Raw genomic sequence first — 57,671 nt, forward strand, 5'->3', positions numbered from 1 at the left:
ACTCACCCGTCCGCCGCTCGTCAGCAAAGTAGCAAGCTACTTTCTGTTACCGCTCGACTTGCATGTGTTAGGCCTGCCGCCAGCGTTCAATCTGAGCCATGATCAAACTCTTCAATTAAAAGTTTTTTTGTTCCCACCCAATAAAGAGTGAAGAACAGCTCAATGAATTCTGAATTTATTTAATATCTTTCGATATTGAATTGACTGTGCTGCAATAAATAAATTTATTGCTGTTGGTCACTCAGTTTCAATTGAGACTCTAAATTTTTTGCCTCACTTAGCGAACTAAGCTTGGCTGTTAGAACTCAATCTGTACGAGTGCCCACACAGATGATTGCTTTATATTGTTAAAGAACGTTTGAGTTGCCTTAGCGACTCAAGGGAAGCGAATTTTACGCCTTCCTATTTTTTTGTCAACACTTAATTTTAAGAAGTTTTAATATTAAGTTTTACTCGACTCTCTCACCCTTTGTTTAGCGCTTTTCATTGCTGCCTGCCGGGTCACTGGATGCGCATTATAGGGATATTCTTGTGGCCGTCAATGCTTTATTTCAGTTTTATTAAATTAATTTAAATTCTGTACAAAAGGCATACAAAGCGGGGATTGAAACGGTATTTCAGCGGTTATAAAAAGGCTGCAATTGCAGCCTATATAATCTTATTTTTTTACCGGTCTCTTCCAACCATCTAGGTTTCGCTGTTTACTACGCGCGATTGCTAGTTGTTCATCTGCAACAGTGCTGGTGATCACTGAGCCTGCACCAATGGTGGCTGTTGCGCCAATAGTGACTGGTGCTACTAATGATGAATTAGAGCCTATAAATGAATTATCACCAATAATGGTTTTTGATTTATTCACACCATCATAGTTACAGGTAATAGTACCTGCCCCTATATTGACCTTTTCGCCAATTTCAGCATCGCCAAGATAGGTTAAGTGATTTGCTTTAGAGCCTTTACCTAAACGCGATTTTTTCATTTCAACAAAGTTACCAATATGCGAATCTTCTTCCATAATCGCACCTGGGCGCAAACGAGCATAAGGACCAAGGGTACATTTAGCAGCGACACTTGCATCTTCAACCAATGTATTGGCTTTAATAATTACATTATCGCCTATGGTACAATTTTTAAGTACGCAGTTAGGACCAATTTCAACGTTATTACCTAAAGTCACTTTACCTTCAAAAATCACGTTTACATCAATCAGTACATCTTCACCAGTTGTGACTTCGCCGCGTACATCGATACGCGCAGGGTCGGCAAGTGTTGCACCATTTAACATTAACTCTTGCGCTTGCCATGCTTGATAAGCACGTTCAAGACCTGCAAGTTGAACACGATTATTTGCGCCTTCAACTTCCATTGGGTGATCTGGCTGTGCAGAGCTAATTTCAACACCTTCACTGTGCGCCATTGCTACGATGTCTGTTAGGTAGTATTCGCCCTGTGCGTTTTCGTTAGACAAGTTATCTAACCAGCTTTTTAATAGCTTGCCATTAACAGCCATAATGCCTGTGTTAACTTCGTTTAACAGTAACTGCTCTGGTGTTGCATCTTTTTGCTCAACAATACCAACTAACTTTCCATCAACGCGTAACATACGGCCATAGCCATTAGGGTTAGCGAGATTTACCGTAAGTACAGCTAAGCCATTACTTGGGGTGGTAGCAAGTAAACGCTCTAGCGTTGATTGCTTTGTCAGTGGTACATCACCGTATAAAACCAATACAGTGTCTTCATCATTAATATGTGGGTTTGCTTGTGCTACGGCATGACCCGTGCCTAGCTGCTCAGCTTGTAGTACCCAGTTTACGTCGTTATCAGCAAGTTGTTGTTGTAATAATTCGCCGCCATGACCATAAACCAAGTTAGTTGATGTGGCACCAAGTGCATTAGCATTATCAATAACGTGCTGCACCATAGGTTTGCCTGCAACTTTGTGCAGTACCTTAGGAAGAGCTGAACGCATACGAGTACCTTTACCCGCAGCTAAAATAACCGTTGTGAGTGGCATTAAAACAATTTCCTTCTTTCTTTGTTTTATTGAAATAAGTAAGCGAGCGTGAATTCAAAAAGATTACGTAAGTCACATCATGCGCAAATACTCAACGGCAATCTAGCAGTTGCCAATGAATCTTAACTGAAATCAAGCATTGCTTTTATATGCTTTATTGTAACGGGGATCAATGAAGGATATAAGTACAAAAAGCGATCTATTGCACAGAGTGAAACATTATTTATATTCAGGCACAAAAAAGCCCACATAAAGTGGGCTTTTACTAAACCAGATAGGCTTACTTATTACGTAATTGCTGAATAACACGTAACTGAGCAATTGCTTCAGCTAGTTGTATTGCTGCTTGGTTATAATCTAACTCAGCAGTGCCACCTTGTGCCATTTGTTTCTCAGCGTCACGTTTAGCTTGCTCAGCAGCTTGTTCGTCTAAGTCTTCACCACGAACAGCTGTATCTGCAAGTACAGATACGATATTCGGTTGAACCTCTAACGTACCGCCTGCAATATAAATGAGCTCTTCTTCACCAAATTGCTTAACTAAACGTACCATACCAGGTTTAAGGGCAGTTAGTAGTGGAGCGTGACCAGCATTAACACCTAGTTCACCTTCACTACCACTTACTTGAATAGATTCAACTAAACCAGAAAATAATTTCTCTTCAGCACTTACTACGTCAAGATGTACAGTCATAGCTGCCATACTACCCTCCTAATTACATGCCTTTGGCTTTTTCTGCCGCTTCTTCGATAGAGCCAACCATGTAGAACGCTTGCTCTGGAAGGTCATCAAACTCACCGTTTAAGATGCCTTTAAAGCCAGCAATAGTATCTTTTAGTGAAACGTATTTACCTGACGCACCTGTAAATACCTCTGCCACGAAGAATGGCTGAGATAGGAAACGTTGGATTTTACGCGCACGAGATACAAGTTGCTTATCTTCGTCAGAAAGCTCGTCCATACCTAGGATTGCAATGATGTCTTTAAGTTCTTTATAACGCTGAAGAACTGTTTGAACGCCACGTGCTGTATCGTAGTGCTCTTGACCAATAACTTGTGGGTCAAGTTGACGTGAAGATGAATCAAGTGGGTCTACCGCAGGGTAGATACCAAGTGAAGCGATATCACGTGAAAGTACTACTGTTGCATCTAAGTGAGCAAACGTTGTTGCTGGAGATGGATCCGTTAAATCATCCGCAGGTACGTATACCGCTTGGATTGAAGTAATTGAACCAGTCTTAGTAGATGCGATACGCTCTTGAAGTACACCCATTTCTTCAGCTAGTGTAGGCTGGTAACCTACCGCTGATGGCATACGACCAAGAAGTGCTGATACTTCTGTACCTGCAAGTGTATAACGGTAGATGTTATCTACGAAGAAAAGTACGTCACGACCTTCGTCACGGAATTTCTCAGCCATAGTAAGACCTGTTAACGCTACGCGTAAACGGTTACCTGGAGGCTCGTTCATCTGACCGTATACAAGCGATACTTTATCAAGTACGTTTGAATCGTTCATTTCATGGTAGAAATCGTTACCCTCACGAGTACGCTCACCAACACCTGCGAATACTGAGTAACCGCTGTGCTCGATTGCGATGTTACGGATAAGTTCCATCATGTTTACGGTTTTACCAACACCGGCACCACCGAATAAACCAACTTTACCACCTTTAGCGAACGGACATACAAGGTCGATTACCTTGATACCTGTTTCTAAAAGTTCAATTGAACTTGATTGCTCTTCGTAAGAAGGCGCTGCACGGTGAATAGACATACGGTCTTCTTCGCCGATTGGGCCAGCTTCATCGATTGGCTCACCAAGTACGTTCATGATACGACCTAAAGTTGCAGTACCAACTGGAACTTTAATCGCTTCACCTGTGTTTTCTACTGAAGCACTACGACGTAAACCGTCTGTAGTACCTAGTGCGATAGCACGTACCACACCGCCACCTAGCTGTTGTTGAACTTCTAGAGTCAAACCAGCTAAATCGCCATCTGTTACTTTTAGTGCGTCATATACGGCTGGCACGTTGTTTTGCGAATATTCAATATCCACAACGGCACCGATAATTTGGACGACCTTACCTAAACTCATGTCTATTCCTCTCTTTAATCTTTGCCAGAAGCATTAAACTGCGGCTGAACCAGAAACAATCTCACTAATTTCTTGTGTGATTGCAGCTTGGCGCGCCTTGTTATAAATAAGCTGTAACTCATCCATAAGGTCGCCAGCGTTATCAGTTGCAGCTTTCATCGCAACCATACGGGCAGCCTGTTCAGAGGCAGCGTTCTCAACTACACCTTGGTATACTTGAGACTCAATAAAGCGTACTAACAGCGCTTCTAAAATCGCGTCTGGGTTTGGCTCGTATAAGTAGTCCCATGCATGTGCAGAAACTTCTTCTTCAGCTTTTGGCAAAGGGAGTAACTGATCTATCATTGGCTCTTGCTTCATGGTATTAACGAAGTTGTTATATACCAAGAATAAACGGTCAATTTTGCCTTCAGAAAATGCATCAAGCATTATTTTTACAGGACCAATAATGTCTTGTACTGAAGGTTTATCTCCTAAGCCCGCTTTTTTAGCGAGTAGTTGACCACCAAAACGTTGGAAGAAACCAGCAGCTTTGCTGCCTAAAGTTGCAAACTCGGCGTCTACACCTTTTTCTTTCCACGCTTTAACGTCTTGTGCAACTTTCTTAAACTCATTAGAGTTTAAACCGCCACACAAACCACGGTCAGTAGAGATAACAATATAACCAACTCGTTTTACTTCACGTTCTTCTAAGAACGGGTGAGTAAAATCAAGATTTGCTTGAGCAACACGACCAATCACTTTACGTAATTTTTCAGCGTATGGACGGCTTGAAGCCACTCGTTCTTGCGCCTTTTTCATTTTAGACGCAGCAACCATTTCCATTGCGCTAGTGATCTTTTGAGTATTTTTAATACTGCCGATCTTGCTTTTAATCTCTTTTCCGCTGGCCATGACTCTCTCTCCGAATCAAGGTGTGCTCTAGGTTATAAAGCACACCATTAATAACTAAATTACCAAGTTTGCGTAGACTTGAACTTCTCTAGAAGTTCTTTAAGCTGCGCTTCGATCTCGGCGTTGTAGTTACCAGTTTCATTGATTTGAGCCACAAGCTCTGCGTATGTGCTATTTGCATAAGAAAGTAAAGCTGCTTCGAAATCCATGATTTTAGGGATTTCAACATCTTTTAAATAACCTTTCTCAGCTGCGAATAACGACAAAGACATTTCAGCAACAGACATTGGAGCGTACTGTTTCTGCTTCATTAGCTCTGTTACACGCTCACCATGCTCAAGTTGAGCACGAGTTGCATCATCAAGGTCAGACGCGAACTGCGAGAACGCAGCTAATTCACGATACTGAGCTAGGGCTAGACGGATACCGCCACCTAGTTTCTTAACGATTTTAGTTTGTGCAGCACCACCAACACGCGATACCGAGATACCAGCATTTACTGCCGGACGGATACCTGAGTTGAATAAGTCAGTTTCTAAGAAGATCTGACCATCGGTGATAGAGATAACGTTAGTCGGTACGAACGCAGAAACGTCGCCGCCTTGAGTTTCAATGATTGGCAATGCCGTCAATGAACCTGTTTTACCTTTCACTTCACCATTGGTGAACTTCTCAACGTAATCAGCGTTTACACGCGATGCACGCTCTAGAAGACGAGAGTGAAGATAGAATACGTCACCTGGGTATGCTTCACGACCTGGTGGACGCTTAAGTAGCAATGAGATTTGACGATAAGCAACAGCTTGCTTAGATAAATCATCATATACGATTAGCGCGTCTTCACCACGGTCACGGAAGTATTCACCCATAGTACAGCCCGAGAACGGAGCTAGGTACTGAAGTGCCGCAGACTCAGAAGCAGATGCAACAACAACGATTGTGTTTTCTAATGCACCGTGCTCTTCTAATTTACGTACTACGTTAGCAATAGTAGAAGCTTTTTGACCAACCGCAACGTACACACACTTAACGCCTGTGCCTTTTTGGTTGATGATTGCATCGATTGCTAGTGCAGTTTTACCTGTTTGGCGGTCACCGATAACAAGCTCACGCTGACCACGACCAACTGGAATCATCGCATCGATAGATTTATAACCAGTTTGCACTGGCTCATCTACTGATTGACGTTCGATTACACCTGGTGCAATTTTTTCTACAGGTTCAAAACCGTCGTTATCTAAAGCGCCTTTACCATCGATAGGTGCACCTAGTGTGTTTACAACACGACCAAGTAGACCACGACCAACAGGAACTTCTAAGATACGGCCAGTTGTATAAACTTTTACGCCTTCTGTAAGGTCAGCGTAAGGACCCATTACTACTGCACCAATTGAGTCACGCTCAAGGTTTAGTGCGATAGCATAACGGTTGCCAGGAAGCTCAATCATCTCACCTTGCATACAGTCAGCTAGACCGTGGATGCGGATGATACCGTCTGTAACAGATACGATAGTACCTTCGTTACGAGCTTCACTTACAACTTCGAACTGCTCAATACGTTGTTTGATCAGATCTGAAATTTCAGTGGAATTAAGTTGCATGCTCTTTTTCCCAATTACGATTGTAGTGTTGTGGCTAAGCGATTTAATTTACCGCGTACTGAGCCGTCGATTACAGTATCACCAGACTTAATAATAAGTCCGCCAACGACTGTAGCGTCTTCACTACAATTCAGCTTAACTTTGCGTGCGAAACGTTTTTCAAGTACCGCTACCAATGATTCTTGCTGCTGTGCAGCAAGAGGGGTTGCCGAAATCACGTCTACTTCGATTTCTTTATCGTATTCTGCTTTAAATTCAGCAAATAACTCTGCAACCGCAGGTAGGGCAATCAAACGTCCATTTTCAGCCATCACCTTCACTAGGTTCTGACCTTGTTCGTTGAGCTGCTCAGCACAAATTTTGTTAAATAACTCAGCTTGTGCAGTTGCAGTAGGCAATCCAGCTAGAATGCTTGATGCTTGTTCGTTGCTGGCGACTTGGCCTGCAAAAAACAACATGTCATTCCAGCTTTCAATGCTGCCTTTTTCAACGGCAAGTTCAAAAGCCGCTTTAGCGTATGGGCGAGCGATAGTAGTCAATTCAGACATGCTCATACCCTCCTAATTACAGCTCAGCGACAAGTTTTTCAACGATGTCACTATGTGCGGCTTGATTGATTTCGCGCTCTAAAATACGTTCAGCACCAACCACTGCAAGAGTAGCTACTTGTTTACGTAGCTCTTCTGTTACACGGTTACGTTCTGCTTCGATTTCAGATTGCCCTTGAGCAATAATTTTTTCACGCTCTTGCTGACCACGAACAGTTTCTTCGTCAACAATTAGCACGGCACGCTTTTTAGCTTGTTCAATGATATCAGCCGCTTGAGCTTTTGCATCTTTAAGCTGTTCAGCAGCTTTCTTTTGCGCAAGTTCTAAGTCTTTTTCGGCTCTATCAGAGGCAGCTAAACCATCTTCGATTTTCTTTTGGCGAGCTTCAATTGCACCGTTTAGTGGTGGCCATACGAATTTCATACAAAAAAGTACGAACACCGTAAATGCAATTAATTCACCGATAAGAGTGGCGTTTAAGTTCACAACCGCTCCTCCTTAAATAGTAAGCTGTTCAAAAAATAAAATTAAAGTACGAACAACAATACCATCGCGATACCAACACCAATCATTGCTACAGCATCGATTAGACCAGCAAGGATGAACATCTTAACTTGTAGTGAAGGAGCAAGCTCAGGTTGACGCGCACATGCTTCTAGGAATTTACCACCCATGTTACCGAAGCCGATTGCAGTACCGATTGCACCAAAACCGATAAGTAAAGCTACAGCGATATACTTAAGACCGATCATTAGTTCCATTTTTTTCTCCAAAGTTTCAATTGTAAATTAAAGTTAAAAGTAAAATTGTAAATATCTAAATTAGTGATTATCTGAGCTAGCCATGCTTAGGTAAACGATAGTTAGCATCATAAATACGAATGCTTGTAACACGATTACTAAGATATGGAATACGGCCCAAATAAAGTGCAACGGAAGTTGCATTAAACCAACTGCGCCGATCAAGATGAATATCAACTCACCAGCATATAAGTTACCGAACAAACGAAGTGCTAACGAGAATGGCTTAGCTACTAATGCGATAAGTTCAAGCAACAAATTAAATGGGATCAAAAGAATTTGAACCAATGTATTGTTAGAGCTAAACGGGTGAAGTGTTAACTCTTTAATGAAGCCACCGATACCTTTGATTTTAATTGAGTAACCGATCATCAATAAGAATACACCTAACGCTAAAGCAGCGGTTAAGTTGATGTCAGTAGTAGGTACGATTTTCATATATACGTCGTGTGAATCCATACCAAACGCATTTTCGCCAACAAAGCCAGCAAATGCAGGTAAGAAATCAACAGGTATTAAATCCATTAAGTTCATTAAGAATATCCAAACGAATATTGTTAATGCTAATGGTGCGATAAGTTTACTTCTTCCGTGGAAGGTATCACGTACGTTGTCGCCAACAAATTCAACAATCATTTCAATAAAACATTGAAATTTACCAGGTACACCTAGTGTTGATTTTTTAGCGGCACTACGGAAGATCCATAAAAAGATAAGACCTAATCCGATAGACCATGCGAGGGTATCTATATGCCATGTCCAGAAACCACTGTCCGCACATGCTTTATTGAAGGCAAGACCGGCATCGGTCGAGCACATCTTAGCATTGGTTAAGTGGTGCTGAATATGGCTAGATAGAGTAACTTCTTCTGCAGCCATGTTATATCCCAAAAGTTAATGTTTAAAAAAAACGGGTGCGAACAATCCAGTTATTAACGCCAGTACATAGATACTAAAAAAAGGTAATAATATTACCGAAAAATGCTTTAGTACTAGCGCAAACAATATGATTGTCAGCAAAAATTTTAGTCCGTTACCTCGTTTAAGCGAGGTGTACGCTTGATTTACCTTACTTGCACCCATATACCTGAATGCATAGATGGCAAATACACTGTGGGGAAGTACTGCTACAGCGCCTCCAGCTAATGCTGAAAGCCCGGCATTCACTCCCCAACCGATAAAAATTATAATGGCAGCAACCAATGCTACACTACCTTGCAAACAGATTAATTTAAATGCAGCCAATTGATAAGGCGCTGCTAACTTATTAGTCACGTTTAGTTAACCTTATTAGCGTTCTATTTGTCAGGGTATGAAAACTGGCGAAATTATACTGAATCCTAGCAGTTTTGCAACTTGAGTCGGTGTATTGTGGTGCAAAAATGAGACAATTGTCTCATTTTGGACATGATATTAATTAATGCTGGGAATAGTCTTGATTTATACGATGTAAAATTCCATCTAACTCATCAAGATTCGTATAGGAAATAACCAAGTTACCTTTTCCTTTTTTGTTATAGTTGATTTGAACTTTTGCGCCCAAGTTATCCGCTAATTGCTGTTCTAACTGTTTGACATCTGAATCTTTTTCAACCACTTCTTTTTTGGGAGCAGGCTCTAAAATTGAGCGAACTAATTTTTCAGTTTCACGCACGGTAAGCGCCTTGGCAACAGCTAACCGAGCAGCATCAGATTGCACCTCACCTTCGAGGGCTAATAAGCAACGAGCATGGCCCATTTCGATATCACCGTGCTCTAACAATATTTTAACATCGTCATTTAAATTGTTTAAGCGTAGTAAATTAGTCACAGTGGTACGTGATTTTCCTACCGCATCTGCAACTTGCTGATGCGTTAATTCAAATTCATTGAGTAGGCGGTTTAATGCTATCGCTTCTTCCATAGCATTGAGATCTTCACGTTGAATATTTTCAATCAGTGCAATGGCTACAGCCGCTTCATCTGGTACATCCTTGATAATACAAGGAACAACATCTAATTTAGCGATTTGAGCTGCACGCCAACGACGCTCACCGGCAATAATTTCATAGCTATTTTCTGCAACCGGACGCACAACGATAGGCTGAATAATACCTTGAGAGCGAATTGAAGACGCAAGCTCTTCCAGCGCTTCTTCTGACATATCTTTACGCGGTTGGTATTTACCCGAATGTAAAAACTCAATAGCTAACTTTTGCAGTTCAGCTTTGACAGGCTCGCCAACAGGTGCAACATTTGCAACTGATTCAGCTAGGTTTTCTTTTGCTGAAGAAGCAGCCGGTTTTGATGAACTAAGTAAAGCGTCGAGTCCTCGGCCTAAACCGCGTTTTTTTGCAGACATGTTATTTTTTTACCTCAAAGTTAGGCGACGATAGGAGATGTTTTTTCTTTTCTGCGTAACATTTCACCGGCAAGTGCTAAATAGGCTTTAGCGCCACTTGATGCTCGGTCATAATACATGGCTGGTGCACCAAAACTAGGCGCTTCAGCTAAACGAACATTACGTGGGATCACTGTACGGTATACTTTATCACCAAAGTGTTGTTTTAATTGCTCTGATACATCATTAGCTAAACGGTTACGCGGATCATACATAGTGCGCAAAATACCTTCAATCTGTAATTTAGGGTTTACCAGTTTTGCTAATTGGGTGATGGTATCCATTAAAGCTGTTAAACCTTCAAGAGCATAATACTCACATTGCATAGGCACTAAAATAGAGTCAGCAGCGGCCATTGCATTAACGGTCAACATGTTTAATGAAGGTGGGCAGTCTATAAAAATAAATTCGTATTGATCTGAAATTTTTTCTAATGCATTACGTAAGCGTACTTCGCGAGCAAACAACTCCATCAGTTTTACTTCTGCAGCTGTTACATCACCGTTGGCGGCAATTAAGTGATATTCACCAGATGTTTCTTTGCATACAACTTCATCAATTGGTTTATCTTCAATTAATAAATCATAGATAGTGGCAACATCACTATATTTATCAATGCCACTTCCCATGGTTGCGTTACCTTGCGGATCTAAATCGATTAATAGCACTTTACGTTTTGTTGCAGCCATTGAAGCTGCTAAATTTACAGCTGTGGTGGTTTTACCCACGCCGCCTTTTTGATTTGCTATTGCGATGACTTTTGCCACAGTGCTCTGATCCCTAGTCTTTAGAAAGAATAATTAAATGTCTTTGTGCATCTAACTCTGGAACTTCCAATGCTATCTTTTGCTCAAATTTAACGCCATCAGGTAATGATTCTAGTTCATCACTAGGAAACACACCTTTTAATGCTATAAATTTACCTGAATGATCAATTAAGTGCGAGCACCAGTCAACCATATCTTGTAATGAAGCAAAAGCGCGACTTAATACACCATCTAATTTAACACTTGGTTGATATTCTTCAACTCTAGACTGTACAGGGGTTACATTTTTAAGACCAAGCTCATGTTTAACCTGCATTAAAAATCGAACACGTTTACCTAAACTGTCTAGTAATACAAATTGAGTCTCCGGTAGCGCTATCGCAAGAACGATACCAGGTAAACCTGGGCCAGTACCCACATCAATATAATGATGACCGGGTAGGTGAGGAGCAACAACTAAACTGTCCATGATGTGTTTAATCATCATTTCTTCAGGCAAGCGCACTGAGGTTAAATTATATGCTTTGTTCCACTTATTCAGTAACTCAACATATTGCACTAGTTGTTGCTGTTGTTTTTCGGTTAGCGCAATATCAGTTTGCGCTAACAAAGAGGTCAATTGTTGCTGTAACACAGTATTCCTTAATCATTACGCTATTTTACGTAATAGGCCTTGCTTCTTTAGATAGACTAATAATAGCGAAATAGCTGCAGGGGTGATACCAGAAATACGCGATGCTTGGCCAATTGTGTCAGGACGTGCAGCTGTTAACTTAGCAACAACTTCATTTGATAACCCAGAAACTGTTGAATAGTCATAGTCTTTTGGCAATACGGTTTCTTCATGACGCAATTGTTTATTGATCTCATCTTGCTGACGCGCAATGTAACCGGCGTATTTCGTATGGATCTCAACTTGTTCCAGCGCTGCAGCATTATCAAACTCAGATCCTAAACCATCAATTGCCATAAGATCGTTATAACGAATTTCTGGACGACGCAGAAGATCTTCTAAACTAGCTTCACGCACTAATGGTGTTTTAAGCAAGCTATTTACTTGATCAATAACAGCGTGATCTTTGTGGATCCAGGTTTCTTTAATACGCTGTGATTCTTTTGCGATCACATCCATTTTTTCGTTAAATGCTTGCCAGCGCTCGTCATTAACCAAGCCTAACTCACGACCTTTAGCTGTTAAACGAATATCAGCGTTATCTTCACGCAATAACAAGCGGTATTCAGCACGGCTAGTAAACATACGGTATGGTTCTTTTGTACCGAGTGTTGTTAAGTCATCAATAAGTACGCCAACATAAGCTTCATCACGGCGTGGTGTCCAAGGCTCTTTACCTTGTACTTGCAGAGCAGCATTCATACCCGCGATCAAACCTTGGGCACCAGCTTCTTCATAACCTGTTGTGCCATTGATTTGGCCTGCGAAGAAAAGACCGTCAATAAATTTTGTCTCTAGCGATTTTTTCAAATCACGAGGATCAAAAAAGTCATATTCAATTGCATAGCCAGGGCGACAAATATGGGAATTTTCAAAACCAGTAATTGATTGCACAATTTCTAGCTGTACATCAAATGGTAAGCTAGTTGAAATCCCGTTAGGATAAAGCTCGTAAGAGGTTAAGCCTTCAGGTTCAACGAAAATTTGGTGTTTGTCTTTATCTGCAAAACGAACAATTTTATCTTCTATAGAAGGGCAGTAACGTGGACCAATACCTTCTATAACACCTGAATACATAGGTGAGCGATGTAAGTTATTGCGGATCACCTCATGGGTTTTCTCATTGGTGTAGGTGATATAGCATGGGATCTGCTGTGGATGATCTGATTGCTTTCCTAAAAATGAAAATACAGGTGTTGGTGCATCCCCTGGTTGCTCTTGCATCTTACTAAAGTCAACGGTACGGGCATCAATACGTGGCGGAGTACCTGTTTTTAAGCGGTCAACACGAAAAGGGAGCTCGCGTAAGCGATCAGCTAATGCAATTGAAGGAGGATCACCTGCTCGGCCACCTTTAAAATTCTCAAGGCCAATATGAATTTGACCACCTAAGAAGGTTCCTACAGTTAATACTACAGAAGGTGCACTGAAGCGTAATCCCATTTGGGTTACTACGCCTGTTACTTTGTTATTTTCAACAATGAGATCATCACATGATTGCTGAAAGATCTTTAAATTATCTTGGTTTTGTAGAATGTCTTGGATAGCAGATTTGTAAAGCGCACGATCTGCCTGAGCACGGGTAGCTCGAACAGCAGGGCCTTTAGATGAATTTAGTGTACGAAATTGAATTCCGCCTTTATCAATAGCTTGCGCCATTGCACCACCTAAGGCATCAATTTCTTTTACCAAATGGCCTTTGCCAATACCACCAATTGCTGGATTACATGACATTTGACCTAGAGTATCCATGTTGTGAGTTAGCAGCAGGGTGTTCATTCCCATTCGCGCAGCAGCTAATGCGGCTTCAGTACCTGCATGGCCACCACCAACAACAATAACATCAAAATTTTCGTGAAAAATCATTTCAGGATCCTACTTAAATCAACCAGCAAACTACCAAGGGGAACGTATTCTACCTATAAATTGACAGAAGATAAATGATTAAACTGTAGTCAAGATCTAAGTAAGTGATCTCTAATAATATAAAGGATCTTTTAAAGAGATCTTTTATTTCTATTACTACTACTGATCACTATTTCTGTTGATAAGGTATAGATCATATTCTAAAACAGGGTGTTAGATCAGATCTAAAGGTGTTTATATGATCGGATCAAGGTAGATATAAGCTCTGATCAAAAGGCCTAGTTATGCACAGCCCTTTGTGACATAGATTTTATCCCATGGATAACAACCCTTAGAAACGCAATTAGATCATAGCTTATCCACAATCTGATCTAAATTATAGATAAATTGTGAATAACTAATATCACTAGATCTTATTGCACCATTGCTTTAATCGAGTTTATTTAGAGCTATCCATTGTGGTAACCAAGCTAAAGCTGTGTCTTCTGGTAGTGCTTCATCTAAAATATTCAGCTCTAACCTAGGAGCTGTACATACAGCACCTTTACTAAGTAATAATTGTTCTAGGTTACGCCCAGCAAGGTTATAGGTGTCGTAACTGGTATCACCCAAACCAATAACGCTAAACTTTAAACCTTTGAGATCATCTACTTGATTAAGATCTGCTATAAATGGCAACAGATTCTCAGGGTAATCTCCCGCACCATATGTCGAAGTACAGAGTAACCAAATCGTGTTATCTTTACTAATGTCAGAAAAGTTAGGTTGATCATGTACTTCAGTGGTGATCCCTTGTGAAATTAACTGCTCGGCCAGTTGTTCTCCTACATACTCTGCAGATCCCATTTGACTGCCGATAATAATGTTTACTGAATACATGTGGTTATTGATCGCTTTCCTGCTTTAGTTTGATAGTTATGATAAACAAGTTTACTGCGCAGTAAAGCAGTTAATGGATCTTTGTATAAGTTTTTATGCTTAATTATTGAGCAGTAGTAAGGGCTGTTTTTTAACTATTTGATTATTATATAAATAATAATATATTCCTAAATGTAATCATATGATCAAGCTGTTGATAAATAGTAAGAAAGCTCTGATTCAAAGTTTAAAATACATCAGCCTATTATGCTAAGTATTTGATCTTATTTTTTGTTTACTATTTAGAATAGGAGGCTTTTTGTTTTATTTCCTCACTTATATAAATGTGGATAGAAAGCCTGTTGATAACGATCATTTTTGTCGTAAAAAAATTTTACGAAAGCTGTAAATTATTTATTAGAGGGCATAAATCAGAGAATTAAATAAAATTAATCCTTTTTTAGCCCCTTCTTTGGGTAAAAATAGTTAAGATCTCATTTTTTAATTAGTTTCTGTGTAGAAAAGTATAAAAAAAGAGTCAAAAATGAACCATTGTGGATAACAATTTTTATTATTTTGCAGGTAATTTTAAATTAATGGCTAATTGAGTAGTGCTTGTTAGCAAAAGTGCAGGGGTAATCTTGGCATTGTACAGTGCTTCTTGGATTTATAAACGCTCATAATGTGTGAAGAACTACTCTTACTGAGTCTTTTTATAGTGTGAAAAACGATTAGAATTGCTGCAAAGTAAGCTAAATAGTTTAGAGATCATCGCTAATTTTACAGAAAAAAGCCTTAGCAGTTTGAAGCTGCTAAGGCTTTTTTTACTTGTGTTATATTAATTGCCGTATAGCGGCCATTTTTTTTCAAAGCCTTTTGAGCTCGGTATACTTAATACCGCTATGAGCCGTGTTTTACGCCCTGCCAGTTCCTTTGGCATATGGATAGGGTATTCATAGGTTTCGGTTTCAAAACGATCTGCACTAACACCATTTGCTTTAAGCATTTCTGTGACTGTGTTGATCCGTCTTTGAGCAAGTTTACGGTTATACTCTTCAGTGCCTTCTACACTGGTATCGCCAATTAAATATACTTGCTTAGTGGTGTTGATACGTAAATACTCTGCAAGTTCAATCACTTTTATTTGCTCTTGCGGTGTGAGTGTATCTTTATCAAAACCAAAATTAATGACTTTAACTTCATGTTCCGGTATTTCAGTTTCTGAAGGGCAACCATCATTATCTGTTACAGCATCTAACTGGGTTTGTACGCAGTTGTCACGGGCATTAATTACACCGTCTATATCACTGTCATAAAGATCACGAGATTGTTCTTGTGGCGCATATAAAACAGGATCTGAAGCGCATGCGCCTAGAGTGAGTATTAATGCGATTAGTAAGCTATGTTTCATGGTTAGATCACTCCTTGTCTTCTTCTAATCGCCATGCTTCTGGCGTGTCTACTCGTAATGCTTCCACCAGCTTGCCAGTGGCATTGATCAAGCGATAACTCGCTTTGCGTTGATCAAAGGCTGCATTTAAATAATTGCGTCGTGCAACAAAGAGCTCTATTTTTGAATCAAGTACATCAAGCAACGAACGGCGGCCTAATTCAAATTGTTTGTCATAGCCTTTTTGTGCCGTTGCAGCAAAGTCGACATTTTGCTGATAGAAATTTTTCTGTTCGCTAATAAACGTAAACGCATTCCAAGCCAGCTTAGTGCCTTCTGATACTTGGCGTACTGTGTTATCTCTAATTGCTGTTGCTTCTTGATAACGCCATTTTGATGCCTCTGTTTGCGCATTCGTACGACCGCCGTTGTAGAGGTCATAGCTCATAGTTAGCATAATTCTGGCATCATCATCAGGGCCTTCATAGCCGCCAATATTTTCGTTATCGTTTACATCTAGCTCAAGTGCTAGTTTCGGCCAATAACCGCTTTTATCACGTTCTATTTGTTTATCAGCTGCATTGATATCTAAATTTGCTGCGCTGATCTCAGGGTGCGATTGCACAGCAAGGTCAAGCGCGGATTTTAATGTTTGCGGTATATAGTTAGCATCTGGTTTTGGCACCATCAGATTATCGGGGTAACTACCAACCAGATCATAATATTGCGCTTCTAAATCAAACTGGTTATTTTTAGCGGCCATTAACCCTGATTGCGCTGTAGCTAAGCGAGATTGCACTTGGGCTACATCAGCATCACTACTTAAACCTTTTGCCATTCTGCTTTGTATATTAGTTAAGATCTCTTGGTGATCTTTAACGTTTAGTTCTTGTAGCTTTACAATTTCTTGCGCTTTTATTAAGTCTAAATAAACTTGCGTTACTTCTAAGCCAAGGTTTTCAGCTTCTGATACTAAGCTCTGCTGATCGGCTCGGGTTTCATAATCTAACCTTGCCACGTCTGATGAGGTTCTAAAACCATCAAACAGCATTTGTGATATTCGTAGCCCGAGTTCTCGGCGATCCATTTCGGTATCAACGGAATTACCACTATTATAAGTAACGTTTTCGTAGCCGTAGGCCGCGTATAAACGTATTTGCGGTAAATATTCGCTAAAAGCTGTGCGTTTATCACGGTATTTCGCTTCAAAATGAGCGTATTTTTGTAATAAGCGCGGATTTTTATTAAGTGCTTCAGCAACTGATTGCTCAAGTGTTAGTGCATGAGTCGTACCACTCAATGCGATTAATGGAAGTAAAGCTAGTATACGCATTCCGTGTCCTTTCTTATGGTTCTCGCATAGCATTAGCTTTAGCTCGCAATAGCGGCTTTAACCAATACTGTAAAACGGTTTTTTTACCAGTGAGTATATCTACGCTGGCTTGCATGCCGGGAATAATAGGTTGGTTTTCTAGTATTTTCCCGTCTGTTTTTATATGTGCTTCGTAATAGGTAGTGCCATCTTCTAACTGCGATGCATCAGGGCTAACAAAGATAACTTCACCACTTAGGCCGCCATAAATTACAAAGTCATAAGCACTAAACTTCACCATTGCGGGCATGCCTTGGCGAATAAAACCGATATCTTTAGGTGCTATTTTTGTCTCAACTATGAGTTTATCGTCAAGTGGGACTATTTCCATAATAACTTGGCCTGGCTCTATAACACCGCCCACTGAACGGGAGGCTATATTTTTAACTGTGCCTGTTAGCGGTGCTTTAATTTGCGTTTTTACTAAACGGTCTTCAAGCGCTTTACTGCTTTGTGCTAATTTAGCTAGTTCATTACTTACTTCGTCTAATTCATCTTGCGCTTTAGCGAGATAATCTAAAGCTACTGAGCGACGCTCTTCTTTACCTTGCTCTTTTGCCGCTCTTAATTGTAATAGTAGGGCATCGGCACGATTTAGCTCACCTTGTAACATCACTTCTTCGCGTTGTAATTTAACTAACTCCATTTCGGCAACGGCACCATCATTTACACCTTCTGATGTCAGGTTTACCTCACGACTAATGAGTTTTAGTCTTTGTCTTAACGAATTAATATTAGCTTGCTGCTCATTTATCGCTTGGCTTTGTTGCAAAATCATTTGTTGGCTTTGCTGTAATAAAGATCGTAACTGCGATAACCGAGCGTTATAGCTATTATTGGCAATACTTAGGATATGCGCATCAACATTTTCAGTTGTAATTGGTTGCGGTGTTAACACCACGCCTGTGGTGGTGGAGCTATCTAAAGTAATGGTTTTAAGTTCTGCTTGTAAGCGTAACTTTTTTGCTTGTAAGGCATCGCGTTGTTGGTTTGATTCGGCAAAAGCTGCTGCGAAACGCGTTTCGTCAAGCAATAACAGTGGTTGTCCTTGTTGTACAAGTTCTCCTTCATTAACCAGAACCTGCTTTAATATACCGCCATCAAGATTTTCAACCGTTTGTACTGTCTGTGCTGGTACCACATTGCCTTCACCGACAATGACTTCATCTAGCGTAGCAAAAGTGGCCCACACTATGGTACTCAATAAAACTAAAAAGACGATGGCGATTAATTTTTGTGCTTGGCGTGCAGCCGCTAATTGTGACACTTGTAGTTGACTCATTGCGAATCTCCTTTAGGTGTCACTTTAATTGAGCGTAAACGCCTGTTACTGCCGCTAAATAGTTGTTGTGGCGTTTGTATATCGCGTAGTTCACCATTTTCGAGTACGATTATTTTATCGCACAAAGACAGTACTGCCGCTTTGTGGCTGGCAATGATCATGGTGGTATCTGCAATACTTTTTAGGCTGCTTATTATGTGGCGCTCGCTTATTTCGTCCATTGCGCTGGTGGGTTCATCAAGTAGCAATAACTTAGGTCGTTGTAATAATGCTCTTGCTAACATGACGGCTTGGCGTTGTCCGCCTGACAAGCAGCGGCCAAATTCTCCTACTTGGCTTTCAAGTCCAGACTCTAAACGCTCCATAAAATGGTGAATACCAGCCATTTTTATGGCTCTTGCGAGTTCATTAGGGTCAACATTTTGTGCACCCACAGTGATATTTTCTAATAAACTGCCATAAAATAGCTGTGGATTTTGTGCCATCCAGCCGGTATTTCTTCTAATTGTTCTTAAAGACCATTGCTTGATTTCAATATCATCGTAAAAAATTTGCCCGCGAGTGGCTTCATATTGGCCTGCTAACAAGGCTAATAATGATGATTTACCGGAACCGGCGACACCAAAAATACCAACTTTTTCACCACGCTCTATACTTAGGCTGATATTTTTTAATACGGCAAGTTTTTGTTCTGGATAATTAAATGTGAGCTGTTTAATACGTATATTGCCGCTAATATCGCTGTAATTATTGAGTACGCTTTGTTGGCTTTCTTGTGGCAGTTCAAGTATCGCTTTAACCGAATCAATTGCTGACTCGGTTTGTTTGTATTTAAGTACTAAACTGGCTATTTGGCTGACAGCGCCACCAGCACGTCCGCTGATCATCACCATGGCTATCAGCGCCCCCATACTAACTTCACCCGCCTGAATTAAATAGACTCCAGCGACTATTAAACCTATTGTAGTCACTTGTTGTAGTGTAGTAACAGAGTGGCTTAGGGTGTTTGCACTATGGCGAGACTTATTTTGCCATAATGAAAGTTGCGCCATGGTTTGCTCCCATGTGCGTTGTGCTTTTTGTTCACTGCGGCTTTGTTTTAATTCTACTATTTGGTTTAAGTACTCGATTAAATAAGCCTGTCGTTGAGTACTGAGCTTGGCGGCTTCTTCAACACTGTGGGTTAGTCGCCCTTGCAAAAATGCCCCAATCAAAACTATTAATAACATGGTGGTGATGGGAATTAATACAATCAAGCCACCTAACCAGGCGATTAGTGCTAAAAACATCAGCGTAAAAGGTAAATCTATGGCAGATACCAAAGTAGCAGAGGTTAAAAACTCCCTCACACTATCAAAGTCTTGTACTTGCTTTGCATAGGCACCTGCTGATTCAGGTCGGTGCTCTAAACGCATACCTATTACTCGACTAAACAAAGTACTGGAAACTTTTAAGTCAATTTGTTGGCCTGCTGTATCGGTGAGCTGTGTTCTTGCTTGTTTTAAAAACCAATCAAATACAATCGCTAAAAAAGCCCCTGCGGCAAGTACCCATAGGGTATCAGTAGCGGCGTTTGGCACGACTCTATCGTATACATTCATGGTAAAGAGTGGGATCACTACGGCAAGCAGGTTAACGGTAAACGAACCTAATAATAATGAGCCATAAAAGGGTTTTACTTCATCAATAACGGGCTTTAACCAACTTGGTATTTTGCTATGAATAGAGCGACTACGTTTATCAATTACTTCGTTAACACTGATAAGCCAACTCAATTGACAAGACAAACTAGTTAAATCGGTTATTGGCTCTGCAGCATTGGTATATAAAAGCTGTAAAGTGTGATCCTGTTTATCGAGTAAATAAAGCTCATTATTTTTATCGACGATTAACGCCGGGAATTGCATTTTTTTTAGTTGTAAACTTTGTTGCGCGGCATTGATATTACCATTGAGCAACGCGCGCTCTATATGAGTATGAGTAATTCCTAAGTCGGGTAGACCCTCTAGAATTTGATCGTCGTTACAGCGCTGTGCAAATAACTCATTTGCACAGCGTACTAAAGTAATGATTTGTTGCTGATCTAAATTCAGTTTCATGGTTCGATTGAATCCACATTATCCATTATGCGTAGTAGCTCATGCTCAAAGTTATCAGCACTACCACTAAACGATTCACTGTTATCTCTAGTAATATCATGATTTGCATAACTTTGCTTATCTAATATCAATTGAAGCTGGTTGATTGTTATTTCTTCAGCTATTGGTGCTGTTTTTCCTGCGCTAGTTGAATCTGAAACCACTACATTAATATCTTGAACTTGCCCCACTTGGCTTTCGCCAGCTAATTCTGCATAAGGGGTGATAATCAAGGTGAAATTATCATTATCTTGTGCACCAATAATTTTTAAGCCATCAAGCTTATCAAGAGGGATTTTCCACACATTGCCAGTTTGGCTACCTGCGCTAAAGGTTACACCACTAGGATAACCACTAATTTCGATATAACCTGATTCTTCGGTTGCTGATTCATCATAACCTAATTCATGGGTTGCTGGATTTTGTAGCTCAATATTGAGTTCGATATTATCTGTCGTGGATACATTAATATCTTCTGGGCCATTAATCCATATTGGTGCATCAACTTGCGGTTCTAATGTGACGGTGAATTCAGAACTTATAACCTCACTGGTATCTGACATTTCAGTGCCATTGACAGTGGCGGTATCAATGGTGGCAACATCTACTTGCATATTTAGATCGCCCCATGCAAGGGTGCCAGCGTTAAAGTCAAAATTTTGTATTTCACTACTGGCAATAACTAGAGTCGCGGTATAGCCACCAGCCTCATCGCTAGTAAAGTTTATACGTTGGCCGCTAACCTCAATAAAGCCACCTTCAAGGCCCACTAAAGCAGATTCATCAGAATCATCAGCTATTTTTACCGTAAGTTGGATGTTTTCATCGTTATTGGTATCTAAACTTCTCGCAACCAAATTGATGGTCACTGTGTCATCTTCATTAGCGGTATAACTTGTATCTGGAGTACGTATTAAGTCTATGTCATCACCAATTGGACGTACACCAACAACAAAATCAGCTGTTGTAGTTAAATAAGTACCAGGGTCTTGATCCTTTGTAATCGCTTGTAAAGTCAGCGGAATATCACCGTTAAAGTCTGTTGGTGGAATTATCACAACATTACCACTGGCTAATTGTTCTGATGTAACACTCCAATTGTATGTTTCTAGGCCTTTAAAATCTCCGCCATCAGTACCATTGTTGGCGAGCCCTGTGTATGTTCCATCACCATTTTTTTTTGCTAAAACAGCACCGTCAGGTACACCGGAAATACTGACATATATTACCTCAGAGCCATCGGTATCAAAAAGTTGGGCATTAATACCGTTTAAGCTTATTGCGGTATCTTCGTCACCTAAAATATTCGCCACTGTTAGCGTTGCATAGTCGGTAACGGGTTTTACATCAAGGGTAATTGTTGATGTGAAGTCTTGCATAGCCGATGTAACAACACCCGTCGAAATCTCGGTTGTGTCTTGTGTTTTACCACTAATTTCAAGCGTTATTATTGCTGAGCCAGATACATTTAGAGGGGGTGTTACACTTACACCTGCAAGAGCAGAGGTTAACTCTGAGGCTGTTTCACCAGTAAACTTATATGTGTCAGTCGTACCTTCAACCAAAGCAAATAAATCTGATGGGTCATTTAAGGTTCCCGCACTTACTTTTATGGTTAAGCTATCTTCAGGCGCATCCGGGTCGATAACAATGTTTTCAATACCACCAGTAGTCGTTGATAGATCATCGTCAACAAAGGTGAGAGAAATACCCAATGGTTGAGCGGTATCTTCTTCAATGGTGTTTGTATTTGTAGTGACAGTTATATCATCAGCAATAGGAGTTACATCTACACTAATTATTTGGCTATCATCAATGACAGTGTCACCACTTTGTGGATCTACTGCAATAACACGTATTGGAATATCCAACATACCTGAAAAATTAGCGCCGGCTGTTGAAATAGTAATGCTATCTAATGCACTGGCAGGGAAAACATATTCATAAACGGTTTGACCATTGGCATCATGAATTATCTCTACATCTGTACCAGAAAGTACTGCCCCCGCAGGTAGGTCGGAAGCCAAAATCCTAAAGCTTATTTCGTCGTTATTATTACCTGTGCTGTCATCAACAAAGTCGCTATTAAAGTGCCCAGCAAAGCTTATAGATTGATCTTCAACAGCATCAATCACTGTATTCTGAATATCTCCAATTGTACCGGCATCTGAATCAGCAGCACCTTCAGTAAATTCAACTTGTAAGGTCGTGTAAATAGCATCATCATCAGTTAAATCTTTGACTTTTGCTGCAACAGTTATTTCAATTGGACCATCTGTTGGGTTATCACTAACTAAGGTGACACCATTGAGTAAATCATCGATGGTGTCTTGAACACTATCCGTTGTTCCACCTGTAATTGGGACTATCCAACGACCATCGCCATCGGGTAGAGCACCCTCGTAATCAACATGGTAGCCATTACTACTTGGTAAAATAATAACAATATATTCAATAGTTTCAGAACCATCTTGGTCAGCTTCAACAAATTTTACAGCGCCTGATAAATCTACACGACCATTTGTGCTACTTTCTTCAAAATCAGAGTTTATTACTAGCTCACTGCGGCCTTCACCATCTATTTCAATTTCTTTATCAAAATCAGGCGCAATGGTCACTGTGCTGGTGGTTGCAATTTCTACAGGTGTAGTATCACCGTTATCAGATATGTCGATTACAGTGTAGGTAATGCCTATTTCTACTTCTCCTGAAAAATCTTGTTTGGGAAGAATAGCTAAACGACCGCTGGCTAAGAAACCGGCTAAATCGCCATCAGCGAGTGTCGCCAGATCTAACGAACCAGTAAATTCAATTTCAGAACCATCGAGTAATAATTTTACGTCTGTAGGTATACTGGTAATGACAGCGCCGGTAATAATTTCAGAACCATCGGCATCGGCTGTCGTTGGGTTAATATTTAGCACAGCCGCTTGGTCTTCAATACCTGATGAGCTGGTGGCTAGGTTAGCTGCATTTGAATCAAGTATTGGAGTAAGTTCAATAGCTACCTTGATTGCATCTTCACCTGAATATTCGCCTGAGTCGCCATCGGGTTCAGTGGTGACAGTATAAATATCAAACTCAATACCCGTACCACTAAAGTCACCTTGTGGTTTTAAATAAAGTGATTGTAATTGTTCAGCTGAAACCCCATAAACCGGTTTGCCATTTTCGGCGCGAATTATCTCAAGTTCAACAGGGTTACCATCTTCATCAACGATACTCACTCCATCAGACAGGTTAGCAATAAGTAGGTTGATTACTTCAGAACCATCGTCATCAGAGGTTTTAACTAAAAAGTCGAGTTTAATTAATTCATCTTCATCGAGTTCAACGGTATTTGTAAGTAGTTTTTGTGCCTCGTCAAAGTTCCAGTTGGTACCTGTATCAACAGTTGGTGGGTCAATTACCCCTTTTATCGTAACGGTAAGCTTTTTGTCATCACTGCGAGCTTCTGTATCTCCGTTAATTGTTAAGCCATCTACTTCTGTTTCTGTTGATATAGCAACAACAATTACCGGAAAACTATTTTGATAAGAACTGATATCTTCTTCTGGTATTAACTGTATATTACCTGCTTCAATATCTGCACTTGAAGCACTGTAAACATTGCTACCTAAGTCACTTATGGTCGCACCATTTAGTGCTGTCATTGTCCAGCCATCAGGGACGGTAAATTCAAAGGATAAAGACTCCGAACCATCAGTATCGGTTAATTGCCCTCTGACAAAGTCATAGGCATTAATTGCTACGTCCTCATCAGAATTTACGTTGGCTACAATAAGTGTAGGAGTATCTGCTACAGGGTGAAGATCAACCGTAACGGTTCGAGCATCTTGCTCGGCAACGTCGTTATTATCTTGTTCTGTGGCAATCGCTGTTATATCAAAATTAAATGAGCCTGCTAGGTTTTCTGTGCCTTCAGCCGTTAAGTTTGCTATATCTTCAGCAGATAAAATGTCACCATCACTTACAGTATTACCATTTACTTTTAATATTAAACCTTCTTCAATATTTTCAATACGGTAGCTTATAACTTCAGAGCCATCTGTATCTTGTAAGTTAGCTGTTAGATTAAGTGTTATAGGTGCACCATCTTCTTCACCTAAGTAATAAAATTCTGCACTGTCATCCCAAAGTGGTGTATCTGCAACTGAATTTATGGTGACAGGTATTTCGCTAGAAATGGTTCTAGAGCCAGAATCATTGTCAGTAATAATTACATCAACATTAAGCGCTACTTGTTGATCAATTATCGCATCGGAGGTATTTTCAGCAGGTATAAAAATTAAAATTCCAGCTGGTAGCGTTGTACCTGCAGGTACAGTAGAGCCTGTCGGTAGAGTAGTTTCTTCTTGTAAAACTCGTAAATTATCATCTCTAAATACAACAAACCCACTTTCAATAGGTAAGCTTAAAGGTGCGCCTCCAGGACCTTGTAAAACTAATGTTCCGCCATTGAGTGAATCAACACTTATTTTAATCTCAGTGATTTCGTCGCCGCTATCTAAATCACCTGGATAAGCTGCTAGCTCAACAATAATATTGCCATCTTCGTCACCTTCTGGTGTATAAAATACAATCTTACCTTCGCTGTCTTGGACGTGTAAATTAAGAGTATTTGTAATTACATCGCCATCAGCATCGGTTATTTGATATTGTAAGAAGTCTTCATAGATGTTTGTATCAGCAATAAATGGACTGGTTGTAATTGATACACTACCATCTGCATTGATCGTAATTGAGCCATACTCTTGGTCGCCATTACGAAGTGTAATAGTATCGCTAGCTTGATAATCAGTCCCTTGATAGGTTATTTGAGTTACTTGCGCACCATCAGCACCCTGTTTTACTCCATCTAGCAGGTCTGCGGTTAAGCTATCACCTTCAGAGAAGGTTAAGTCGGTATCAATTGCAACAGGAATATCATCTATAATTAATACGGTTAAATCTTGTGTATCCGATTTATCGCCATCGGCATCAATGGCTTGAATTTCAAATTCTAAATCTAGTTGGTTTTTACCATTGCCTGTTGCATGATCAAGCGCTTGGCTTTGTTTATATTGATATGTGCCATCTGTTAAAAAGCGAATTCTAAATACTTCGCTATTATCTGGAATACGTGCCACATACCAGCCGCTATCTGTTGGCGCGTTTGACAAAGTAACAGCTTCGCCATTTTTGGTTACACCATCAAGACTAAAGCCCTCTGCTAGTGCAACAGTGACAATTTCATCACTGCCTTGAGAGAGTGTGTATTTTCCATGAATGGTTACACTGTCATTATTTAAATTAAGCTCATCGACGGTATTATCTGGCGTACCTGGATTAACTATTTCGGGTGCTAAGCCATCGTCAATATTAACAGCTACGTTATTTACAATATGAGTATTATCAGCATCAATAATTGCAATGGGCAGTATAAGCGTTAGCCTTGTATCTTGAGCATCTAAATGATCTATAGCGCCGTATAGCTCAAATTGAATATCCGCATTACCTTGCTCTCCTGGTGTCAATGTAAAGTCAGCTGGGATTGTGGCTTCAAATACCACGGTGCCATCGGCAAGTTGTCCTTGTGCTTTTCCGTTACCTAAATTTACCCATGTAATTGCTTGACCATTTTGGGTGAGGGAATTTCCTTGGCTGTCTAATACAGGATCGCCATTTTCTACCTCATAATTTAGTTGTTTAATAGCGTCATATTCTGCAGTAATAGTTAAAAAATCACTGTCTGAATTGGTATAAATACTAGAATCTTTTGGTGTTTCAGACACATTTAACTCAGGTGTATTTTGTTCAACATCATCATTATCAATTATCGTGATGTCTAAGTTGCCGGTCACTTTGTCGCCATCAAAGTCGGTCATTTCTATTTTGAGGTTTATGCCATCGGTAACATCTTGGTCTAGAGCACGGTATAAGGTTACTGTATAATCTTTATCCAATGAATCAAGCGTGGTATTGAAGGTATTACTTAGTTCGACTTTAAAAACAGGGTCGTTAATATCACCTGTATGGCCTATAATGGTTTTTCCATCCTCACTAAGTTCATACTCAATTACAGTATCATTACTGGTTAAAACGGGTTGTTCACCTATGGCTGAAAATACCACTTCGGTTATCTTGTCTGAACCAATTAAAGTCGATAGTTGACCTGTGCCAACTAGTGGGGAATCTGCAAGGTTATTTTCATCCAAGGTGACATTGGTAATGTTGTTAAATTGCGGGTTATTACCATCAAATATGGTAATAGATAGGTCATTTTCTTCAATGGCTGTACCATCAAGATCTTCTGCTGTAACGGTAAGTACTAACTGTAGTTGTTCTGAAGTTGTATGATCAATCGGGCCTTGTTGTTGGTATAAAGCGGTTACCGATAAATCATCGCCACTACTAAGGGCTGATAAACTGATCGTTATAATTGTGCTGCCGTCAGCTGTAGCAGTCATTGTTTTACCGTCATCAGATAGACTGAAGATTATCTCATCGCCATCACTTTTTAGTCCTAAGGCGTTTAAACGAGCAAGACTTGCGTCATTAAAAGCAATTGAATCTGCAAGCAAGGTATCTGAGCCTGCAAATATAGTAAAATTCATCTCCCTGTTTAGTACTTGATCATAATCAGGTTCTGTTAAATCAGCATTTTGGTCCGTCACGTACCCTGCAGCACCATCAATTATGTTTATTGTGGCTGTTGCCGTATCAAAGCTGGTATCTTGATCACTCACCGTGTAATTAAAGCTAAAGTTTTGTGGCAGGGTGTGGTCTAGGTTATCACTTGCTGTAAATGTCCATGTACCATTACTGTTAACGGTCAACACACCATAGCTTAATGTGACTGTGGCAGGTGAAGCTTCAGTTACAACGTAAGTTTGCCCTTCGACATCGATTTTTATTACCTTTAATGGGCCTTCGGTGGTGTAATCATTACCCGTTACACTGCCGTTACTTGTTGTGTCTTCAGTAACGGTGAATGAGTCATCTTGGCTTTTTGGTGGTGCATCATTGATAGTGATATTGGTTGGTAAAATGACTAACTCAGAAGTACCGTCATCATCAGTTTGTAATGCTTCAATGAAAACTTGTGTTGTGAGTTTATTGTTGAGTGGTTGGTCAAAAGACTTAAACTGCGTCACTCTAATTGAGCCTGTTATTAACTCAATTGTCATTGCAATAGTACTATCATCTTCACGGATTACATTAAGAGATTGCCCGTCACTTGCCACTTCAACTCTAACTTCACTGCCAACAGAAGTAAGCGAACTTAAAGCATCTTGCATTGCTGATAAACTTAAACTGGCGTTATTGATATTGATTGCACTGGTATCGGATGTTGAGCCTGATTCAAGTTCAGTTTCATATAATTCTTGGCTACGAACTATATCTAATGTAGGCATGTCATCGGTTGCAGTGTTGCCAGCCAAGTCGGTAACTGTAGCTGTAAGTTCCCAAGCGGCTGTTTGATTTAAATCAGTTACATTTATATTATTGACGCTCCAAGTACCATCACTACCGACACTGCCTTTGAAATACAGTGTTTGTGAACCATCAAAAATAGCAATACTGACAAGTTGGCCGCTTTCGGCATCCGTGGTGCCTGATATTGTAGTAAGGTCACCAGCTCTAAAAGCAACTAGGTCAAAACCATCACCTGTATCAATATCGATACTAACGGTGGTATCTATTGTGGCTGTATCAGTATTTGTTGCTTCGTTACCAGCTTCATCGGTTGTCTTGGCTGTGACGGTAATTTCGCCATCAGCCCAAGTTGATATATCGACTGTTGTCGTGAAAGTAAAATCATTTAATACAGTAGCAGTTAATTCCTCGGTCTCGCCGTTTGCTCCTGTTAAAGTGAGTGTAACGGTTCTACCTTCTTCAATATTTGTAACTGTTCCGGCTAAAGTGAGTTGGCCGAGTTCATTTTTTAGTAGGTATTCATCGTCACCTGAAGCAATTTCAACTTCGATGGCTGCAAGCGTATCTTTACCTTTTGTAGTGTTGTCATTAGCAGAGTTGCCAGCGTTATCACTTACAGTGGCTGTATAGGTAAGAGTACCATCTGTTAAGCTTGAAAGGTCTTCGGTTACTTCCCAAAGACCTGCGGTTACAGTGGTGGTAAAAGTCAGCTCTTTACCATTTTCATCTTTTACTACAATGGTAACTGTATTACCGTCTTCAACATCTGTTGTGCCATAAATGCGGGTCGTAAGTGACTCTGTTGCATTTAAAACAGTATCAGCTACCACTGCCGAGGTATCAACATAGATTTTAATTTCAGCGGATGTGTCTTTGGTGACTGTGGTTGAGTTTGTAGCTGTGTTACCTGCTTTATCTTCGGTTGCAACAGTAATGGTAATCTCGCCGTCCGCGTAGTCAGCAAATACATCCGAATCAGAGATTGACCAGTAACCATCAATAACTTCTGAAGTTAATTTATTGTCAGGATCAGAAGCATCTTTCCCCTCTATAGTTATTGTGACGGATTGGCCATTTTCTACACCTAATACTGCGCCACCAATAGTGACGCCATTAGTTATTTCTTCATCACTTAAAACATCATCACCATCAACAACTTCTACTACGATTTCTGCTAAAGTGTCTTTATCAAATAGAAGAGTCTCTGAACCTTGGTTTTGTGCTTGGTCTGTAACTTCGGCTCTAACTTGAATTTTACCATCTACCAAATTTGATAAGTCGACGTTGTCTATTGACCACTCACCACCTGAAACAGTCGTTGTATCAGTAGCTGTATTACCGTTACGATCAACAAAATACAATGTAACAGTTTGATAATCTTCGACATCGGTTATCGTTCCTGAGAACTGATTATTTTGCGTTTCTTCATTTTCATTGATTATTTGGTCACTATGATCAGGATCAGAGTCAGTTAAGGCGAGGGTTGTTCTAGCAACAACATCTTTCAAGGCTGTATCTGTAGCTTTTGCACTATTACCCGCTCTATTTTCAACGGTTGCAACTGCACTAATAGTGCCATCAACTAAAAAGCGGGTGTCTACGTTTTCAATTAACCATTCACCATCAATGACGATAGCCGTTAGTGTGATGGTTTTCTTATTCTTATCTGTTAAAACAACAGTGACTTGTTGCTGGTTTTCAGCATCGGTGGTGCCGTAAATCCGCACAGCCGGAGACTCAACTGCATTGATGGTATCATCTTGTATTGTATCTATCTCAACAGTGATCTCAACCGCCGCGGTGTCTTTCGTAACGGTATTGGTGGCAATAGCAGGGTTACCAAAGCTGTCGATACTGGTGGCGGTGAAGGTCAGCTCGCCATCAAGTAAACTCGATAAATCCCCGTTTTCAATAATAAAGAAACCATCTTGTACTGTGGCACTAAAGATTAAGCGATTACCTGCTTCATCACGGACAACAATTTCCACCGGTTGATCGTCTTCAATGTCGTTGGCCACCCCACCAAAGGTGGCTGGGTTCACTTCAAAGCTATTTAAAATATCATCGCCATTGGTTTGTATCTGCATTGAAATGGCTGAAATGGTGTCTTTAAATGTTTGCGTGTCTGCTTCAGCGGGGTTGCCCGCCGCATCGGTGCCGCTGACACTAAAGCTTAATTCACCTTCAGCAAAGTCAGATAAATCTAATTCACCTAAGCTCCATACGCCAGCACTGACAGTGGTGGTGTATTGTTGAGAGACGCCATCGATATCGGTGATGAGGATAGTTACGCTTTGGTCGTCTTCAATATTACTTGCCGTGCCGTTGATTAATACAGCGCTAACTTCACGGGCATTAATGGCGTTGTCGGGGCCGTCATCAACCGTAATAGTTAGGCTTGCTAAAGTATCTTTGGTAACTGATGTGTTGGCTGTTGCTTCATTTCCGGCTATGTCAGTAGTAGTTACTGTAACCTCGATACTCCCTTCGGCAAATACAGTAAAATCAATGTTATTTAACTGCCATTCAGCATTTTCAATCGGGGTTGTGTATTCAAGGCTATTATTTTGGCTATCGACTAAGGTAACTGTAACTATTTTGCCTTCTTCAATATTTGTTATTGTGCCTGATAAATCAACAGACGATTGCTCTGCTTTATTGATTATTTGATCATCATCAATCACATTGACGGTGATGGATGCTTGAGTGTCTTTAATAAAAGTAATGGTATCGGTGGCTGGGTTTTCAGCAACGTCTTGCACGCTAACAGTAACATTAATTTCACCGTCAATGAGAGTGGATAGGTCGATGTTTTCTAATGTCCAACCACCATCTGTTACTTGGGTAGTTTGCTCTACTGTGTTGTCGTTCGAGTCAGTAAAGGTTATGGTAATTTCTTGAACATCTTCAATATTATTAACGGTACCTGAGAAGCTGTTTGCCGTTTTTTCAGCATTATTTATGATTTGATCTTCATCGTTTAATTGGACCGTGATCTCTGCAACAACATCTTTTTGTACAATTTCTTGGCTTGACTCTGAGTTACCAGCCATGTTTGTAACCGTTGCGGTGCCCGTGATATCGCCGTCGCTTAATATTTGTGTATCAACGTCATTGATAAACCATGCTCCGCCATTGACAAGGGCTGTACGAGTGATGGTGTTTACTCCATCGGTCAATGTGACAGTAACGGTTTGGCCATCTTCTACATTGCTAACAGTACCTGTGATATCAACCATAGGGGCTTCAGCTGCATTTATGATGTTATCTTGAATTGTATCTATATCTATCGTGATTTCTACTGGTGCAGTGTTTTTAACAACGGTAGTCGTTGCTGTAGCTGGGTTATCATTTCTATCAACTCCCTCAGCCGTGAACGTCAGCTCACCATCGGCAAGTTCGGCTAAGTCTTCATTATCTATTAAGTAATAACCGTTACGGACCGTGGTGGTAAATTCCAGTGTTTCGTTTTCGCTGTCAGTTACGGTCACGGTGATAACTTGACCATCTTCGATATCGGTTGCTGCGCCACCAAAAGTCGTACTGGTAATTTCGTCACCATTTAGAATACCGTCGCCATTGGTGCCCACTTGAATTGAAATAGTGGAGAGCGTGTCTTTGAATACAGTGGTGTCAGCGCTTGCGGGGTTACCAGCCACATCTGTGACATTGGCGGTAAAGGTTAATATGCCTTCAGCAAAGCCAGATAAATCTTCGTTGTTTAACGCCCATGCTCCATTTGAGACGCTGGCATAATATTCTTGCGTTTTGCCCGCCGAGTCAGTCACAAGCACAGTAACTGTTTGGCCGTCATCAACGTTAAGCGCAGTGCCAGAGATAGCTACATCGTTCACTTCCAGCGCATTTAATGAATTATCGCCGCCATCAGCGACGTCAATAGTAAGACTTGCTAATGTATCTTTTAAGACTGTAACTGTATTGGTTGCCTCATTGCCTGCAATATCAGTGCTGGTAACAGTAACGACTAAATCACCTTCAGCTAAATCATTAATATCGACATCATTGAGCGACCATTTTCCATCTACTAATGTAACAGAGTCGTTAGTGCGCGTGGTGCCAGCACTATCAGTAACAGAAACTGTCACAGTTTGACCATTCTCAATGCCTGTTGCGACGCCTGATACGCTAACAGCATCTTGTTCAGCTGCATTAATAATTTGGTCGTCATCTTCTACTTCAATGGTGATTTCAGCTAGAGTATCTTTATCAAAAGTAATGGTACTGCTTGCAGGGTTTTCTGCTTTGTCTTGGGCTTCAACGATTGCGGTTATTTCACCATCAGCTAACGTTGATAAATCAATATCACCGAGGGACCAAGCATCATTAACCACTTGAGTGGTCGCTGTAACTACGACATTGTTTTTGTCAGTAAGGGTAAGAGTGACACTTTGCCCATTTTCAATGTTATTGACTGTACCAGAGAAGTTATTAAGTGTACTTTCTGTATGATTTATTATTTGATCTTCATCATTTAGACTAAGTGTGAGTTCAGCTACAACATCTTTGCCAACGATCTCTGTTGCGGTGCCGCTGTTACCTACACTATTAGTGACACTGGCTGTGCCGTTGATTGTGCCATCAATTAAGACGCGGGTGTCAACATCATCTATTCGCCATTGGTTATTCGCTACAGTGGCTGTTAATGTTAGGTCATCACCGTTTGCATCAATTAACGTAACAGTTACGGTTGCGCCGTCTTCAACATTGACGGTTGTGCCGGTTATATCCACAGTAGGAGATTCAACATCATTGATAATGTTATCTGTGCCTGCTTCGATATCTATTGTGATCTCTACAGGCGCTGTATTTTTAATTACGGTAGTCGTTGCTGTAGCAGGGTTGCCTTCTCTATCTTCGCTGGTGGCTGTGAATGTAAGCTCGCCATCAGCTAATCCTGATAAATCTTCATTATCTATTAAATAGTACCCATTTCTAACTACAGTTTCAAATGAGCTAGTTTTATTTTCACTGTCTGTAACGATGATCTCTACCGTTTGACCCGTTTCTATATCGTTTGCTACACCACCAAATGCAGCAGGGTTTACTTCAAGTTCATTTAGAATATTATCGCCATTTGTGACCACCTGAATTGATAATTTTGACAATGTATCTTTGAATACTTCAGTGGAATTAGTTGCAGTATTTCCGGCTATGTCAGAAGTTGATACGGTAAAGTTTAGGGGGCCTTCGGCAAATTCGTTGAAGTCTAAATCGGGGATTTCCCATTGTTCATTTGATACCGTGGTTGAGTATTCTTTAGAAAAATTATCACTGTCTATAACTGTTATTACTACTTCGCGACCATTTTCAATGTAATTTGCATCACCATATAATGTAACTGCATCGACCTCTAGACTATTGATTAAGTTATCGCCGTTGGATTCAACTGTAATCGTCACACTTGCAAGAGTATCTTTTACATGGTCGACTGTTGCTGTTGCGGTATTACAACTTAAATCTTTAACAGTTGCTGAAAATTCTAATGAACCTTCATCGAGAATACTTAAATCTGCATCCTCAACAATCCACTCACCATTTGTTACTGTTGCTTCGAAAGTGAGTTCTTTGCCGCCTAGATCTGTAATTGTTAACTCAACAATTTGCCCATCTTCAACGTTTGTTGCAGTTCCAGATATTGTTGTGGCAGGTGTTTCTGCACTATTAATAACCTCATCGGTGCCGGTCTCAACATCAATTGTAATTTCAGCAACAGTATCTTTGATAAATGTTTGTTCTGTTTCGACGATATTTCCTGAGCGGTCGGTTGTATAGGCTTTGATGTTAAGTTCACCATCACCTAAGCCGGTAAGATCTGCATCAGTATGAGACCAAACACCATTATTGGAGGTAGCTTGAAAACGCAGCTCGTTATTATTGCTATCAGTGATAATGATAAATACGGGTGAACCATCTTCAACATTTTCAACGGTTCCAACGAGATCCAGTATTTCTACGCCATCATGACATTGCTCTATAACGTTTAATGTTATGCCTGAGGTTGTATCTTTAAATACGTTATCACTACTTTGGGCTTCATTTCCTGCGATATCGGATACAGTTGCGCTTGCTGTCAGCGGCCCATCCACTAAACTGCTTAGATCTAAGTCTTCTAACGCCCATGCATCATTAAGTACTTCAGTTTCGAAGGTTAGTGAGTTTCCCTCTTTATCAGTTACTGTTATGAATACTGTTTGGCCATTTTCAATTTCAGTTGTTTGGCCAAAAATACGTGTTTGTGTTATTTCATTTTTATTGAGCGCTTCATCAATGCCGCTATCAATAGTGATAGTGACAGTTGCTAAAGTGTCTTTTAAAATTGTTGTGCTAGCTTGTGCAGTATTATTACTAAGGTCAGTTACTTGGCTGGTTATAGTTAACGTGCCATCGGCAAGAGTTGATAAGTCTGCGTTATCAACACGCCATTGACCATCTTCAACAACGGCTTCAAAATCAACAGAGTTATTATTTTCATCCGATACGTTAATTGTAACTGTTTGGCCATCTTCAACATCAATGACTGTGCCAAAGATAGGGCTGTTAGGAGCTTCAACTGCATTTATAATTTCATCATCGCCAGAATCAATATCAACTGTTATTTCAGCGGTATTATCAAAATTAATAATTTCATTAGCTTCAGCAGGGTTGCCGGCATTATCTTGAGTTTGTGCCGAAACAAGTATTGGCCCATCGGCTAGGGTTATGGAGATATTTTCAACACTATACACTCCATCGATAATAACGGCAGAGAGGACTTGGCTTTGACCATTTCTGTCGGTCAATGTTATTAATACATTATTACCATCTTCAATATCTGTCGTGGTGCCGGTAAAGCTATATAATAAGCCCTGTTCTGCAGGTGTCGTCGTTGTTGTTAAGGTGATTTCTGCTATTTTATCGTGTAGTGCAGCATCTTCAGCGGATGCTGAATTGCAATTTAAATCTTTACTTGTTGCAGATGCGGTTATAGTGCCATTATCGAGAGCTGAGATATCAACGTTATTTAATTGCCATGTTTCATTACTAACGGTGGCTGTAACCTCAATTGAATTGCCATTTTCATCAGTTAGCGTGATATAAACGGGTTGGCCATTTTCAATCCCTACTGCTGTTCCAGATATAACCACATTATCATCTTCGATGGCATTGATGACATTATCTTCAGTATCATTAATGCTAATCGTTAGTTCAGCTAATGAGTCGTATATATAACTTGTATTGGCACTTGCTAGGTTTCCTGCTACATCATTAACCGATACAGTAACTTCTATATTCCCATCTGCAAACCCAGCCATATCAATATCTATGAGGGAATAAGTACCATTGACTACAGTGGCTTGTAGTGTCTTACTAAGATTATTGCTATCTCGTAATAGAATATCCACCGTTTGACCATCTTCGACGTCGGTTACAGTGCCGACAATATCAAAGGTTTCCCCGTCAGAGGTGCAGTTTTCAATAACTTCTACGGTAATACTTGCCAGCTTATCGTGTTCAACAGTATCGGTATCTGTGGCGGTATTACAATTAGTGTCTTTGGTGGTTGCAGAAGCGGTTATTGTGCCATTGTTAAAGCTTGAGAGGTCAACATCATCAACTTGCCACGTTTCGTTATTAACGGTTGAGGTTAATTCAAGGATGTTACCTGCGTCGTCGGTAAGAGTGATATAGACGGTTTGTCCATCCTCAACGCCTACAGCGGTGCCCGAGATGGCAACGGAGTTATCCTCTTCGGCATTGAGTACATTATCATCAGTGCCTTCGATATCAATGGTGATAAGTGCGAGGGTATCGTAGATATAATCAGTGGTTGCAGAAGCCTGGTTGTCTGAAAAGTCAGAAACTGTGGCTGTAACATCAATTTGACCGTCGGCAAAGCCTGACATATCGACATCAAGTAGAGCGTAAAAGCCATTTTGCACAGTTACTTGGAATGTTTTTTCGACATTATTAGTATCACGGAGTGTGAGGTTGACGATATTACCATCTTCGACGTCGGTTACAGTACCTACAATATCAAAGGTTTCGCCGTCAGAGGTGCAGTTTTCAATAACTTCTACGGTAATACTTGCTAGCTTATCGTGTTCAACAGTATCGGTATCTGTGGCGGTATTACAATTAGTGTCTTTGGTGGTTGCAGAAGCGGTTATTGTGCCATTGTTAAAGCTTGAGAGGTCAACATCATCAACTTGCCACGTTTCGTTATTAACGGTTGAGGTTAATTCAAGGATGTTACCTGCGTCGTCGGTAAGAGTGATATAGACGGTTTGTCCATCCTCAACGCCTACAGCGGTGCCCGAGATGGCAACGGAGTTATCCTCTTCGGCATTGAGTACATTATCATCAGTGCCTTCGATATCAATGGTGATAAGTGCGAGGGTATCGTAGATATAATCAGTGGTTGCAGAAGCCTGGTTGTCTGAAAAGTCAGAAACTGTGGCTGTAACATCAATTTGACCGTCGGCAAAGCCTGACATATCGACATCAAGTAGAGCGTAAAAGCCATTTTGCACAGTTACTTGGAATGTTTTTTCGACATTATTAGTATCACGGAGTGTGAGGTTGACGATATTACCATCTTCGACGTCGGTTACAGTACCTACAATATCAAAGGTTTCGCCGTCAGAGGTGCAGTTTTCAATAACTTCTACGGTTATCCCTATTGTTTCATCTTGGAATAAGAAGCGTTCTGCTGATGCTGGGTTTCCAGCTAAATCTATACTTGATACTGAGACTAAGTAGCTGCCGTCTGAAAGTGTTGATGTGTCAACATTTTCAATAAGCCATGCACCATCTATGACAGTGGTATCGAAAGAACTTATTGTATCGCCATCGGGAGTTAATATTCTTAAGGTAATAGGCTGGTTATCTTGAATATCAACAACCTCACCAAAAAATGAAGTGGTAGGGTTTTGATTATCGTTAACTCCATCTGTCTTTTCTATGTTTAACGATATTTCAGCAATGGTGTCCTTAACACTCGTATCTTGACTAGATTCGTAATTAATCGTTAGATCACTAGGCTTTATATCGGCGTTTAATAAGCCTTCCGCGAGCTCATTTAAGTTTACATCATTAATAGACCACGCTTGATTTTGCGCAGTTGTAATAAATGAAAGCTGTTTACCTTCTATATCTGTTAATGTAACCGTTAAGCTTTGCCCATTGCTCATATATTGAGCTGAACCAAATAAATCAGTCACTGGAGACTCAAATTGATTTACCCACTCATCACCTCCATCCTCAATATTTATTGTTAAAATTGGATTAGGTATAACTGGGTCTTCGTCATTATTACTATTTGCGCTATTAGGATTACTTTCAAAATCTTGATTTGTGCTGCCAGTGGTATCGTATCCTGACTCCGCTATCTCTTCATTGCCATCGCGCTGTAACCATTGGAAAAAAAAGCTAAAGCCTTGCTGTTGTTCTGGTGAGCTATTTGCTTGGTTATTATCTTGCGAATTATTATTGACTAAGGTGGTAGTGGGCATTGAGCTAATAACATTGCTTGGAATAGTCAACCATTGGCCATTTATTTGCACTACAGGTTGATTAGACTCTAAACTAATGTCGTCAGGATCTAACAATTCTATGTTTATATCTTCAACAGAGGAAGTGACTTCTTCAGCGGGAATCCACTGACCATTGATGGTGATAACCCATGTTTGCCCTGAAATTTCAACAATAGCGGCAATGTCTTGTTTTGCAATTTCCATTGGTAAACCTTAATCCTGTAAAGAGTCGCAATAAGATATGATTTAAATATCCAAGTTATTTTAAAATAACTTGGATATTTAACCTAATATTAGCGCAGATTGAGCTAATTTCATCATATGTGATGCAAATTAGATATACTAGAAGCAAAGTCTGTTTATTAGTGAAGAATTGTTAATAAGATAGGTTATTTTAATATGAAAGATCTAATGAAAGGGAGGGCTGGGCCCTCGCCGGTGAGTTACTTAGTGGTAATTGTTATTTACCAATACAAAACGAGCTAAATATCTTGCCGAGCAAATCATCTGAGGTAAATTCGCCGGTAATTTCATTGAGGTAGTGCTGTGTTAAACGCAGCTCTTCTGCCAGAATTTCACCTGCAATGTGCATCTCTAATTGGTCTTTACCTGTATGCAAATGATGGGCGGCATTGTCTAATGCATCTAAATGACGACGGCGTGCCATAAAACCACCTTCCGTTGCGCCATCAAAGCCTATACAGGCCTTTAAGTGAGTACGAACTAACTCTATACCGTCAGCATTTTTAGCACTTAAACTTATCACCGGATATTGCTGGTTTTCACTCATACCGACTTCATCACCTGATAAATCCGCTTTATTTCGGATCACAGTCACTCCCATACCTTCGGGTAGTTTAGCCATAAACTCCGGCCAAATAGCGTGAGGGTCGGTGTCTGTAGTGTCTGTACCGTCGAGCATAAATAGCACCCGATCAGCTTGGTTTATTTCATCCCAGGCACGCTCAATACCGATTTGTTCGACTCGGTCTGGGCTTTCACGTAGGCCGGCGGTGTCAATAATATGTAGCGGCATACCATCAATATGAATATGTTCTCGCAGTACGTCACGCGTTGTGCCGGCAATTTCAGTTACAATGGCGGCTTCTCTACCTGCTAAGGCATTAAGTAAGCTTGATTTACCTGCATTAGGGCGCCCAGCAATAACAACACGCATACCTTCGCGCATAATGCTGCCTTGCTTGGCTTGATTAGTGACATTGTAAAGCTGCTCTATTATTGCGTTTAAATCACCTGCAACTTTACCGTCGGATAGAAAATCGATTTCTTCATCAGGAAAATCAATGGCCGCTTCAACATACATACGCAGGTGAATTACTTTTTCTACTAGCGTCTCAATATGCTTTGAAAATTCACCTTGAAGTGATTGTAAGGCGCTTTTAGCTGCTTGTTCACTGGTTGCATTTATTAAATCAGCAATGGCCTCAGCTTGAGTTAAATCCATTTTATCGTTCATAAAGGCACGTTCTGAAAATTCACCCGGCTTGGCAAGTCGTACGCCGTCTATTTGGCTTATTTCTTTTAATAGCATATCTAGCACTACTGGGCCGCCGTGGCCTTGTAACTCAAGTACATCTTCGCCAGTAAATGAGTTAGGGCCCGCAAAGAAAATAGCAATACCTTGATCAAGCTGTTTACCTGCAAGGCTGTTAAACGGCACATAGTCGGCATAGCGTACTTTAGGGCAACGACCAATAATTTGCTCTGCAACACTTTTTGCTAAGCTACCTGAAACGCGAATAATACCTACACCACCACGTCCTGGCGCGGTTGCTTGGGCTGCAATTGTATCTTGATTGATCATGCTAATAATTTGCCAACTAAATGAATAACGATATGTGCGTATTGTAACCTATGGATTTATTTGTAGCGAATAGCTGTGGTGAAAAACAGGCAATAAAAAAGGCGACCTAAGTCGCCTTTGTATAAGTAATGGCTAAGTTAGCCTCTTACTTTTATTCCTTGCTTTTCCATCCCGCGGTAAATATAGAGCATTTGCGCGATTGAAATAAGGTTAGACACTAACCAGTAAAGTACTAAACCAGATGGGAACCATAAGAAGAACACAGAGAAGATAACCGGCATAAAGGTCATCATCTTTTGTTGCATCGGATCAGTCACTGTCATCGGCTGTAGCTTTTGCGTGATGAACATACTTAAACCAAATAAAACTGGTAATACGTAGTATGGGTCCATTGCTGATAAGTCAGTTAACCAAAGGTAGAACTCTGCATGGCGTAATTCTGTTGATTCTAAGAATACATAGAACAAGGCTAAGAAAATAGGCATTTGTAGCAAAATAGGGAAACAACCACCCATTGGGTTTACTTTCTCTTTGCGATACATTTCCATGGTTGCTTGGCCGAACTTCTGACGGTCATCACCATACTTTTCTTTAAGTGCAGCCATTTTAGGTTGCAGCGCACGCATCTTCGCCATTGAGGTGTATTGTGCTTTAGTCAGCGGGTACATTAATGACTTAACAATAATAGTAATGGCAATAATCGCCAGACCCCAGTTACCTAAAATACCGTACAACCATTTTAGCAATACAAATAGTGGTTGTGAGATAAACCATAACCAACCGTAATCTACAGTTAAATCTAGGTTAGGGTGAATCGCTTCTAATGTATCAGACTCTTTCGGTCCCATGTAGTACGTTGCACCAATTGTAGTTTGTTGGTTAGCTTGAACATTTACTGGCTCACCTTTAGTACCTATGATTGCAGCATTACCTGATGCGATTAAACTGTAAAGGGTGTTTTGTTGTTCTTGTACAGGTACCCAAGCACTAACAAAGTAATGCTGAATAAAGGCAACATAACCACCTTGGGTATTAATGTTAAGGTTTTTATCAGCCATGTCTGAAAAGCTGTACTTTTCATATTTCTCTTCGCTAGAGCCGTAAGCAGCACCTAGGTAGTTTTGGTCAACTAAGCTGCCTTTTTCTTGCACTGTACGCTTTATTTGCGTGTAAAGCTGCACTTGAATTGGCTCAGCAGTAGTGTTGTTTACAGTGTATTCTAGAGCAACGTCGTATTGGCCTTTTTTGAATACATAGGTTTTAGTAAACGTAACACCTTTACTATCAGTAAACGTTAAAGGAACACGAAGCTCATCACCATTCATTGTATAGCTTTTTTGCTCAGTGCTATAAACAGGGCGGCCATTTGCTGATGCATCAGGGCCATTTAAACCAATTAAGCCACTTTGTGAGAAGTATTGATTACCATCAAACTCACCTAAAAGCATAAATGGTGTTTCTTCACCTTTTACTTCTTCGTATTGGAGTAGGTCTGATTCAACAATATCACCACCGCGGGTATCAATTTTAACTGTGAATACGTCAGTTGTAATATCGATTACTGAACGTTTTGCACTGGTTGCTGCAGTTGGTAAGTCACCATCTGTAGATGAAGGTACATAATCATCCGAATCAAGTGAGTTAGATTGTAGTGTTTGTGTGTTGGCACTAGGATCGGCTTTTGGTGCGTTGTAGTCGTTATTCCATTCTTGGAACAATAAAAACGATACAAGCATCAAACCGATGAATAAAAACGTGCGTTGCGATTCCATAACAGCTCTTATTTCTCGTGTTGGTGGTTAATATGGGTTGTTTTTTCAGGTACGGGGTCGTCTCCGCCTGAATGTAAAGGGTGACATTTTAATATGCGTTTGAGCGCTAACCAACTGCCTTTTACTGATCCGTGCAAATTAATTGCTTGAATAGCATAACTTGAGCAAGTGGGATTAAAACGACAATGCGGACCTAACAGTGGGCTAATCCACTTTTGATAACCGCGAATTAATAACACTAAACAGAACTTTGGAAAAGCAACAAGTGGTTTAAGTAACCTCATGATGGTCTATCCTCTGTGTCGGTTTAGTGGGTTGATACCATGAATTTAAACACCCAAAGCGGAATTTTAAATGCATGATTAAAAGGTGAGCTAAAGATACCTTAATTAACCCTATAATTCTATTGCTATTGGCTTTGTTTATTGGATTTAGCCGATTTGTTAGGGCGTTTTTTAAATGGTGGAGGCTTAGGTGCGCCAGGTTTGCAGCGTTCATTAATTTTGCGCCACAATTTCGTTAATTGTTTAGTGAGCTCTTCGTTTGACTGTTCATCAATACCACTTTTAACCATTAACACAATATCGATATTATCAATGGTGTGCTGATTTAAACGAAAACTTTCGCGAGCAAGACGTTTAATTCGGTTACGTTGGCAGGCTTTTTTAACTCGTTTTTTAGCAACAGTAAGGCCTAAGCGAGGTTTTGCTTGGTCATTAGGTTTTGCTAATAAGGTAAAGAAAGGAGTTGCAGCCCGAGCGGGTTCATTAAATATGCGAGAGTAATGCGAGGGAGTTAACAGACGTAACTCCCTGCCAAAGTTAAAGTCTTCCACTTATATATTAAGCAGAAAGAACTTTACGGCCTTTAGCGCGGCGACGAGCTAATACTTTACGGCCATTTACAGTTGCCATGCGAGCACGGAAACCGTGAGCACGTTTGCGTTTTAAAACGCTAGGTTGAAAAGTTCTTTTCATAACAATTCCATCCGATCGGTTAAAGGTTAAAACATCCTATGCAGGTCGCGATCCTGGCACAGGTGCCATTGCGAGCGCGAGATATTATAGAGGAAGGCAGCAAAAGTCAATCATAATTACAGCGCAAACACTTTAATTATAAAGGATCCTTTTACGGGATCATGTAGGATCATCATTAATATAGAGTTTTCCACAGCCTCTGTATAAAAAGTGCATAAAAGCTTGGGGTAAGTAAATTAGATCATATATTTCAATCGCGATCTGGTGTCTTTTTTGTTATGATCAGTCATTAGCGTTAAATTTATTATTTGTTAAAAATCAACTTGTTACTGTTTTTTGTTGCCGAGATCATATTTTTCAAAAAAATCAATCTTGTACTTGTGGATAAAGTACCTTCATAATACTCGGTCTTGGGTTAATAAATTGCCTAAATAATAGTAATATAAGTATTATTTTTGGTCACTAAAGGTGACCGGGAATAAAAACTAAATCTTTGGGAGTTTAACTGTGTATCTGTCGGTTTGGCAAAGTTGTTTATATGTATTGCAAGATGAACTGCCTTCGCAGCAGTTCAGTATGTGGGTAAGACCACTACAAGCAGAAAGTACCGAAGATACCCTGACTATTTATGCGCCTAACCGCTTTGTACTTGACTGGGTTAGAGAAAAGTACCTAAATCGCATTAATGAACTATTGGTTGAGATCTGTAAAGATGAAGCGCCAGAGTTACGCTTTGATGTTGGCAGTAAACCAATTCTTAATACACAAATGGCAGCACCGGTCGCTGAAAGTACAGCTGCGCCTGTAAATCAGCCTGCGGCTAAACAGCAACCAAAAGCAGTTAAGCCTGTCGTGGAGCCTGCACCTAAGTCTGGTTACAAATCAAACATCAAAGAAAATTATACTTTTGATAGTTTTGTCGAGGGTAAATCAAATCAATTAGCAAAAGCGGCGGCAACACAGGTTGCAGATAACCCAGGTGCAGCATTTAACCCTGTATTTATATATGGTGGTACTGGCTTAGGTAAAACGCACTTATTACATGCCGTAGGTAATGGCATTATGGCGAATAAGCCCGATGCTAAAATCGTGTATATGCATTCAGAGCGTTTTGTACAGGATATGGTTAAGGCGCTGCAAAATAACGCCATAGAAGAATTTAAACGCTATTACCGCAGCGTAGATGCATTAATGATTGATGACATTCAATTCTTTGCTAATAAAGAACGTTCGCAAGAAGAATTCTTCCATACTTTCAATGCATTACTTGAAGGTAACCAACAAATTATTTTAACTTCAGATCGTTATCCAAAAGAGATAGAAGGGGTTGAAGACCGCCTTAAATCACGTTTTGGCTGGGGTTTAACCATTGCTATTGAGCCGCCTGAGCTTGAAACGCGAGTTGCTATTTTGATGAAAAAAGCGCAGCAGAGTAAAATTAATTTACCGCACGAAGTGGCGTTTTTTATTGCGAAAAAACTACGTTCAAATGTACGTGAGTTAGAAGGCGCACTGAACCGTGTTATTGCCAACGCTAATTTTACTGGCCGGCCAATTTCAATCGACTTTGTAAAAGAAGCACTACGTGACTTACTTGCTTTGCAAGATAAGCTAGTCACTATTGATAATATTCAGCGTACTGTTGCTGAGTATTACCGTATTCGCGTATCAGATTTACTTTCTAAACGTCGTAGTCGCTCTATAGCAAGGCCACGTCAAGTTGCTATGGCATTATCAAAAGAGCTCACTAATCACAGTTTACCTGAAATTGGTGACGCGTTTGGTGGTCGTGACCACACTACCGTATTACATGCGTGTCGCAAAGTTAAATCACTACGTGATGAAAGCCACGAAGTGAAAGAAGATTATCAAAACCTAATAAGAACATTGTCATCTTAAGGCTGACTTTATTATGCAAATAACCATACCAAGAGATCAATTTTTAAAACCTTTAGTGCAAGTGTCGGGTGCGATTGAACGCAAGCACACTTTGCCGATTTTATCTAACGTGTTGTTAGAGGTCGTTGATGGTCAATTGGCCATGACAGGTACTGATCTTGAAATTGAGCTAGTCGCGAACGTCTTTGTTGGTGACGATGTTGAAGATACAAAGCTAACCTTACCAGCCAAAAAATTGCTCGATATTTGTAAAAGTTTACCCGATGGCTGTGAGTTAACTTTATCAAGCCAAGATCATCAACTGCTGTTAACGAGTGGCAAAAGCCGCTTTTCATTAACAACACTTGCAGCTGAAGATTTTCCTAATTTAGAGCAGTGGGATGGTGAAGTTGAGTTTCAGTTAACCCGATTAGAATTACGAAAGCTGTTAGAAAGCACACACTTTTCAATGGCTAACCAAGACGTGCGTTATTACTTAAATGGTATGTCGTTTGAAGTTGATAATGCTGATATTAAAACAGTCGCAACAGATGGTCACCGTTTAGCGATTGCACAGAAACAACTTGGGCAATCATTAAATACCCAGCGTCAGTTAATTATCCCTCGAAAAGGTGTGCAAGAAATTATGCGCCTTATGGTTGCCGACGAAGAACTGGTAACGATTCAATTTGGTGCTAACCATATTCGAATTATTGATACTGAGTTTACTTTTACCAGCAAACTGGTTGATGGTCGTTTTCCTGATTACCGTCGAGTATTACCGCGTGGTGGTGATAAAGTTATTACCGCAAATCGTGAATGGTTGCGCAGTGCGTTTCAACGTGTATCTATTCTATCAAACGAAAAGTTTAGAGGCGTTCGCTTAAATTTATCGAATGGCTTGTTAAAAATTACCGCTAATAACCCTGAGCAAGAACAAGCTGAAGAAGTGGTTGAGGTAAATTACCAAGGCGATGACTTAGAAATTGGTTTTAACGTTTCTTATGTGCTTGATGTGTTAAATACACTGAAAACTGAAGATGTTTTATTTACTCTTGCAGATTCAAATAGTAGTGCATTAATTGAAGGTGCAGGTGACGAAGAAGCCATGTACGTTGTTATGCCAATGCGCTTATAAGGTTCTATGAGTTTAAGTCATTTAAGCCTCAATGATTTTAGAAATATTGAGGCGCTTACATTAGAGCCTATAAACGGTATTAATGTAATTTACGGTGAAAATGGCAGCGGAAAAACCAGCCTTTTAGAGGCTATTTATTATCTTTCTCATGGCAAATCATTTCGCACTCCAAAGCACAAAAGCATTATTAAGCACCAGCAAAGTAAGTTTACGATTCATGGTCGTAAAGCGCTTTATAACTTGTCTATACCTATCGGTATCAGCAAAAGCTTAAATGGAGATACAGAGCTCAAGATCCAAGGGAAAACTAGCCGTAGAGTCTCTGATCTCGCACAACTCATGCCTGTTCAGGTTATTACGCCTGAGAGCTATTCGTTATTTTTTGGTGGCCCAAAAGAACGTCGTAAATTTTTAGATTTGGGATTGTTCCACGTGGAACAAGACTTCTTTTATTTGTGGCAATCATTCAATAAAGTACTCAAGCAACGAAATGCATTATTGAAAAGTAAACCTAGAAATTATTTTGACCAAATTAGGTTTTGGGATAAAGAATTTGTTAGACTGGCAGAACAAATAAATACTTTAAGAATTGCGTATATAAGTAGGTTTAAACAGCAGTTTTTTGATAAAATGTGTGCAGACTTAACGCTTATAAGCGATTTAGAAATAAATTATCAAGCTGGCTGGAAAGAGACTGAGTCTTTAAGCGATGCCCTTGAGCAAAACTTTGAACGCGATAGCCGCCAAGGTTTTACAAGTAAAGGCCCACATAAGGCCGATTTTAATTTTAGTGTCTCTGGGAATAGTGTTGAAAATACATTTTCTCGCGGTCAATTGAAGCTATTGCTTTATGCGTTAAAAGTAACGCAAAATAGTTTGATTGAGTCAGAGACTGAAAAGCAATCTATATTGCTAATAGATGATTTACCTTCAGAACTTGGAGAAGATACAAAAGAGAAGGTTGGGCAATTATTGTCGCACTGTAACTCTCAAATTTTTATCTCTGCAATTGAGTCTGAAAGTATTTCTGCTGTGGTGGAACCCATGCAACGAGAACTACAAATGTTCCACGTGAAACATGGCAACCTAATAACAAGATAAGTGGGATTAACCATGTCTGAGAATTACGATTCGTCGAGTATTAAAGTACTAAAAGGATTAGACGCAGTAAGAAAGCGTCCTGGAATGTATATAGGGGACACCGATGATGGCACAGGCTTACACCACATGGTGTTTGAGGTCGTTGATAACTCTATTGATGAAGCCTTAGCTGGCCACTGTGATGACATCTTTGTCACAATTCATTTAGACGGTTCAGTCTCTGTTCGAGATAACGGTCGTGGTATTCCAACTTCAATCCATGAAGAAGAAGGTGTATCTGCAGCTGAAGTTATCATGACGGTACTCCATGCCGGTGGTAAGTTTGATGATAACTCTTATAAAGTATCAGGTGGCTTACACGGTGTTGGTGTTTCTGTTGTAAATGCACTATCAGAAAAACTAAAACTAACTATTCGCCGAGAAGGCAAGCTCCATGAGCAAACGTACACTATGGGTGTACCAGATGCGCCATTAGCCGTTATTGGTGATGCTGATAGCTCAGGTACTGAGTTACGTTTTTGGCCAAGTGCTGAGACTTTCACTAACTTAGATTTCCATTATGATATTTTAGCTAAACGTTTACGCGAATTATCATTCTTGAATTCTGGTGTGAGCATCATCTTAACGGATGAGCGAGAAGAAAATAAATCTGATCACTTCAAATACGAAGGCGGTATTCAAGCGTTTGTTGAATATCTAAATCGTAATAAAAACCCAGTTCACAAAGGGGTATTCCATTTTACTCACGAACGTGAAGAAGATGGTATTAGCGTTGAAGTATCTATGCAGTGGAATGATGCATTCCAAGAAAATATTTACTGTTTCACAAATAACATTCCACAACGTGATGGTGGTACGCACTTAGCTGGTTTTAGATCTGCATTAACGCGTACACTTAATAACTATATGGAAAAAGAAGGCTTTAACAAGAAAGCTAAAACGACCAGTAATGCGACGGGTGATGATGCTCGTGAAGGCTTAACTGCAGTTGTTAGTGTTAAAGTTCCTGATCCAAAATTCTCATCGCAAACCAAAGATAAACTAGTATCGAGTGAAGTTAAGTCTGCGGTTGAACAAGCTATGGCTGAAAAGTTCACTGAGTTTTTATTAGAAAACCCAATGGACGCAAAAATCGTTGTTGGTAAAATTATTGATGCAGCTCGTGCGCGTGAAGCTGCACGTAAAGCACGTGAAATGACTCGCCGAAAAGGCGCAATGGATTTAGCAGGTTTACCAGGTAAACTGGCTGATTGCCAAGAGAAAGACCCAGCACAATCTGAACTATATATAGTGGAGGGTGACTCAGCTGGCGGTTCAGCCAAGCAGGGTCGTAACCGTAAGAATCAGGCGATTCTTCCGCTTAAAGGTAAAATCTTAAACGTAGAAAAAGCACGTTTTGATAAAATGTTATCTTCGCAAGAAGTAGCGACACTGATCACCGCATTAGGTTGTGGTATTGGTCGTGACGAATATAACCCTGAGAAATTACGTTATCACCGCATCATTATCATGACCGATGCTGACGTGGATGGTTCTCATATTCGTACTTTACTACTGACATTCTTCTATCGTCAAATGCCAGAAATTGTTGAACGTGGCTATATTTACATTGCTCAGCCGCCACTTTATAAAGTGAAAAAAGGCAAACAAGAACGATACATTAAAGATGATCCAGCATTAGTTGATTACTTAACATCGTTAGCACTAAATGGTGCAGCACTTTACACCAGTGCTGATGCATCAGCACTTGAAGGTGAAGCACTTGAAAGTATTGTTCACGATTACCAAAATACCGTTAAAGTAATTGAGCGCTTAAAACGTAAATATCCGAACACGGTTATGAATCGTTTGATTTACCAAAGTGAGCTTAAAGCTGAGCATCTTGCTGATGAAGAAAAAGTCATTGCCTGGACCAAAGAGCTTGTTGATGACTTAATTGAGCGTGATGAAGATGCAACGATTTTCCATGCCGGTACTGAACACGATACTGAGCGTAATTTATATTATCCGGTTGTGAATATTCGTCAGCATGGTGTGGATAAAGCGCATGTATTACATTATGACTTTATCACTTCAAGAGATTACCAACGTATTGCAGTAACAGGTAAAAATATTGCAAATATCATCTCTGAAGGTGCATATATCCAACGTGGTGAAAAAACAAAAGCTGTTGATAACTTTGTGGATGCATTGGATTGGTTGATTGCAGAGTCTAAACGCGGGATCTATATCCAACGCTATAAAGGACTAGGCGAAATGAACCCTAATCAACTGTGGGAAACTACAATGGACCCTGATGCTCGTCGTATGCTGCAAGTAACCATTGAAGATGCCGTTGGCGCTGACCAGTTGTTTGCAACATTGATGGGTGACCAAGTAGAGCCACGTCGTGAGTTTATCGAAACAAATGCACTACGCGTAGTTAACCTAGATGTTTAATTGCGAGTAATAATTTAAAAAAGGAGCCAATTGGCTCCTTTTTTATTGGCTGCAATTGCACAAACTGCTTAAAACATGACTACGCACAAGGTATACTGAGGGTAATTTTCACGCTACATCACAGCAGATACTAAAAGCCAAATATGCAAAAATATGACGTTAAAACCTTTCAAGGTTTGATCCTGGCTTTACAGGATTACTGGGCACAGCAAGGTTGTGTCATTATTCAGCCACTCGATATGGAAGTTGGCGCGGGTACATTTCACCCACAAACATTCTTAAAGTCTATTGGTCCTGAGCCAATGTCTAGCGCATACGTACAACCGTGTCGCCGTCCTACAGATGGCCGTTATGGTGAAAACCCTAACCGCTTGCAACATTACTACCAATTTCAAGTAGTATTAAAGCCATCACCAGAGAATATCCAAGAGCTTTACTTAGGCTCTTTAGCAGCTGTAGGCATAGATACGTTAACTGATGAAGTGCGCTTCGTAGAAGACAACTGGGAATCACCTACATTAGGTGCATGGGGCCTAGGCTGGGAGATTTGGTTAAACGGCATGGAAGTAACACAGTTTACTTACTTCCAACAAGTCGGTGGCTTAGAGTGTTCACCAGTCACTGGTGAAATTACTTATGGCCTTGAGCGCTTAGCTATGTATATTCAGGGCGTAGATAGTATTTACGATCTGGTATGGGCAGATGGTCCAATGGGGCGCGTTACCTATGGTGATGTATTCCATCAAAACGAAGTAGAGCAATCAACTTATAACTTTGAACACGCAAACGTTGCAGACTTATTTGCACAGTTTGATAAATGTGAAGCCGAGAGCCAAAAGCTAATTGAAGCTGGCTTACCATTACCTGCCTACGAGCAAGTAATGAAAGCATCGCACGCTTTTAACTTACTTGATGCGCGTCACGCAATTTCAGTGACAGAACGTCAACGTTATATATTACGTGTTCGTGCATTATCTAAAGCATGTGCACAAAGTTATTATGATGCACGCGAAGCGCTTGGCTTCCCGCTTTGTAAGGATTAACCATGTCAGCACAAAACTTATTAGTAGAAATTGGCACAGAAGAGCTGCCACCAAAAGCGCTGCGCAAATTAGCAGAAGCATTTGCAGAAAATCTAACAACTGAACTTGATAGCTTAGAGTTAGCTCACCAAGGTGTGAAGTGGTATGCATCTCCACGTCGTTTAGGTTTACAAGTCACAGCGCTTGAAGCTAAGCAACAAGATAAAGAAGTTGAAAAACGTGGCCCTGCAACCAAAGCTGCATTTGACAGCGAAGGTAATCCAACTAAAGCGGCTATGGGTTGGGCACGAGGCTGTGGAATCGACGTAAGTGAAGCACAAACACTTGAAACAGATAAAGGCGCATGGTTATTACACATAGCTAAAGTGGCAGGTAAAGAAACCACTGCTTTATTGAATGATGTAGTAAATAAAGCGCTAGCAAAATTACCGATCCCAAAACCAATGCGTTGGGGCGCGAATAAAACACAATTTATTCGCCCGGTACATACTGCCACTATTTTGTTTGGCGATAAGCTAATAGAAGGCGAGGTGCTAGGTAAAGCAATAAGTAACCAGCTTCAAGGGCACCGTTTTCATCATCCAGAAAAAATTAGCATTAACCATGCTGATGAAGTTTTTGACGTGCTTAAATCTGCACACGTTGTTGCCGATTACGAGGAACGTAAAGCACAAATTCGTAGCCAAATTGAAGCAGCAGCAAAAGCCGTTAATGCGGTGGTTGCTATGGATGAAGATTTACTGGAAGAAGTAACTTCTTTAGTTGAATGGCCAGTTACATTGACCGCCACTTTCGAAGAAGCGTTTTTAGATGTACCAGCAGAAGCGCTGATCTACACCATGAAAGACGACCAAAAATACTTCCCGCTACTAGATCAAGATGGCAAGCTACTTAACAAGTTTTTGTTTGTTTCAAACATTGAAAGCAAAAACCCAAGTGTTGTTATTGCGGGTAACGAAAAAGTAGTGCGCCCACGTTTAGCGGATGCGCAGTTCTTCTTTGAAACAGACAAAAAGAAAACACTAGAAAGCCGCTTAGAGTCACTAGATAGCGTACTATTCCAAAAACAGCTGGGTACGTTGAAAGATAAGTCAGAGCGTATTGCTGCACTTGCAGGTTACATTGCTGAGCAACTAGGTGCAGATAAAGCACTGGCAGAGCGCGCCGGCTTACTAAGTAAAACAGACTTAATGACCGAAATGGTGATGGAGTTTACTGACGTTCAAGGTGTTATGGGCATGCATTACGCGCGCCATGACGGTGAAGCAGAAGACGTAGCAATTGCACAAAATGAGCAATATATGCCGCGCTTTGCAGGCGACAGCTTACCAACAAACTTAATCAGTTGTGCGGTTGCCATCGCAGATAAGTTTGACACGCTCGTGGGTATCTTTGGAATTGGCCAAGCACCAAAAGGCGATAAAGACCCGTTTGCACTTCGTCGTGCAGCGATTGGTGCGTTACGTATCATGGTAGAGAAAGAGCTGCCATTAGATATCTTAGACTTAGTTGCTAAATCACAAAGTTTATTTGCTGAAAAGCTAACTAACTTAAATGTGTCGACAGATGTGTTTGAGTTTATGCTTGGTCGCTTCCGCGCTTGGTATCAAGATGAAGGTATTCAAGTCGATGTTATTCAAGCGGTACTGGCACGTCGCCCAACTAAACCTGTTGATTTTGACCGCCGAGTTAAAGCGGTAAGTCACTTCCGTACATTAGACGCCGCAGAAGCACTTGCAGCAGCGAATAAGCGCGTAAGTAACATATTGGCTAAGAATGACATTACAAGCCAAGGTAAGGTCGATGAGAGCTTACTAAGTGATGATGCTGAAAAAGTACTTGCTTCACAGGTTGCTAAGTTCGCAACTGAGCTTGCCCCATTATATGCCGCAGGCGATTACCAAGAAGCATTAGCGCAATTAGCGGGTATCCGCGAAAGTGTTGATAACTTCTTTGATAATGTCATGGTGATGGCAGATGATGAAGCGGTTAAGCAAAATCGTTTAGCCTTACTCAGCCAATTAAGTAGCTTATTTTTAGATATTGCTGATATTTCTGTACTACAGAAGTAAGTTCAGCCTAGCTTAAAAAGCCAGCAGCTATGCTGGCTTTTTTGTATAAGAGGTTAACCTATGAAACGTATTTTAACGCTTGCGGTAGTTAGCTTATTAACCGCATGTTCGAGTCAGGTCCAACTCCCAAGTATTGATGATGTATTACCTAGTAAAGAGCTAGACAAAACCATGTACTTACGCGGTGATTTCACCTTGTGGGACGCAGAGCCACAATATCAGTTTGAGCAAGTTGCCCCCGCGATTTACCAAGCCAATGTGAAGTTTTCAACACCGGGTAAAGTATACGAATTTAAAATTGCCGATGCCGACTTTAGCGAAGGCTACAATTGTGGTTACAGTGAAGCCGCACCCGCAGGACAATCATTAATACTCGGCCAAGCCGCCACCGCCGACTGTAATACCATCTATAATTACTTTAGCTTCACCCCAGCAATTAAAGGCAGCTACATCGTTAGCATCGACTATCGTAATTACGATGAACCGAAAGTGACGATAACCAAGAAGTGAGAGCTGTAAGCTACAGCCCTTTCTTCACTAAATACCGATACGGCACGGCGTCAACTTCTTTGGCGAGTAGGGTGTGATCCATGAAGGTGCAGAAGCTGGGGATGTCGCGGGTGGTTGAGGGGTCGTCGGCGATGATTAGTAAGGTTTCGCCTTCTGCCATTTTGCGCACTGCACCGCGGATCATCATGACAGGCTCTGGGCAACGTAGGCCGATGGCGTCTAATTGGTGATCGGGGTTATCAAAACTCATGGAGGTGACCTATATTTAATGGCGCTTAACGATTAATTTAAGGTTGCTAGTTTAACGACCTCGCTGCAATAAATAAAGTCACTTCAGTTATGCTTTTTAAGCTACAAAGCACAGCATATAAAAAAGCCGCATTGATTTATAAATCAATGCGGCTTTTTATCACCAAGAGTTGGTTACGTGTATAAGCTAATTAGTCTTGTACACGTTCAAATACAGTTGCGATGCCTTGGCCTAAACCAATACACATAGTTGCTAAACCATATTTTGCGTTTTTGTCTTCCATTAGGTGGATCAGTGACGTGCTAATGCGCGAGCCTGAACAACCAAGTGGGTGACCAAGGGCGATTGCGCCGCCATTTAGATTCACTTTTTCGTCAACTACATCTGCAAGGCCTAGGTCTTTTAAAACGGGTAGTGATTGTGCTGCGAATGCTTCATTAAGCTCAGCAACGTCGATGTCATCAATAGTGATACCGGCTTGCGCTAATGCTTTTTTACTCGCTGGTACTGGGCCGTAACCCATGATTGATGGATCACAACCCGCAACCGCCATCGCTTTTACTCGCGCACGAATTGGTAGGCCAAGAGCTTTAGCTTTTTCTTCGCTCATTACTAGCATTGCTGATGCGCCGTCAGATAGCGCTGAAGAAGTTCCCGCTGTTACTGAACCCGATGCAGGATTAAACACAGGGCGAAGCTGAGATAGGCCTTCTACGGTTGTTTCTGGGCGAATTACTTCGTCATCTTCAACTAAGATTAATGAGCCATCAGCATCGTGACCTTCCATTGCGAGGATTTCGCGGCGGAAGCGGCCTTCAACAGTGGCTGCATGTGCACGTTGGTGTGAACGGTAAGCAAATTCATCTTGCTGCTGACGGCTAATGCCGTGAATCGTTGCTAGGTACTCTGCAGTTAAACCCATTGAACCAGACGCTTGTGCAATTGATGTTGCTAAGCCTGGGTGAAAGTCATTACCGTGAGTCATAGGCACGTGACCCATGTGCTCAACACCACCAATAAGGTAAGTATCGCCAGCGCCAGTCATAATTGCACGGGCCGCATCATGCAATGCTTGCATAGATGAGCCACATAAGCGGTTAACCGTAGTTGCAGGTACTGAGTGTGGAATACCTGCAAGTAATGATGCGTTACGAGCAACGTTAAAGCCTTGCTCTAAAGTTTGTTGTACACAACCCCAATAAATATCATCAATTGATGCAGGATCAACCGCTGGGTTACGTTCAAGTAGGCCCTTCATTAAGTGGGCGCTTAAGTCTTCAGCACGCTTGTTTTTAAATACACCGCCTTTAGAGCGGCCCATTGGCGTGCGGATACAATCTACAATTACTGGATTATTCATGGTCTTATCCTTCCACCTTATAGAATACACGGCCTTCTTCAGCCCATTTGCGAGTTTGCTCTGATACTTGGTAAATCGCACCTAGGTGAGCATATTTGTCGGCTGTTGCCACAAAGTTAGCTAAACCAGTTTGATCTAAGTAACGGAACGCGCCGCCTCTAAATGGAGGGAAACCGATACCGTAAATAAGTGCCATATCTGCTTCTTGTGGCGAAGCAACAATACCTTCTTGTAAACAAAGCAGTACTTCGTTAATCATAGGTACCATACAGCGGTCGATAATTTCTTGTTTATCAAACTCTTTCGGCGCATCAGTGATTGAGCTTAGTAATTCAACAGCTTGTGGGTCTTGGGCTTTTTTCAAGCGACCGCGTCTGTCAGGTGCATATTGGTAGAAACCTGCTTTGTTCTTTTGACCAAAACGTTTTTCGTTGGCAAATACAGTAACAGGATCTTTCTCTTGACGAGACATACGCTCAGGGAAGCCGTCAGCCATAACACCGGTACAATGGTATGCGGTATCAATACCCACAACATCAAGTAAGTATGCTGGGCCCATAGGCCAACCAAATACGCTTTCCATTACTTTATCTACTTTGGCGAAGTTAGCGCCTTCAACAACGAGCTTGCTAAAGCCTGCAAAGTAAGGGAATAAAACACGGTTAACAAAGAAGCCAGGGCAATCATTAACAACAATCGGTGATTTACCAAGTTTTAATGCGTAGTCAACAACTGCATTAATTGTTTGCTCTGAGGTTTTTTCACCGCGAATAATTTCAACAAGTGGCATTTTAGGCACTGGGTTAAAGAAGTGCATACCACAGAAGTTTTCAGGCTTTTCTAGCGCTGTAGCTAATTCATCAATACGAATAGTTGAGGTATTAGATGTAAGCACGGTGCCTTCTGGCATATCTTTTTCAAGTTGCGATAGCACAGCTTGCTTAACTTTAGGGTTTTCAACAACGGCTTCAACAATGATATCTGCACTTTGTAAGTCGCTATCATTTAGAGTTGGCTTAATTTTACCTAATGTGGCAACCATTTTATCCATTGCCATGTGGCCGCGCTTAACTTTAGCACCTAATAGTTTAGATGCTTCACCCATACCTAAATCAAGGGCATCCTGCTGGATGTCTTTCATTATGATAGGCGTGCCTTTATACGCAGATTGATAGGCGATACCACCACCCATGATACCTGCGCCTAATACCGCGGCTTGCTTGATTTCTACATCGCTGGTTTTAGCCGATTTGCGTGCTTTACCTTTGATGTATTGGTCTGCTAAGAAAATACCTGTTTGCGCAGCGGCTTCTGGAGTGCGAGCTAGTTTAGCAAAGTTGGCGTTTTCGATTGCCATTGCTTCAGCGCGTTCACAGTTAGCTGCGGCTTTAATAGTGCGTACAGCCATAACAGGTGCTGGGTAATGACCTTTAGTTTTACCCATTACCATGCCTTCAGCCATGGCAAAGCTCATGCCTTGCTCAACACGGTTTAATCTAAGCGGTTGTAACTTAACATTACGTTTAGCTTGCCAATCTAGCTTGCCAGAGATTGCAAGCTCAAGCGTAGAAATACTTGACTCTAGAAGTTTGTCAGCACTAACTACTGCGTCAACCGCACCTACTTTTAGGGCGTCAGCAGCACGGTTCTCTGTGCCTGAAGTGATCCAAAGCATGGCATTATCAGCACCTACGATACGTGGTAGACGAACTGTACCACCAAAACCAGGCATAATACCAAGTTTAACTTCTGGAAGGCCAATTTTAGCCGTAGTACTGGCAACGCGATAATCGGTAGCAAGTACCCACTCACAGCCGCCGCCAAGTGCTAAGCCGTTTATCACGCTTAGCGTTGGGAATGGTAAATCTTCTAAAGCGTCAAAAACATCAGTGGCATCTTTGATCCACGTTACTAATTCAGTTTCTGGTTTAGTAAATGTGGGTAAAAATTCAAAAATATCGGCGCCAATAATAAAGTGGTCTTTATCACTGGTAAAAATCATGCCTTTGATATCTGTATTTGCTGCTAATTCTTTTAATGCAGAGGCGCAATCTTTCAAGGTTTGCTGAGACAAAGTGTTTACAGAACCTGCAACACAAAATTTGAACTCGGCGATATTGTCCTTGATGAAAGCAACTTCAAAGGAATCGCTCTTATATAACATTATTATTCTCCCTAGTGTGTGAACTAAGACTGGTACGATGAGTTTGCATTTCAATCAGTGTGCTTGCTTTAAATTAAAAATGCAACGAAAAATTTACTATGCTGTGTTACTACTGGTTAAAATATAGCTGGTTTGGTGCTAAGGTGTAGGTGAAGTTTTTAGCTGAATTTATATTTTTATTTTTGAGTACTTTTAATTATAAAGGTCATCATGAAAAAACATTTATTAGGTTGGACGGCAGCTGCATTATTTCTCCCTTTTTTTTCTGCCGGGGCCAATGACAAACATGAGGCGTTTTTAGACGCTGAAAAAAAAGTACGCCATAGCGACTATGATGAATTTCAAGACGTTATAAATAATCTGGATCATCCACTTAAACCATATGTGGAGAAAACTTATTGGCAACGTCATCCAGATGTAAAGTACCAAACCGAGATCGAAAATTACTTAACGGTTTATCAAAACACACCACTTGAATGGCCAGTGCGCAAAGCTTGGCTACAGTATTTGCGTAAACATGATCGTAAAGCTGCTTACATTAATAATTATCGTGATACTTCAAATAACGAATTAACATGTACTTATTTGCAATACCAGCTTGATTTAGGCGCGCCAGAAAAAGCAATTTTGAGTCAAGTGAGTGATTTGTGGGTGGTTGGTAAGTCACAACCTAATGAATGCGACTCGTTATTTAGTTTATGGAGCAAAAAAGGTTACCTAAACCAAGATCGTGTTTGGCAGCGTATTACTTTAGCTGCTCAAGGTGGCGACAGGAATTTACTCCCGTATTTAAAAACCTTACTCCCGAAGAATGAACAGTACTTAGCTGACTTATACAAAAAAGTACGCAGTGATCCTAGTGCCGCTGCTGGGCTTTATCGCTATAAAAATAAAACAGTTAAAGAAAGCGAAATTGCTCATTATGGTGTGAAGCGGTTAGTTTGGCGTGATAGAGATTTAGCGCTAAAGGCGTGGGAAAAACTTGATAAAATGTTTGCTTATTCTGATGAGCAAAAAGCAGATGTGTATTACACCTTCGCGTTATCATTAGCATCAAGCGGACATAAACAAGCGCGGTTCTGGCTAAACAAAGTCCCTAAAGAGCGCCAAGACCGCAAGTTAATGCAATGGCAGTTGGGTAATATGTTAAAAACCCAAGATTGGTCAGGTATAGTGGCGTTTTTCACAGGCAAAGAAAACCTTAGCCTTGGTCAGCAATATTGGCTGGCTTACAGTTTAGCGCAACGTGGTGATCAAGAGCGGGCAGAAGCTATTTGGCAAACCGTAGCAAAAGAGCGTGACTACTATGGCTTTTTAGCCGCAGCGCGGTTAAATATCCCAGTACAATTGAACAACCAGCCCTTGCAAGTAAGTGATGAGTTGGTAGCTGAAGTGGCACAAGCGCCAGGTTTTAAACGAGCTAAAGCACTTTACGAATTAGAGCGTTTTACCTCAGCAAGGCGTGAATGGAATTATCTCACGCGTACCTCCAGTGAACAAG

The 57,671-nt window shown here is 40.7% G+C and carries 36 protein-coding genes and 1 rRNA gene (1 of these 37 running past the window's edge); 8 read left to right on the forward strand and 29 right to left on the reverse strand.

Translation table 11 applies throughout. From position 1 onward, the window contains the following. The 26 genes from NQT69_RS18685 to rpmH all read right to left on the reverse strand — a co-directional run. A 16S ribosomal RNA gene (locus NQT69_RS18685) occupies nucleotides 1-118 on the reverse strand; the annotation flags it as partial. A 540-nt stretch (nucleotides 119-658) separates the two neighbouring features. Further along, the gene (glmU, locus tag NQT69_RS18690; protein WP_256829172.1) at nucleotides 659-2,017 is read right to left on the reverse strand and encodes a bifunctional UDP-N-acetylglucosamine diphosphorylase/glucosamine-1-phosphate N-acetyltransferase GlmU; all 1,359 of its coding nucleotides are present in this window, start codon (nucleotides 2,015-2,017) and stop codon (nucleotides 659-661) included. Nucleotides 2,018-2,297: 280 nt separating this feature from the next. Continuing rightward, on the reverse strand, nucleotides 2,298-2,720 hold the full coding sequence (locus NQT69_RS18695; RefSeq protein ID WP_256829173.1) for a F0F1 ATP synthase subunit epsilon: 423 nt from the start codon (nucleotides 2,718-2,720) through the stop codon (nucleotides 2,298-2,300). Between the two features lie 13 nt (nucleotides 2,721-2,733). After that, nucleotides 2,734-4,119, reverse strand: a complete 1,386-nt coding sequence (atpD, locus tag NQT69_RS18700; RefSeq protein WP_256829174.1) for a F0F1 ATP synthase subunit beta — start codon at nucleotides 4,117-4,119, stop codon at nucleotides 2,734-2,736. Nucleotides 4,120-4,152: 33 nt separating this feature from the next. Beyond that, a complete protein-coding gene (gene atpG / locus NQT69_RS18705; protein ID WP_099297118.1) occupies nucleotides 4,153-5,013 on the reverse strand; it encodes a F0F1 ATP synthase subunit gamma in 861 nt (286 codons plus the stop codon). Between the two features lie 59 nt (nucleotides 5,014-5,072). Beyond that, entirely contained in the window at nucleotides 5,073-6,614 is a 1,542-nt protein-coding gene (gene atpA, locus NQT69_RS18710) for a F0F1 ATP synthase subunit alpha (RefSeq protein WP_256829175.1), read from the reverse strand. A 14-nt stretch (nucleotides 6,615-6,628) separates the two neighbouring features. Further along, a complete protein-coding gene (atpH, locus tag NQT69_RS18715; protein WP_256829176.1) occupies nucleotides 6,629-7,162 on the reverse strand; it encodes a F0F1 ATP synthase subunit delta in 534 nt (177 codons plus the stop codon). Nucleotides 7,163-7,178: 16 nt separating this feature from the next. Next, complete coding sequence (gene atpF, locus NQT69_RS18720) at nucleotides 7,179-7,649, reverse strand: F0F1 ATP synthase subunit B (RefSeq protein WP_256829177.1); 471 nt, start codon at nucleotides 7,647-7,649, stop codon at nucleotides 7,179-7,181. A 41-nt stretch (nucleotides 7,650-7,690) separates the two neighbouring features. Further along, the gene (gene atpE, locus NQT69_RS18725) at nucleotides 7,691-7,924 is read right to left on the reverse strand and encodes a F0F1 ATP synthase subunit C (RefSeq protein ID WP_010561330.1); all 234 of its coding nucleotides are present in this window, start codon (nucleotides 7,922-7,924) and stop codon (nucleotides 7,691-7,693) included. 60 nt (nucleotides 7,925-7,984) lie between these two features. Next, a complete protein-coding gene (atpB, locus tag NQT69_RS18730) occupies nucleotides 7,985-8,842 on the reverse strand; it encodes a F0F1 ATP synthase subunit A (protein ID WP_256829178.1) in 858 nt (285 codons plus the stop codon). A 15-nt stretch (nucleotides 8,843-8,857) separates the two neighbouring features. Continuing rightward, entirely contained in the window at nucleotides 8,858-9,238 is a 381-nt protein-coding gene (locus tag NQT69_RS18735) for an ATP synthase subunit I (RefSeq protein ID WP_256829179.1), read from the reverse strand. A 142-nt stretch (nucleotides 9,239-9,380) separates the two neighbouring features. Next, the gene (locus NQT69_RS18740) at nucleotides 9,381-10,304 is read right to left on the reverse strand and encodes a ParB/RepB/Spo0J family partition protein (RefSeq protein WP_256829180.1); all 924 of its coding nucleotides are present in this window, start codon (nucleotides 10,302-10,304) and stop codon (nucleotides 9,381-9,383) included. 20 nt (nucleotides 10,305-10,324) lie between these two features. Beyond that, the gene (locus tag NQT69_RS18745; protein ID WP_256829181.1) at nucleotides 10,325-11,110 is read right to left on the reverse strand and encodes a ParA family protein; all 786 of its coding nucleotides are present in this window, start codon (nucleotides 11,108-11,110) and stop codon (nucleotides 10,325-10,327) included. A gap of 13 nt (nucleotides 11,111-11,123) precedes the next feature. Beyond that, nucleotides 11,124-11,744 carry a 16S rRNA (guanine(527)-N(7))-methyltransferase RsmG gene (rsmG, locus tag NQT69_RS18750; protein ID WP_256829182.1) on the reverse strand — a complete coding sequence of 207 codons (621 nt, stop codon included), beginning with the start codon at nucleotides 11,742-11,744 and terminating at the stop codon, nucleotides 11,124-11,126. Between the two features lie 15 nt (nucleotides 11,745-11,759). Further along, a complete protein-coding gene (gene mnmG, locus NQT69_RS18755) occupies nucleotides 11,760-13,649 on the reverse strand; it encodes a tRNA uridine-5-carboxymethylaminomethyl(34) synthesis enzyme MnmG (RefSeq protein ID WP_256829183.1) in 1,890 nt (629 codons plus the stop codon). 429 nt (nucleotides 13,650-14,078) lie between these two features. After that, nucleotides 14,079-14,528, reverse strand: a complete 450-nt coding sequence (locus tag NQT69_RS18760; protein ID WP_256829184.1) for a flavodoxin domain-containing protein — start codon at nucleotides 14,526-14,528, stop codon at nucleotides 14,079-14,081. An 817-nt stretch (nucleotides 14,529-15,345) separates the two neighbouring features. After that, the gene (locus NQT69_RS18765; protein WP_256829185.1) at nucleotides 15,346-15,918 is read right to left on the reverse strand and encodes an OmpA family protein; all 573 of its coding nucleotides are present in this window, start codon (nucleotides 15,916-15,918) and stop codon (nucleotides 15,346-15,348) included. A 7-nt stretch (nucleotides 15,919-15,925) separates the two neighbouring features. Then, nucleotides 15,926-17,230 carry a TolC family outer membrane protein gene (locus NQT69_RS18770; RefSeq protein WP_256829186.1) on the reverse strand — a complete coding sequence of 435 codons (1,305 nt, stop codon included), beginning with the start codon at nucleotides 17,228-17,230 and terminating at the stop codon, nucleotides 15,926-15,928. 13 nt (nucleotides 17,231-17,243) lie between these two features. Further along, entirely contained in the window at nucleotides 17,244-18,551 is a 1,308-nt protein-coding gene (locus tag NQT69_RS18775; protein ID WP_256829187.1) for an HlyD family type I secretion periplasmic adaptor subunit, read from the reverse strand. Next, nucleotides 18,548-20,650 carry a type I secretion system permease/ATPase gene (locus NQT69_RS18780; protein ID WP_256829188.1) on the reverse strand — a complete coding sequence of 701 codons (2,103 nt, stop codon included), beginning with the start codon at nucleotides 20,648-20,650 and terminating at the stop codon, nucleotides 18,548-18,550. The genes NQT69_RS18775 and NQT69_RS18780 overlap by 4 nt, the downstream gene beginning before the upstream one ends. After that, nucleotides 20,647-37,845 (reverse strand): T1SS-143 repeat domain-containing protein, encoded by a 17,199-nt coding sequence (locus NQT69_RS18785; RefSeq protein WP_256829189.1) that lies wholly within the window; start codon nucleotides 37,843-37,845, stop codon nucleotides 20,647-20,649. The genes NQT69_RS18780 and NQT69_RS18785 overlap by 4 nt, the downstream gene beginning before the upstream one ends. Before the next feature lie 256 nt (nucleotides 37,846-38,101). Continuing rightward, the gene (gene mnmE / locus NQT69_RS18790; RefSeq protein ID WP_256829190.1) at nucleotides 38,102-39,466 is read right to left on the reverse strand and encodes a tRNA uridine-5-carboxymethylaminomethyl(34) synthesis GTPase MnmE; all 1,365 of its coding nucleotides are present in this window, start codon (nucleotides 39,464-39,466) and stop codon (nucleotides 38,102-38,104) included. A gap of 137 nt (nucleotides 39,467-39,603) precedes the next feature. After that, entirely contained in the window at nucleotides 39,604-41,238 is a 1,635-nt protein-coding gene (gene yidC / locus NQT69_RS18795; RefSeq protein ID WP_256829191.1) for a membrane protein insertase YidC, read from the reverse strand. A gap of 8 nt (nucleotides 41,239-41,246) precedes the next feature. Beyond that, the gene (gene yidD, locus NQT69_RS18800; protein ID WP_256829192.1) at nucleotides 41,247-41,522 is read right to left on the reverse strand and encodes a membrane protein insertion efficiency factor YidD; all 276 of its coding nucleotides are present in this window, start codon (nucleotides 41,520-41,522) and stop codon (nucleotides 41,247-41,249) included. Between the two features lie 125 nt (nucleotides 41,523-41,647). After that, nucleotides 41,648-42,073 carry a ribonuclease P protein component gene (gene rnpA, locus NQT69_RS18805; protein ID WP_016710423.1) on the reverse strand — a complete coding sequence of 142 codons (426 nt, stop codon included), beginning with the start codon at nucleotides 42,071-42,073 and terminating at the stop codon, nucleotides 41,648-41,650. 7 nt (nucleotides 42,074-42,080) lie between these two features. Continuing rightward, nucleotides 42,081-42,215: a 50S ribosomal protein L34 gene (gene rpmH, locus NQT69_RS18810; RefSeq protein WP_004335215.1), complete on the reverse strand. Its 135-nt coding sequence runs from the start codon at nucleotides 42,213-42,215 to the stop codon at nucleotides 42,081-42,083. Nucleotides 42,216-42,722: 507 nt separating this feature from the next. On the opposite strand from rpmH, the gene dnaA reads away from it, so the two are divergent. From dnaA to NQT69_RS18845, 7 genes are all read left to right on the forward strand, one after another. Then, nucleotides 42,723-44,114: a chromosomal replication initiator protein DnaA gene (gene dnaA, locus NQT69_RS18815; protein WP_256829193.1), complete on the forward strand. Its 1,392-nt coding sequence runs from the start codon at nucleotides 42,723-42,725 to the stop codon at nucleotides 44,112-44,114. A gap of 13 nt (nucleotides 44,115-44,127) precedes the next feature. Continuing rightward, on the forward strand, nucleotides 44,128-45,231 hold the full coding sequence (gene dnaN / locus NQT69_RS18820; protein ID WP_256829194.1) for a DNA polymerase III subunit beta: 1,104 nt from the start codon (nucleotides 44,128-44,130) through the stop codon (nucleotides 45,229-45,231). Between the two features lie 6 nt (nucleotides 45,232-45,237). Then, the gene (recF, locus tag NQT69_RS18825; RefSeq protein WP_256829195.1) at nucleotides 45,238-46,332 is read left to right on the forward strand and encodes a DNA replication/repair protein RecF; all 1,095 of its coding nucleotides are present in this window, start codon (nucleotides 45,238-45,240) and stop codon (nucleotides 46,330-46,332) included. A 12-nt stretch (nucleotides 46,333-46,344) separates the two neighbouring features. After that, a complete protein-coding gene (gene gyrB / locus NQT69_RS18830; RefSeq protein WP_256829196.1) occupies nucleotides 46,345-48,771 on the forward strand; it encodes a DNA topoisomerase (ATP-hydrolyzing) subunit B in 2,427 nt (808 codons plus the stop codon). Nucleotides 48,772-48,914: 143 nt separating this feature from the next. Next, nucleotides 48,915-49,814, forward strand: coding sequence for a glycine--tRNA ligase subunit alpha (gene glyQ / locus NQT69_RS18835; protein ID WP_256829197.1), 900 nt, complete (start codon nucleotides 48,915-48,917; stop codon nucleotides 49,812-49,814). 2 nt (nucleotides 49,815-49,816) lie between these two features. Continuing rightward, the gene (gene glyS / locus NQT69_RS18840) at nucleotides 49,817-51,886 is read left to right on the forward strand and encodes a glycine--tRNA ligase subunit beta (protein ID WP_256829198.1); all 2,070 of its coding nucleotides are present in this window, start codon (nucleotides 49,817-49,819) and stop codon (nucleotides 51,884-51,886) included. Nucleotides 51,887-51,946: 60 nt separating this feature from the next. Further along, nucleotides 51,947-52,396, forward strand: coding sequence for a hypothetical protein (locus tag NQT69_RS18845; protein WP_256829199.1), 450 nt, complete (start codon nucleotides 51,947-51,949; stop codon nucleotides 52,394-52,396). A gap of 10 nt (nucleotides 52,397-52,406) precedes the next feature. Here the strand turns inward: NQT69_RS18845 and tusA are convergent, their stop codons facing one another. From tusA to fadB, 3 genes are all read right to left on the reverse strand, one after another. Continuing rightward, on the reverse strand, nucleotides 52,407-52,646 hold the full coding sequence (tusA, locus tag NQT69_RS18850) for a sulfurtransferase TusA (protein WP_256829200.1): 240 nt from the start codon (nucleotides 52,644-52,646) through the stop codon (nucleotides 52,407-52,409). Nucleotides 52,647-52,836: 190 nt separating this feature from the next. Continuing rightward, complete coding sequence (gene fadA, locus NQT69_RS18855; protein ID WP_256829201.1) at nucleotides 52,837-54,006, reverse strand: acetyl-CoA C-acyltransferase FadA; 1,170 nt, start codon at nucleotides 54,004-54,006, stop codon at nucleotides 52,837-52,839. 4 nt (nucleotides 54,007-54,010) lie between these two features. After that, nucleotides 54,011-56,170, reverse strand: a complete 2,160-nt coding sequence (gene fadB, locus NQT69_RS18860) for a fatty acid oxidation complex subunit alpha FadB (RefSeq protein ID WP_256829202.1) — start codon at nucleotides 56,168-56,170, stop codon at nucleotides 54,011-54,013. Nucleotides 56,171-56,380: 210 nt separating this feature from the next. On the opposite strand from fadB, the gene NQT69_RS18865 reads away from it, so the two are divergent. Then, on the forward strand, nucleotides 56,381-57,671 hold the 5' portion of the coding sequence (locus NQT69_RS18865; RefSeq protein ID WP_256829203.1) for a transglycosylase SLT domain-containing protein. Its footprint extends 596 nt past the window's final position; the window shows 1,291 of its 1,887 coding nt (coding positions 1-1,291); it begins with the start codon at nucleotides 56,381-56,383; its stop codon lies beyond the right edge, outside the window.

It is taken from the genome of Pseudoalteromonas shioyasakiensis (genome assembly GCF_024518675.1).
GTDB classification, from domain to species: domain Bacteria; phylum Pseudomonadota; class Gammaproteobacteria; order Enterobacterales; family Alteromonadaceae; genus Pseudoalteromonas; species Pseudoalteromonas shioyasakiensis_B.

Bases quoted from the DNA above. Each gene is read 5' to 3' on its own strand.
- fadB (WP_256829202.1), bottom strand. From the start codon at position 56,170: ATGTTATATAAGAGCGATTCCTTTGAAGTTGCTTTCATCAAGGACAAT.
- mnmE (WP_256829190.1), bottom strand. From the start codon at position 39,466: ATGATCAATCAAGATACAATTGCAGCCCAAGCAACCGCGCCAGGACGT.
- NQT69_RS18785 (WP_256829189.1), bottom strand. From the start codon at position 37,845: ATGGAAATTGCAAAACAAGACATTGCCGCTATTGTTGAAATTTCAGGG.
- glmU (WP_256829172.1), bottom strand. From the start codon at position 2,017: ATGCCACTCACAACGGTTATTTTAGCTGCGGGTAAAGGTACTCGTATG.
- yidD (WP_256829192.1), bottom strand. From the start codon at position 41,522: ATGAGGTTACTTAAACCACTTGTTGCTTTTCCAAAGTTCTGTTTAGTG.
- atpG (WP_099297118.1), bottom strand. From the start codon at position 5,013: ATGGCCAGCGGAAAAGAGATTAAAAGCAAGATCGGCAGTATTAAAAAT.
- mnmG (WP_256829183.1), bottom strand. From the start codon at position 13,649: ATGATTTTTCACGAAAATTTTGATGTTATTGTTGTTGGTGGTGGCCAT.
- NQT69_RS18780 (WP_256829188.1), bottom strand. From the start codon at position 20,650: ATGAAACTGAATTTAGATCAGCAACAAATCATTACTTTAGTACGCTGT.
- NQT69_RS18760 (WP_256829184.1), bottom strand. From the start codon at position 14,528: ATGTATTCAGTAAACATTATTATCGGCAGTCAAATGGGATCTGCAGAG.
- fadA (WP_256829201.1), bottom strand. From the start codon at position 54,006: ATGAATAATCCAGTAATTGTAGATTGTATCCGCACGCCAATGGGCCGC.
- dnaN (WP_256829194.1), top strand. From the start codon at position 44,128: ATGCAAATAACCATACCAAGAGATCAATTTTTAAAACCTTTAGTGCAA.
- glyQ (WP_256829197.1), top strand. From the start codon at position 48,915: ATGCAAAAATATGACGTTAAAACCTTTCAAGGTTTGATCCTGGCTTTA.
- NQT69_RS18775 (WP_256829187.1), bottom strand. From the start codon at position 18,551: ATGAGTCAACTACAAGTGTCACAATTAGCGGCTGCACGCCAAGCACAA.
- atpH (WP_256829176.1), bottom strand. From the start codon at position 7,162: ATGTCTGAATTGACTACTATCGCTCGCCCATACGCTAAAGCGGCTTTT.
- atpD (WP_256829174.1), bottom strand. From the start codon at position 4,119: ATGAGTTTAGGTAAGGTCGTCCAAATTATCGGTGCCGTTGTGGATATT.
- tusA (WP_256829200.1), bottom strand. From the start codon at position 52,646: ATGAGTTTTGATAACCCCGATCACCAATTAGACGCCATCGGCCTACGT.
- NQT69_RS18765 (WP_256829185.1), bottom strand. From the start codon at position 15,918: ATGAAACATAGCTTACTAATCGCATTAATACTCACTCTAGGCGCATGC.
- NQT69_RS18695 (WP_256829173.1), bottom strand. From the start codon at position 2,720: ATGGCAGCTATGACTGTACATCTTGACGTAGTAAGTGCTGAAGAGAAA.
- atpE (WP_010561330.1), bottom strand. From the start codon at position 7,924: ATGGAACTAATGATCGGTCTTAAGTATATCGCTGTAGCTTTACTTATC.
- NQT69_RS18770 (WP_256829186.1), bottom strand. From the start codon at position 17,230: ATGCGTATACTAGCTTTACTTCCATTAATCGCATTGAGTGGTACGACT.
- atpB (WP_256829178.1), bottom strand. From the start codon at position 8,842: ATGGCTGCAGAAGAAGTTACTCTATCTAGCCATATTCAGCACCACTTA.
- recF (WP_256829195.1), top strand. From the start codon at position 45,238: ATGAGTTTAAGTCATTTAAGCCTCAATGATTTTAGAAATATTGAGGCG.
- rpmH (WP_004335215.1), bottom strand. From the start codon at position 42,215: ATGAAAAGAACTTTTCAACCTAGCGTTTTAAAACGCAAACGTGCTCAC.
- NQT69_RS18845 (WP_256829199.1), top strand. From the start codon at position 51,947: ATGAAACGTATTTTAACGCTTGCGGTAGTTAGCTTATTAACCGCATGT.
- glyS (WP_256829198.1), top strand. From the start codon at position 49,817: ATGTCAGCACAAAACTTATTAGTAGAAATTGGCACAGAAGAGCTGCCA.
- gyrB (WP_256829196.1), top strand. From the start codon at position 46,345: ATGTCTGAGAATTACGATTCGTCGAGTATTAAAGTACTAAAAGGATTA.
- yidC (WP_256829191.1), bottom strand. From the start codon at position 41,238: ATGGAATCGCAACGCACGTTTTTATTCATCGGTTTGATGCTTGTATCG.
- atpA (WP_256829175.1), bottom strand. From the start codon at position 6,614: ATGCAACTTAATTCCACTGAAATTTCAGATCTGATCAAACAACGTATT.
- NQT69_RS18740 (WP_256829180.1), bottom strand. From the start codon at position 10,304: ATGTCTGCAAAAAAACGCGGTTTAGGCCGAGGACTCGACGCTTTACTT.